The 56462-nt window shown below is 46.0% G+C and carries 56 protein-coding genes, 1 tRNA gene and 1 pseudogene (1 of these 58 running past the window's edge); 27 read left to right on the plus strand and 31 right to left on the minus strand.

Going from position 1 to position 56462, the window contains the following annotated elements; translation table 11 throughout:
- Positions 1–115 precede the first annotated feature (115 nt).
- The 7 genes from sfnG to AC5JL3_RS10300 all read left to right on the plus strand — a co-directional run bounded on the left by sfnG (position 116) and on the right by AC5JL3_RS10300 (position 8286).
- The gene (gene sfnG / locus AC5JL3_RS10270; protein ID WP_496074399.1) at positions 116–1297 is read left to right on the plus strand and encodes a dimethylsulfone monooxygenase SfnG; all 1182 of its coding nucleotides are present in this window, start codon (positions 116–118) and stop codon (positions 1295–1297) included.
- Between the two features lie 61 nt (positions 1298–1358).
- The gene (locus AC5JL3_RS10275; protein WP_496074400.1) at positions 1359–2570 is read left to right on the plus strand and encodes an SfnB family sulfur acquisition oxidoreductase; all 1212 of its coding nucleotides are present in this window, start codon (positions 1359–1361) and stop codon (positions 2568–2570) included.
- 92 nt (positions 2571–2662) lie between these two features.
- Entirely contained in the window at positions 2663–3739 is a 1077-nt protein-coding gene (locus tag AC5JL3_RS10280) for a sulfonate ABC transporter substrate-binding protein (RefSeq protein ID WP_496074401.1), read from the plus strand.
- A 126-nt stretch (positions 3740–3865) separates the two neighbouring features.
- On the plus strand, positions 3866–4453 hold the full coding sequence (gene ssuE / locus AC5JL3_RS10285) for an NADPH-dependent FMN reductase (RefSeq protein ID WP_496074402.1): 588 nt from the start codon (positions 3866–3868) through the stop codon (positions 4451–4453).
- A 3-nt stretch (positions 4454–4456) separates the two neighbouring features.
- Positions 4457–5542: an aliphatic sulfonate ABC transporter substrate-binding protein gene (locus AC5JL3_RS10290; protein ID WP_496074403.1), complete on the plus strand. Its 1086-nt coding sequence runs from the start codon at positions 4457–4459 to the stop codon at positions 5540–5542.
- A 163-nt stretch (positions 5543–5705) separates the two neighbouring features.
- The gene (locus AC5JL3_RS10295; protein ID WP_496074404.1) at positions 5706–6884 is read left to right on the plus strand and encodes an acyl-CoA dehydrogenase family protein; all 1179 of its coding nucleotides are present in this window, start codon (positions 5706–5708) and stop codon (positions 6882–6884) included.
- Positions 6885–6927: 43 nt separating this feature from the next.
- A complete protein-coding gene (locus AC5JL3_RS10300; RefSeq protein WP_496074405.1) occupies positions 6928–8286 on the plus strand; it encodes an LLM class flavin-dependent oxidoreductase in 1359 nt (452 codons plus the stop codon).
- A gap of 26 nt (positions 8287–8312) precedes the next feature.
- Here AC5JL3_RS10300 and AC5JL3_RS10305 read toward each other — a convergent pair.
- Positions 8313–8525: pseudogene (locus AC5JL3_RS10305) on the minus strand (hypothetical protein); the annotation flags it as partial.
- Between the two features lie 432 nt (positions 8526–8957).
- Here AC5JL3_RS10305 and AC5JL3_RS10310 point away from each other — a divergent pair.
- Positions 8958–9578, plus strand: a complete 621-nt coding sequence (locus AC5JL3_RS10310; RefSeq protein WP_496074406.1) for an alpha-ketoglutarate-dependent dioxygenase AlkB — start codon at positions 8958–8960, stop codon at positions 9576–9578.
- A gap of 215 nt (positions 9579–9793) precedes the next feature.
- The gene (locus AC5JL3_RS10315; RefSeq protein ID WP_496074407.1) at positions 9794–10546 is read left to right on the plus strand and encodes a YcjF family protein; all 753 of its coding nucleotides are present in this window, start codon (positions 9794–9796) and stop codon (positions 10544–10546) included.
- A gap of 326 nt (positions 10547–10872) precedes the next feature.
- On the opposite strand, the gene AC5JL3_RS10320 is transcribed toward AC5JL3_RS10315, so the two are convergent.
- Positions 10873–11484 (minus strand): hypothetical protein, encoded by a 612-nt coding sequence (locus tag AC5JL3_RS10320; RefSeq protein WP_496074408.1) that lies wholly within the window; start codon positions 11482–11484, stop codon positions 10873–10875.
- On the opposite strand from AC5JL3_RS10320, the gene AC5JL3_RS10325 reads away from it, so the two are divergent.
- Positions 11483–11665 carry a hypothetical protein gene (locus tag AC5JL3_RS10325; protein ID WP_496074409.1) on the plus strand — a complete coding sequence of 61 codons (183 nt, stop codon included), beginning with the start codon at positions 11483–11485 and terminating at the stop codon, positions 11663–11665. The genes AC5JL3_RS10320 and AC5JL3_RS10325 overlap by 2 nt on opposite strands.
- 79 nt (positions 11666–11744) lie before the next feature.
- Here AC5JL3_RS10325 and moeB read toward each other — a convergent pair whose 3' ends face one another.
- Positions 11745–12917: a molybdopterin-synthase adenylyltransferase MoeB gene (moeB, locus tag AC5JL3_RS10330; protein WP_496074452.1), complete on the minus strand. Its 1173-nt coding sequence runs from the start codon at positions 12915–12917 to the stop codon at positions 11745–11747.
- Positions 12918–13005: 88 nt separating this feature from the next.
- Positions 13006–13491, minus strand: a complete 486-nt coding sequence (locus tag AC5JL3_RS10335; RefSeq protein WP_496074410.1) for a M67 family metallopeptidase — start codon at positions 13489–13491, stop codon at positions 13006–13008.
- Between the two features lie 121 nt (positions 13492–13612).
- On the opposite strand from AC5JL3_RS10335, the gene AC5JL3_RS10340 reads away from it, so the two are divergent.
- Positions 13613–14755, plus strand: a complete 1143-nt coding sequence (locus tag AC5JL3_RS10340) for a hypothetical protein (protein WP_496074411.1) — start codon at positions 13613–13615, stop codon at positions 14753–14755.
- Between the two features lie 9 nt (positions 14756–14764).
- Here AC5JL3_RS10340 and AC5JL3_RS10345 read toward each other — a convergent pair whose 3' ends face one another.
- Positions 14765–14956 carry a hypothetical protein gene (locus AC5JL3_RS10345; RefSeq protein ID WP_192220330.1) on the minus strand — a complete coding sequence of 64 codons (192 nt, stop codon included), beginning with the start codon at positions 14954–14956 and terminating at the stop codon, positions 14765–14767.
- A gap of 331 nt (positions 14957–15287) precedes the next feature.
- Here AC5JL3_RS10345 and AC5JL3_RS10350 point away from each other — a divergent pair, with 331 nt between their 5' ends.
- Positions 15288–16376: a hypothetical protein gene (locus AC5JL3_RS10350; protein WP_496074412.1), complete on the plus strand. Its 1089-nt coding sequence runs from the start codon at positions 15288–15290 to the stop codon at positions 16374–16376.
- Positions 16377–16520: 144 nt separating this feature from the next.
- Here the strand turns inward: AC5JL3_RS10350 and AC5JL3_RS10355 are convergent, their stop codons facing one another.
- From AC5JL3_RS10355 to AC5JL3_RS10390, 8 genes are all read right to left on the minus strand, one after another.
- Positions 16521–20129, minus strand: a complete 3609-nt coding sequence (locus AC5JL3_RS10355) for a PAS domain S-box protein (RefSeq protein WP_496074413.1) — start codon at positions 20127–20129, stop codon at positions 16521–16523.
- A 132-nt stretch (positions 20130–20261) separates the two neighbouring features.
- Positions 20262–21683, minus strand: a complete 1422-nt coding sequence (locus AC5JL3_RS10360; protein WP_496074414.1) for a GUN4 domain-containing protein — start codon at positions 21681–21683, stop codon at positions 20262–20264.
- A gap of 228 nt (positions 21684–21911) precedes the next feature.
- A complete protein-coding gene (locus tag AC5JL3_RS10365; RefSeq protein ID WP_192220326.1) occupies positions 21912–22136 on the minus strand; it encodes a ferredoxin family protein in 225 nt (74 codons plus the stop codon).
- Positions 22137–22433: 297 nt separating this feature from the next.
- Complete coding sequence (locus tag AC5JL3_RS10370) at positions 22434–23669, minus strand: ATP phosphoribosyltransferase regulatory subunit (RefSeq protein ID WP_496074415.1); 1236 nt, start codon at positions 23667–23669, stop codon at positions 22434–22436.
- Positions 23669–24628 carry a J domain-containing protein gene (locus AC5JL3_RS10375; protein WP_496074416.1) on the minus strand — a complete coding sequence of 320 codons (960 nt, stop codon included), beginning with the start codon at positions 24626–24628 and terminating at the stop codon, positions 23669–23671. Before AC5JL3_RS10375 ends, AC5JL3_RS10370 begins: the two co-directional genes overlap by 1 nt.
- A 201-nt stretch (positions 24629–24829) precedes the next feature.
- The gene (locus AC5JL3_RS10380) at positions 24830–25654 is read right to left on the minus strand and encodes an inositol monophosphatase family protein (protein ID WP_192220323.1); all 825 of its coding nucleotides are present in this window, start codon (positions 25652–25654) and stop codon (positions 24830–24832) included.
- A gap of 2 nt (positions 25655–25656) precedes the next feature.
- Positions 25657–26289 (minus strand): thermonuclease family protein, encoded by a 633-nt coding sequence (locus AC5JL3_RS10385; protein WP_496074417.1) that lies wholly within the window; start codon positions 26287–26289, stop codon positions 25657–25659.
- A gap of 160 nt (positions 26290–26449) precedes the next feature.
- Positions 26450–26818 carry a 2Fe-2S iron-sulfur cluster-binding protein gene (locus tag AC5JL3_RS10390; protein WP_496074418.1) on the minus strand — a complete coding sequence of 123 codons (369 nt, stop codon included), beginning with the start codon at positions 26816–26818 and terminating at the stop codon, positions 26450–26452.
- Positions 26819–26890: 72 nt separating this feature from the next.
- On the opposite strand from AC5JL3_RS10390, the gene AC5JL3_RS10395 reads away from it, so the two are divergent.
- Positions 26891–26977, plus strand: a tRNA-Ser gene (locus AC5JL3_RS10395).
- Between the two features lie 374 nt (positions 26978–27351).
- Here the strand turns inward: AC5JL3_RS10395 and AC5JL3_RS10400 are convergent.
- From AC5JL3_RS10400 to AC5JL3_RS10425, 6 genes are all read right to left on the minus strand, one after another.
- A complete protein-coding gene (locus AC5JL3_RS10400) occupies positions 27352–27471 on the minus strand; it encodes a photosystem II reaction center protein J (protein ID WP_496074419.1) in 120 nt (39 codons plus the stop codon).
- A 47-nt stretch (positions 27472–27518) separates the two neighbouring features.
- Entirely contained in the window at positions 27519–27641 is a 123-nt protein-coding gene (gene psbL, locus AC5JL3_RS10405) for a photosystem II reaction center protein PsbL (RefSeq protein WP_496074420.1), read from the minus strand.
- A gap of 11 nt (positions 27642–27652) precedes the next feature.
- A complete protein-coding gene (gene psbF, locus AC5JL3_RS10410) occupies positions 27653–27787 on the minus strand; it encodes a cytochrome b559 subunit beta (protein ID WP_192220318.1) in 135 nt (44 codons plus the stop codon).
- Between the two features lie 25 nt (positions 27788–27812).
- The gene (gene psbE / locus AC5JL3_RS10415; protein WP_496074421.1) at positions 27813–28058 is read right to left on the minus strand and encodes a cytochrome b559 subunit alpha; all 246 of its coding nucleotides are present in this window, start codon (positions 28056–28058) and stop codon (positions 27813–27815) included.
- Positions 28059–28145: 87 nt separating this feature from the next.
- Positions 28146–29150, minus strand: coding sequence for a photosynthesis system II assembly factor Ycf48 (locus AC5JL3_RS10420; RefSeq protein WP_496074422.1), 1005 nt, complete (start codon positions 29148–29150; stop codon positions 28146–28148).
- A 205-nt stretch (positions 29151–29355) separates the two neighbouring features.
- Positions 29356–29703, minus strand: a complete 348-nt coding sequence (locus AC5JL3_RS10425; protein WP_496074423.1) for a rubredoxin — start codon at positions 29701–29703, stop codon at positions 29356–29358.
- Positions 29704–30200: 497 nt separating this feature from the next.
- On the opposite strand from AC5JL3_RS10425, the gene ndhC reads away from it, so the two are divergent.
- Genes ndhC through AC5JL3_RS10440 form a run of 3 tightly spaced genes read left to right on the plus strand, consistent with a single transcriptional unit; the run spans position 30201 to position 31871 of the window.
- On the plus strand, positions 30201–30563 hold the full coding sequence (ndhC, locus tag AC5JL3_RS10430; protein ID WP_192220314.1) for a photosynthetic/respiratory NAD(P)H-quinone oxidoreductase subunit C: 363 nt from the start codon (positions 30201–30203) through the stop codon (positions 30561–30563).
- Positions 30560–31306, plus strand: a complete 747-nt coding sequence (gene ndhK, locus AC5JL3_RS10435; protein WP_199348691.1) for a photosynthetic/respiratory NAD(P)H-quinone oxidoreductase subunit K — start codon at positions 30560–30562, stop codon at positions 31304–31306. Before ndhC ends, ndhK begins: the two co-directional genes overlap by 4 nt.
- Positions 31299–31871 (plus strand): NAD(P)H-quinone oxidoreductase subunit J, encoded by a 573-nt coding sequence (locus tag AC5JL3_RS10440; RefSeq protein WP_192220312.1) that lies wholly within the window; start codon positions 31299–31301, stop codon positions 31869–31871. The genes ndhK and AC5JL3_RS10440 overlap by 8 nt, the downstream gene beginning before the upstream one ends.
- Positions 31872–31968: 97 nt before the next feature.
- Here AC5JL3_RS10440 and AC5JL3_RS10445 read toward each other — a convergent pair whose 3' ends face one another.
- Positions 31969–34203 carry an esterase-like activity of phytase family protein gene (locus AC5JL3_RS10445; RefSeq protein ID WP_496074424.1) on the minus strand — a complete coding sequence of 745 codons (2235 nt, stop codon included), beginning with the start codon at positions 34201–34203 and terminating at the stop codon, positions 31969–31971.
- A gap of 361 nt (positions 34204–34564) precedes the next feature.
- On the opposite strand from AC5JL3_RS10445, the gene AC5JL3_RS10450 reads away from it, so the two are divergent.
- The gene (locus tag AC5JL3_RS10450; protein WP_496074425.1) at positions 34565–35842 is read left to right on the plus strand and encodes an MFS transporter; all 1278 of its coding nucleotides are present in this window, start codon (positions 34565–34567) and stop codon (positions 35840–35842) included.
- An 89-nt stretch (positions 35843–35931) separates the two neighbouring features.
- The gene (locus tag AC5JL3_RS10455; RefSeq protein WP_496074426.1) at positions 35932–36399 is read left to right on the plus strand and encodes a MarR family winged helix-turn-helix transcriptional regulator; all 468 of its coding nucleotides are present in this window, start codon (positions 35932–35934) and stop codon (positions 36397–36399) included.
- Between the two features lie 94 nt (positions 36400–36493).
- Here AC5JL3_RS10455 and AC5JL3_RS10460 read toward each other — a convergent pair whose 3' ends face one another.
- Positions 36494–36748, minus strand: a complete 255-nt coding sequence (locus AC5JL3_RS10460; RefSeq protein WP_496074427.1) for a hypothetical protein — start codon at positions 36746–36748, stop codon at positions 36494–36496.
- A gap of 241 nt (positions 36749–36989) precedes the next feature.
- Between AC5JL3_RS10460 and AC5JL3_RS10465 the strand changes: the two genes are divergently transcribed.
- The 3 genes from AC5JL3_RS10465 (at position 36990) to AC5JL3_RS10475 (ending at position 38220) form a co-directional block, all read left to right on the plus strand.
- Positions 36990–37271: a hypothetical protein gene (locus tag AC5JL3_RS10465; protein ID WP_496074428.1), complete on the plus strand. Its 282-nt coding sequence runs from the start codon at positions 36990–36992 to the stop codon at positions 37269–37271.
- Positions 37272–37546: 275 nt separating this feature from the next.
- Positions 37547–37816 carry a type II toxin-antitoxin system Phd/YefM family antitoxin gene (locus tag AC5JL3_RS10470; RefSeq protein ID WP_496074429.1) on the plus strand — a complete coding sequence of 90 codons (270 nt, stop codon included), beginning with the start codon at positions 37547–37549 and terminating at the stop codon, positions 37814–37816.
- 8 nt (positions 37817–37824) lie between these two features.
- Positions 37825–38220, plus strand: coding sequence for a type II toxin-antitoxin system VapC family toxin (locus AC5JL3_RS10475; RefSeq protein WP_496074430.1), 396 nt, complete (start codon positions 37825–37827; stop codon positions 38218–38220).
- Between the two features lie 66 nt (positions 38221–38286).
- Here AC5JL3_RS10475 and AC5JL3_RS10480 read toward each other — a convergent pair whose 3' ends face one another.
- A complete protein-coding gene (locus tag AC5JL3_RS10480; protein WP_496074431.1) occupies positions 38287–38520 on the minus strand; it encodes a helix-turn-helix transcriptional regulator in 234 nt (77 codons plus the stop codon).
- A gap of 197 nt (positions 38521–38717) precedes the next feature.
- Between AC5JL3_RS10480 and AC5JL3_RS10485 the strand changes: the two genes are divergently transcribed.
- Both AC5JL3_RS10485 and AC5JL3_RS10490 read left to right on the plus strand, forming a co-directional pair.
- Complete coding sequence (locus AC5JL3_RS10485) at positions 38718–39017, plus strand: hypothetical protein (RefSeq protein WP_496074432.1); 300 nt, start codon at positions 38718–38720, stop codon at positions 39015–39017.
- 174 nt (positions 39018–39191) lie between these two features.
- Complete coding sequence (locus tag AC5JL3_RS10490) at positions 39192–39545, plus strand: hypothetical protein (RefSeq protein WP_496074433.1); 354 nt, start codon at positions 39192–39194, stop codon at positions 39543–39545.
- A gap of 43 nt (positions 39546–39588) precedes the next feature.
- Here AC5JL3_RS10490 and AC5JL3_RS10495 read toward each other — a convergent pair whose 3' ends face one another.
- Entirely contained in the window at positions 39589–40323 is a 735-nt protein-coding gene (locus AC5JL3_RS10495; RefSeq protein ID WP_496074434.1) for a LuxR C-terminal-related transcriptional regulator, read from the minus strand.
- Between the two features lie 280 nt (positions 40324–40603).
- Between AC5JL3_RS10495 and ilvC the strand changes: the two genes are divergently transcribed.
- Complete coding sequence (gene ilvC, locus AC5JL3_RS10500) at positions 40604–41602, plus strand: ketol-acid reductoisomerase (RefSeq protein ID WP_496074435.1); 999 nt, start codon at positions 40604–40606, stop codon at positions 41600–41602.
- 55 nt (positions 41603–41657) lie between these two features.
- On the opposite strand, the gene AC5JL3_RS10505 is transcribed toward ilvC, so the two are convergent.
- Complete coding sequence (locus tag AC5JL3_RS10505) at positions 41658–43514, minus strand: hypothetical protein (protein ID WP_496074436.1); 1857 nt, start codon at positions 43512–43514, stop codon at positions 41658–41660.
- Positions 43515–43923: 409 nt separating this feature from the next.
- Here AC5JL3_RS10505 and AC5JL3_RS10510 point away from each other — a divergent pair, with 409 nt between their 5' ends.
- Complete coding sequence (locus AC5JL3_RS10510) at positions 43924–44718, plus strand: hypothetical protein (protein ID WP_496074437.1); 795 nt, start codon at positions 43924–43926, stop codon at positions 44716–44718.
- A gap of 135 nt (positions 44719–44853) precedes the next feature.
- Here the strand turns inward: AC5JL3_RS10510 and ndk are convergent, their stop codons facing one another.
- A complete protein-coding gene (gene ndk, locus AC5JL3_RS10515) occupies positions 44854–45303 on the minus strand; it encodes a nucleoside-diphosphate kinase (RefSeq protein WP_496074438.1) in 450 nt (149 codons plus the stop codon).
- A gap of 399 nt (positions 45304–45702) precedes the next feature.
- Positions 45703–46845 (minus strand): D-alanine--D-alanine ligase family protein, encoded by a 1143-nt coding sequence (locus AC5JL3_RS10520; protein WP_496074439.1) that lies wholly within the window; start codon positions 46843–46845, stop codon positions 45703–45705.
- An 87-nt stretch (positions 46846–46932) separates the two neighbouring features.
- On the opposite strand from AC5JL3_RS10520, the gene AC5JL3_RS10525 reads away from it, so the two are divergent.
- The gene (locus tag AC5JL3_RS10525; RefSeq protein ID WP_496074440.1) at positions 46933–47538 is read left to right on the plus strand and encodes a YdcF family protein; all 606 of its coding nucleotides are present in this window, start codon (positions 46933–46935) and stop codon (positions 47536–47538) included.
- A gap of 53 nt (positions 47539–47591) precedes the next feature.
- On the opposite strand, the gene AC5JL3_RS10530 is transcribed toward AC5JL3_RS10525, so the two are convergent.
- The 3 genes from AC5JL3_RS10530 to AC5JL3_RS10540 all read right to left on the minus strand — a co-directional run bounded on the left by AC5JL3_RS10530 (position 47592) and on the right by AC5JL3_RS10540 (position 50717).
- Entirely contained in the window at positions 47592–47840 is a 249-nt protein-coding gene (locus AC5JL3_RS10530; RefSeq protein ID WP_496074441.1) for a hypothetical protein, read from the minus strand.
- Positions 47841–48069: 229 nt separating this feature from the next.
- A complete protein-coding gene (locus tag AC5JL3_RS10535) occupies positions 48070–50430 on the minus strand; it encodes a hybrid sensor histidine kinase/response regulator (protein WP_496074442.1) in 2361 nt (786 codons plus the stop codon).
- A 164-nt stretch (positions 50431–50594) separates the two neighbouring features.
- On the minus strand, positions 50595–50717 hold the full coding sequence (locus AC5JL3_RS10540; RefSeq protein ID WP_496074443.1) for a hypothetical protein: 123 nt from the start codon (positions 50715–50717) through the stop codon (positions 50595–50597).
- Here AC5JL3_RS10540 and cobN point away from each other — a divergent pair.
- Positions 50716–54738, plus strand: a complete 4023-nt coding sequence (cobN, locus tag AC5JL3_RS10545) for a cobaltochelatase subunit CobN (protein ID WP_496074444.1) — start codon at positions 50716–50718, stop codon at positions 54736–54738. The genes AC5JL3_RS10540 and cobN overlap by 2 nt on opposite strands.
- A gap of 87 nt (positions 54739–54825) precedes the next feature.
- On the opposite strand, the gene AC5JL3_RS10550 is transcribed toward cobN, so the two are convergent.
- Together AC5JL3_RS10550 and AC5JL3_RS10555 are read right to left on the minus strand one after the other, a co-directional pair.
- Positions 54826–55443, minus strand: coding sequence for an alpha-ketoglutarate-dependent dioxygenase AlkB family protein (locus tag AC5JL3_RS10550; protein ID WP_496074445.1), 618 nt, complete (start codon positions 55441–55443; stop codon positions 54826–54828).
- 45 nt (positions 55444–55488) lie between these two features.
- Positions 55489–56462, minus strand: partial view of a TrpB-like pyridoxal phosphate-dependent enzyme gene (locus AC5JL3_RS10555; RefSeq protein WP_496074446.1) — the 3' portion only. 385 nt of this gene lie beyond the right edge of the window; only the last 974 of its 1359 coding nucleotides appear in the window; its start codon lies off the right edge, out of view; it ends in the stop codon at positions 55489–55491.

Here is a 56462-nt window from a genome sequence, read left to right on the forward strand (position 1 = left end):
GGTTTCCCGAACCTGCTTAAGCTGGTCACTTATTTCTGCCAATATGGTCTAGTTGTTTGTCTTAGGCAAGCTAAAAAACCCGATCACGTAGCCTAAGCAAAAGATATTTATTGCGTTGAAAGCAACTGTTCACTTGCGTGACATACGCCTCAGCTACGTCGCTAAAGTTCTGACTGATTCGCCTTTTATTAGTAGTCACATCATGAATATTCGTTTTGCCTATTGGGTTCCCAATGTCAGTGGTGGGTTAGTAGTCAGCAAAATTCCTCAACGTACTGACTGGACGTTTGAATACAATGCCAAACTCGCTCAGACAGCAGAGGAAGTAGGTTTTGACTACGCTCTAGCACAAGCCCGATTCATTGCCAGTTATGGGGCTGAGTATCAACTAGAAGCACTGACTACAGTCGCGGCTTTAGCTCCAGTTACCAAGCGCCTCAAGCTAATTGCGGCGGTGCATCCTGGTTTATGGCATCCTGGTGTTGTCGCGAAGATGGGCGCGACTATTGATGCACTCTCTGGTGGTCGCTTTTGCCTGAATGTAGTCAGTGGCTGGTTTAAGGATGAGTTCATCATCTATGGCGAACCGTGGTTAGATCACGATGAGCGTTACCGTCGTTCTGAAGAATTTATCCGAGTCCTCAGAGGGATGTGGACAGAGGATGAATTCCACTTCAAGGGTGACTTCTACCGGATTAACGGAGGGTGGGTCAAACCTAAGCCTCTAGCCGCTCCACACCCGGAAATTTTTCAAGGGGGAAATTCTAAAGCGGCTCGACGCATGGCATCCCGTGTTTCCGATTGGTATTTTATGAACGGCAACACGGTTGAAGGTGTGCGAGAGCAGGTTGAGGAAATATCTGCTTTAGCCCGTGAAGAGGGACGAACCGTGAAGTTTGCGCTGAATGCCTTTGCGTTGGTACGAGATACCGAAGCAGAAGCTCATGCAGTTTTGGAGGACATTATCGCCCAAGCGGATGTGGAAGCCGTCCACGGTTTTGGGGAAGCGGTGAAGAATGCGGGCGCTTCTAGTCGTGAGAAGCAGGGGATGTGGGCAAATTCTAACTTTTCTGACTTGGTGCAGTACAACGATGGTTTCAAAACTGGATTAATTGGTACGGCTGAGCAAGTTGCAGAGAAAATTCGGGAGTATTACGAAGTTGGAGTTGATCTAATTCTCTGCGGTTTCTTGCACTATACCGATGACCTTCCAGCATTTGGTCGGAATGTAATTCCTTTGGTACGAGAACTAGAGGCAAGTCGGCGTACAAATCCAGAAGTGTTCGTGACAGTTTGAGTGAAAGGAGATGTTGCTCATCATTTCTCAGTAATTGGAGTGTAAGGGAGGTAGGTTCAGCATGACATCAGTAATTAGTAATGAGCAGAAAGCACATTTAATTAGTAGTGACTCTGAAGCGATCGCTATTGCTCATGAAATAGCCCCAAAATTAGCCAAAGAAGCATCCCAACGAGATCAACAGCGGCAGTTACCTGTTGAAGAAATTAAAAAATTCTCGGAAAGTGGTCTTTGGGGCATTACCGTACCCAAAGACTATGGCGGGGCATTTGTCTCGAATGTCACCTTGGCAGAAGTCGTCAAAATTATCTCTGAAGCAGACCCTAGCATCGGTCAAATTCCACAAAATCACTTGTACATGGTGGAAGCACTGCGGCTAGATGGCACTGAAGAACAGAAACGCTTCTTCTTTGATTTAGTGTTGCAGGGGAAGCGGTTTGGCAATGCCTTTTCAGAGGTGGGCACCAAATCAGTCACAGATGTTCAAACTCGCCTTGTGCGATCATCATCGGGTTCTGGATATGTTCTCAACGGCAGAAAGTTTTATTCTTCCGGTGCCTTATTGGCAGATTGGATTCCCGTAGTTGCCAAGAATGAAGATGATCAAACCATCGTGGCATTTGTAGAACGGGATGCCGAAGGGCTAACTGTTATTGATGATTGGTCTAGTTTTGGACAGCGAACCACTGCCAGCGGCACGACAATTTTAGAAAATGTGCAAGTGCCAGAAGAGTATGTGATTCCGCATTATCTAGCATTTGAACGTCCTACAACCATGGGTGCGATCGCCCAAATTATCCAAGCCGCTGTTGATGTTGGCATTGCCAGTGCTGCTTTAAAAGACACGATTGACTTTGTTCGCAACCATACACGCCCTTGGATTGATAGCGATGTAGAACGTGGTTATGAAGACCCTCTGCTCATTTATCAAGTTGGCGAATTGCAAATCAAATTACACGCCGCCGAAGCAATTCTCAGTCGGGCTGGTGAATTTATTGATCGGGCAATTGAAGATATGACAGAGGCAAATGTAGCAGCCGCTTCGATTGCCGTTGCCGAGTCAAAAGCCTTAGCAGCCGAGGCAGCAATTGCTACTACCAACAAACTGTTTGAACTAGCAGGAACAAAGTCAACTTTAAATCAGTTTAACTATGACCGACACTGGCGGAATGCACGGACTCATACGCTGCATGACCCAGCGCGATGGAAGTATTACGCCGTTGGAAATTACCATCTCAATGGTGTCAATCCGCCGCGCCATCCCTGGTTATAAGAAACTATCGAGATTGTAGAGATAATGTCTAATTCTATCTCTACAAATTCTCAAAATTGCTAAATTTATTTAACCAAATACAGGAGGGGCAAATGGCTAATCATGCTTTGCTCAGACGTGGTAGAAACATTTCGACATTTTCAGGATTGGCTACTAATTTAAATACAATTTTGAGGCTGTGCCAGCAGCGTCTAGTCAAGAGGTTTTCGCTCCTGTTTGCTGTGGGGCTAGGGTTGAGCCTGATGGTAGCTGCCTGTAGCGCTCCTACGTCCGTCGCTCCCAATAGCACACCTACAGCTAGCCAGAATCGAGTCGTGCGAATTGGGCATCAAAAATTTGATCCCTTTACGCTTGTGAAAGCCAGAGGTGGATTGGAGGAACGCTTAAAGCCTTTGGGTGTGTCTGTTGAGTGGACAGAGTTTCAGTCGGGGCCACCACTACTAGAAGCGCTCAACGCGGGTAGCATTGACATTGGGCGTACTGGGGATGCGCCTCCAGTTGTTGCCCAAGCGGCTGACGCGCCTTTGGTTTATGTCGGTGGTGGTGCTGCCAAACCCCAAAGTTCAGGCGTTGTTGTACCAGCTAACTCCTCAATCAAAACCTTAGCTGATTTGCGGGGTAAGAAAGTTGCCTTTACCAAAGGTTCAAGCGCCAATTATCTAGTTGTAAAGGCGATTGAATCAGGAGGACTGAAGTTTAGTGATATTAAACCGGCTTACCTTTCACCTGCTGATGCAAGGTCAGCATTTGAACAAGGCAACGTAGACGCTTGGGTGATTTGGGATCCGTTTTTTGCTGCTGTCCAGAAACAGAAAGATGTTCGTGTTTTGGTAAATGGTCAAGGATTAGCGGCTAACCGAGATTTTTACTTGGGTTCTCGTTCATTTGCCCAAAAGAATGCTGACATTATCGAGGCAGTTCGAGAAGAAACCCAGATGGTAGCCCAATGGGCAGATGCTAACCCCACAGAAGTTGTCAAGATTCTTTCACCGATTTTAGGGGTTGAACCTGCCATCTTGGATGTCGTAACGAAGCGGCGAGGTTACGAATTTGAAACTATGAGCGACGAAATGGTTGCTGAACAGCAAGAAATTGCGGATACCTTTTTCAAGCTAAAACTCATTCCCAAGCCAGTCAAGGTTGAAGAAATTGTTTGGAAACCTTCTTAAATCAGTGGTAACTCAAGCAATTTATTTCTGAGTTAAGCCTTCTCTTTTTCTAAAGCGTTAATCCCACCTCTACACCAGGGACTTAAATCGCCCAAGTTTGTCCAATTAAAAATCGAGGATGATTACATGACTATTATTATTGCGATCGCAGGCAGCCCATCTCATCCTTCTCGCTCATCAGCTGTGCTGGAATACGCGAAAACGGTTCTTGCCTCAGAGGGATTGCCTATTGACTTAATTACGGTTCGCGATTTGCCTGCCGAGGACTTATTGTTTGCCAATTTCGACAGTGTCGCAATCCGAAAAGCACAAGCTTTAGTTGAAAAAGCGGATGGAGTGATTATCGCGACACCCGTTTACAAAGCTTCCTACACGGGTGTATTGAAGTCGTTCTTAGACTTGCTACCTCCCGGTGCCTTCTCCGGTAAAGTTATTCTTCCGATCGCAACTGGCGGAACCTTAGCGCACCTTTTAGCAATTGATTACGCTCTCAAGCCTGTAATCGCGACACTTGGAGCGAGGTATGTCTTGGGTGGCGTGTATCTGTTGGATACGCAAATCCAAACCAATCCTGATGGCAGCGTACACCTGGAAGCCGAGATTGAACAAAGACTCAAAGCATCACTGTATGACTTTGTCGATGGGATACAGCAGGTCAAAAATCATCAGTTGGCTCAATCTAAAAAAGAACCGGCGTTAGCACCTTTGGAGTAGACAATGTTGAGTCAGTTCAAGCATCTCGTGATTAAACACAAAAAACTCCGTTCAACACCTAACGTTGTCTTGCTATTCGCGACGACGCTTTGCTTAGGTTTGGCAACCTCTGCTTGCGCTCCGAATAACTCCAGCAGTTCCACTACTCCAGCAGTCAGTAACCAGAATACAAGCCCACAAGCAACCCAAGCTTCTGGTGCTGACAAGCAAAATGTCCTGAGGATTGGCTATGTCAGATGGGGGTTGCTCCCACTGATTAGACAACGTGGGACACTAGAGCGTGAACTAGCTGCCAAGAACATTAAAGTTGAATGGGTCGGACCCTTCCCAAATTTTGCTCCCGTGTTGGAAGCAATCAATGCGGGTAGTGTTGACCTTGCTGCTGGTGGAGATATCCCTGCAATATCAGGGTTAGCTGGTGGGGTTCCGGTGTGTCTGCTTGCCTACCGACCCGCTGTTCCCCAAGCAGAAGCACTTTTAGTAAGAGCTGACTCTCCAATTCAAGCACCCACTGATTTGGTGGGTAAGACGGTTGCCGTTAACCGAGGGGGTTGGGGTGAACATTTGCTGCTAAAAGTGCTGGAGAAGGAAAACGTTCCCAAGGAGCAGGTAAAGCGTGCCTATATGTCACCAACGGATGCAATGCCTGCTCTCATGCAAGGTCATGTTGATGCTTGGGCGATGTGGGACCCTGGTTTAGCGATCGCAGAAGTCGATCATCCTACCCGTCGAATTGCGAGTGGGGAAGCCGCTCCTCACTACGGAGTATACGTCGTCCACCGCCAAGCTTTATCTGAAAAAGCTACTACCATTAGTGCCATCTTAGATGTAATAAAGCAAGAGGGTGAGTGGGTAACGACCAAACCAGACGAAGCCGCTGGAGTTTTGGAGAAAGCTTTAAGTGTTTCACCCAAAGCCGCCAAACAAGCCTTTGAGCGTAAACCCGTTGAGAAGGTACTTCCCCTAGAACCTCTTGTTTTGACTGATATTCAGAATTCTGCCGATTGGATGCTAGAGCAAAAGGCAATTCCAAAACGAGTCGATATTGCAACCTCTGTTTGCCCAAGCATTACAGCACTCAACAAGTAATACCATAAGGTTTAATGTTTGACACTTATTGATGAGGAGAGGTTGTAGGTTGTAGGGAAAGTCAATTCATCACCTACAACCTAACACCTACCACCGAACACCTGACTCTTGAGAGAAGTTATAGGTTGTAAAGAAAAGATTAATTGTTATCAGGTCTTGCCCCATGCAACTAGTGATCAAAGAATCGACGGACTATAAGGCGATCGCCACTGCCTTAGCTAGTGAATTTGCTGAAACTGCTGTTGAGCGTGACGCTAAGGGAGGAACTCCGCAATATGAACGCGACAAATTACGGGAAAGCGGCTTACTCAACCTAATTATTCCAAAAGAATTTGGAGGAATTGGAGAAAGCTGGACTACGATCTTAAAAATTGTTCGGGACTTTGCTAAGGTAGACAGTTCAATTGCCCATGTTTTCTCTTACCATCATCTCGGAGTTGTTGCCCCTCATGTATTTGGCAACTCCGAACAGAAAGAACGCTATTACACTCAAACTGTAAAGAATAACTGGTTTTGGTGTAATGCCTTGAATCCACTCGACCGAAGAGTGATTCTTACCCCAGATGGAAACAAGTTTCGTCTCAACGGCACCAAAAGCTTTTGCTCTGGTTCTATAGACTCTGATGTGCTGCCTGTAACGGCTGTACAAGAAGGTGTCTCTGGACTAATAGTTGTTGTGGTTCCAACTCAGCGAGCGGGTGTGGTTGTTAATGATGACTGGGACAATATGGGGCAACGACAAACGGATAGTGGTAGTGTCACGTTCAATAATGTGCTAATTGAAAAAGATGAAATTCTTTTGCCCAGTTCCGATGGCAATACCTTCAAAACAATCCGTTCCTGTTTGACACAAATAACTTTTACAAATATCTATCTTGGTGTTGCCCAAGGTGCCTTTGAAGCGGCGAAAGAGTACACCAGAACCCAAACAAGACCTTGGCTAACCTCTGGGGTGGATAGTGCGACCCAAGACCCGTATATTCTCCAACATTACGGAGATATGTGGGTTCACTTACAGGGAGCAACCGCCTTAGCAGATCAAGCTGGAGAGTTGCTGCAAGCGGCGTGGGAAAAGAACTTGTCACTGACAGCAGAACAACGGGGGGAATGTGCGATCGCGATCGCAACAGCTAAAGTAGCTGCAACAAGAGTTGGATTAGACATCGCCAACCGGATGTTCGAGGTAATGGGAAGTCGAGCGACAGCTTCTAAATACGGGTTTGACCGTTACTGGCGCAATCTCCGCACCTTCACACTTCATGACCCCATAGATTACAAAGTTCGTGCTGTAGGTAACTGGGCGCTTAACAATCAGCTTCCTACACCTGACTTTTACTCATAACGTGTCATACGTCATTGGTCATTGATTGATGAACAACTGACTAATGACAAAAAACAAAATGAGACAGATACATTTATCGGCTTTCTTAATTGCTGGACACGTTGCCCACAGCCATGCTCTCTGGCGGCATCCCCAAACTGAATTGGGTTTTTTTCAACCCGAAATTTATCAAAATACCGCTCAAATTCTGGAACAGGGGAAATTTGACTTAGTTTTCTTCGCTGACCGCTTAGCAATTTCTGATGGTTATGGTCAGAACTTGGAAGTCGGATTGCACTACGGTGACCAAGATGCAGCTCGATTAGACCCGATTCCGGTTCTCGCAATGATGGCAGCGAGTACGCAGTACATTGGTTTGGGGGCAACTCGCTCGACAACCTACTATCATCCTTACCAAGTTGCCCGGACATTCGCCAGCTTAGACCATCTGACTCGTGGTCGTGTAGCTTGGAATGTTGTAACTTCTGTCAACAATGCAGAGGCGCAGAACTTTGGATTGGAGGAACATTTAGAACATGACCAGCGTTATGACCGGGCTGATGAATTCATGGAAGTTGCTTTCAAGCTTTGGGATAGCTGGCAGGAAGGGGCAATCTTACTAGACCGAGAAAATGGGATTTTTGCTGACCCTTCCAAGGTGAACTACATTCACCACCAAGGACAATGGTTCAAATCTCGTGGCCCGTTAAATGTTCCCCGTAGTCCCCAAGGACATCCCGTGATTATCCAAGCGGGTTCTTCTGGACGTGGGAAAGAATTTGCCGCTCGTTGGGCAGAAGTTGTTTTTACAATTCAACCCAATCTTGCTCGTGCCAAAGACGCTTATACCGAGTTAAAGTCGCGGATGGCAGAGTACGGACGTGCCCCAGAGGATTGCAAGATTCTAACAGCCGTGATGCCATTTGTTGGGGAAACAGAAGCGATCGCTCTAACCAAGCAATCCTTGCACAACGAGTTAGTTCATCCCCTGGTTGGTCTATCAACCTTGTCTAACCATACAAACTATGACTTTTCACAACACGCCTTAGATGAACCTGTTGAAAAGTTAGAAATTCCCGGAATGCGAGGAATGTTCGACTTGGTTTTAAAGCTGAGTCAAGAAGAAGGTTTAACCTTAAGAGATATTGGCAAACTGTATGGGGCAAGTGTGCTAGTCCCACAGATAGTAGGCACTCCTACACAAGTCGCTGATCAGTTAGAAATGATGTTTCAGGCCCAAGCCTGTGATGGTTTTGTCATTTCACCTGCCTATTTACCTGGGGCATTTGAAGAGTTTGTAAAATTCGTTGTCCCAGAACTCCAACGCAGAGGGATATTCAGAACAGAATACACAGGCAAGACGCTACGAGAACATTTTGGGCTGAAGTATCCGGAGAACACTTTTGCTAAGCTGTCCCGATAACTTATCAGCCCAGAAACTTCCTCGTTAACATCACAGCAAGTCACTATTCGGAATCGACAAGGTTCTGCTCCTCGCTCATTGGCAAATAACTTTTCTAGGATTGAGGTTCCGGGATTTTTCTGATCTCGCTCACATAGCTTTGCTACTGACCAGAGTTGATTGAGTTTATTGCTCTTGACTTGAACCCAGAGTGACAGAAGAGCGATATTTAAAATGTACAGTACGCCATTCAATGGCATTAACGGAGGAAGCGATTAACTGTTTTGATTACTATCCTCTCAACCCAAAAATCCAGCCAAGCTAGTACAAAAAAGCAGAAGGTAGAAGGAACAAAGGCTTATACTTTCTACTTTTTGCTCCGTTGTTAACTGGTTACTTATTTCTGCCGCGCTGCACTAGCTTAAAACTAAAATTAATCAGGGTGTTCAATAATTAGTGTTTTGCTTTGAGCTAACGCTTGAAGGTAATATTATAGTGTTCCGTCTTGGAGCATCTTCATCAGAACATATCGTGCAACGGTTTCTCTACCGGGACAAGAACTGAATTGAGCTGATGAGCAGGTGACAGGATGATTAGCATAGACAGGATCGAGATAAGATACTGTTTGATGCTGAATCTACCTAAGCCCAGTTTCCAAGCTCGACTTTTTCCGGAAGGCATACTGAGGAACAATGTTATCTCCAAACAAGAGTAAGTTAGATTTAACAACGACGCTTGAAGCTGATTCGATAGAAATTCCAGGACTAACATACGTTCCTGAGTACATCAGTTTTGAGGAACAAAATCAATTAATTCATGCTATAGACCAACAGGAATGGTCAATGAAGTTGAAACGACGGGTTCAACATTATGGCTATAGATATGATTATAAGAATGGCTCACTAGCTTCTGCAAAATATTTAGGAGCTTTGCCAGATTGGGCAGAACATATTGCAAATAGGCTGTTTAATGATAAGTTAACAGAAAAAGCTTTTGATCAATTAATTGTTAACGAATATCAACCCGGACAAGGCATTATCAGCCATGTTGACTGTGTCCCCTGCTTTGGGAATACGATTATTTCCTTAAGCTTAGGAAGTCCCTGCTTGATGGATTTCACGCATTCTCAAACTCACCAAAAGGTATCTCTGTTGTTGTCCGCAGGTAGTTTAGTAGTAATGGATAGGGAAGCTAGATACCTTTGGCAGCATGGCATTGCTCCACGAAAGAAAGATAACTATAAGGGGACAGAAATTACTAGAACAAGAAGAATATCTATGACCTTTCGAGAGGTTTTATTCCCTTATAAGTAAATTCCTGTTAGAAGTCAAAGTGGCTATCTCCTGAGTAGAGACAGTAAATCAATTCTATAAAGCGAACTACGCAAAATTGTGCGATCGCATCTTGATCCAAACCGATAAAACCTCCAGACTATCGAATTACTGCCAGGGGATAGAGGTAACTGAGTCTTTACCTTTGTAGAGTGAAGGTAAGTTAATCACTAAAGTTATAGAAGCCAACAGAAACCATGCCAGTACAAGATAGAGAGCGTTTAGATACTGACCAAATGAGTGAAGCGATCGCAACAGCAACTCTTCTTGCAGCTTCTACAGCTAAGCTAGCTTCTGAAGCGGTACGGTTGGCGGCTGACAACATTACAACGACTACCACCGTTGTAGGAGAAGCAGTTGCACCTGTGGCTCAGCAATTAGTGGAACAGGGGACACAAACGGTTGGAAAATTCGTCACTCCTATTGCTGAAAATCCCCTGGTAAAATATGCGGCTAAGCTTCCAGGGATTAACTGGCTAATGGCAGCACTTGGTCAAGTTGATGTAGAGCAGGTGTCCAAAGACGTCGAGAAGCGGCGACAGGAGTACCCTTTAGAAACCCCTGAGCAACTGGCTCACCGAATTATTGTCGATACCTCATTAAAAGCCGGGGGAATTGGCTTACTCACTAACTTCATACCGCCTCTAGCGCTAACACTGTTTGCCGTTGATTTGGCTGCCGTTTCAGCACTACAGGCAGAAATGATTTATCGCATTGCGGCAGCATACGGATTTTCGCTTAAAGATCCAGCAAGACGAGGCGAAGTCTTGGCAATCTTCGGTTTATCTGTCGGAGGTTCTGGAGCCGTAAAGGTTGGGCTAGGTTTAGTGGAACTCCTCCCTGGCGTGGGTGCTGTGGTTGGAGCATCAAGTAACGTAGCTTTGCTTTACTCACTAGGATACGTTGCTTGTCGATTCTATGAGACAAAGCGAAATTCGACTGTCGTGTAGATTAGACTTCTACTCAAAGTTGACAGAACCCTTGATTTTCGGTTAGTCCGTCCTCACTAAAGCTCCGGCGGCGGACTTTGTTTGTATATGCCCCTCCAATTCCATTCTGAGGGCTTGGTGCAAGATGTCAGATAAGTAAGAAACCTTTAATAAGGGCTGTAAAACCTCCCGGAAATATTTCTGGGAGGTTTGAGATTTTTGAGAGGTTAGGTGTGATTGCCTGTAGCCTGCTGAGTACGCTAGCGAAGTATGCCGTTAGGCTTATTGCTCATTCATTCCCTCCCAACTTCTCCAGGGGTGGGAGAAGAACCAGGAATGCCAGTTCGTCACGGATTCAGGGGATTAATGGGAACATTTGGCTGAATGGGTACTATGGGTGCAGGAACTAAACTTGGAATAATGTTTGGTGGTGTTGGATTGGCGGGTGGTGGCGGCACAAGAGTGGGAAATAATTCGCGAGGAAAATCATCAGCAGCAATACAAGTATCTAGCGCTCCGGGAGTAGAAGCGTCTACTGCACGGCTTAAACCAATCACACACTCAGAAAAGCGCACAGGAAGAAGGCTACGGCGGCAGTAATCTAGAACCCGAATTACCTCAGCACCTTCGGTACGAGTGTTGATATCAACCATACAGCTTGCTAGCTCTAGTGGGCGTCGGACTCGTGTGCAAGCGGCTAATGCTTCGTCAGAAATTGTCGGTGTCTGGTAGCTGATTCTAAGGACGCACCCAGATAAATCCTTCGGGGCAAGTGCTTGTGAACACGCTACTGATGCTCGTTCTGGGGAGACATCTGCACGTAGGAGTTCGCTAGCACAGACTTGAAATTCAGTTAATGCAAGCGCAGGACGATTGGGAATTGCTAAAGCCAACAAGCTTGCGATCGCAAGTTGACTTGCACAGAATCTGACTAATCGTGGAAGAGTGCGACTTTTCATGCCTGGAGTAACGTTGAGGCAACTTTGCCTACTCATGATGGTTTTACACAAAGATGTTATAGGCTATGCTACTCGGTTGCGGACATTTGCGGGTAATGAGGGCTGGGGATTAGATAACTCGATTAGGACTTACGCACTTCAATACTATGTAGGGCTTGGCAATGCCAAGCCCCGACAATAGAATCAGGCTTTTACCAATTAACTGCGTCACTCCTGTCTATAATCACCTAATCCCAATCTTCCATCAAAAACTAACCCCCTTAATACTCAGGCACAGAGGGGTCAATTTCCCGGCTCCAGGCAGTAATTCCGCCTTTGACATTAATTCCCTTAATACCAGACTCTTTCAAAATTCCCAACGCCTTTGCTGAGCGACCTCCCATCTTGCAATGAGCTACCAACTTATGACCATTGAGCAGTTCCTTCACTTTTTCCACACCTGTACCGTTTTCAATGTCCGGTAGTGGTACGAGAACTGAACCAGGAATCTTCGCAATCTCATACTCATTAGGATTGCGGACATCTAGCAGGACAAAATCATCAGCACCACTTTCGAGTAGTTCCTTGAGTTCCTGCACAGTCATTTCTTGCATTTCCATTTGCTGCTTCGCCTCCTCTGCTTTCGCTTGAGTGATGCCACAGAAAAACTCGTAATCAATGAGCTTCTCAATGACTGGACGCTCTGGATTGGGTCGCAGTTTTAGTTCCCGGAATTTCATATTCAGGGCATCATAAAGCAGCAACCGTCCGCTAAGGGTTGTACCTTGACCCAGAACAATTTTGACAGTTTCCGTTGCTTGGATCACACCAATAATTCCTGGCAAAATGCCAAGAACACCACCTTCTGCACAGGAGGGAACCATTCCTGGTGGTGGTGGTTCCGGGTAGAGGTCGCGGTAATTTGGACCACCTTCATAGTTAAATACGGTGGCTTGACCTTCAAACCGAAAAATCGAGCCATAAACATTCGGTTTGTTGAGCAGCACACAGGCATCGTTGACTAAGTAGCGGGTGGGGAAGTTATCCGTACCATCCACCACAATGTCATAAGGCTCAAGAATATCTAGAGCGTTTTCTGAGGTAAGACGAGTTTCGTAAAGGTCAACCTGGCAATAGGGGTTGATTTCGAGAATCCGGTCTTTGGCAGACTGAATTTTTGGTTTCCCTACCCAAGAGGTTCCGTGAATGACTTGGCGTTGCAGATTCGAGCTATCAACGACATCAAAATCAACAAGTCCTAGTCGTCCAATCCCCGCAGCTGCGAGGTACAAGAGTAGGGGCGAACCGAGTCCACCGCTACCGATGCAGAGAACGCTGGCGGCTTTGAGGCGTTTTTGCCCTTCTAGTCCGACTTCAGGCAAGATTAAGTGTCGGGAGTAGCGTTCGTATTCTTCTTTTTGGAGCTGGATTTCATCCAGATTTGGGTTGAGCATTTCACTCGCTAGTAGAGCTAGAGACAAGACATATATCTTATCTAAATGCTTCTTGTCTTTTTATTTTGATAGTTTTTAATATAAGTTTTCAATCGGCTGAGGACGAAGCTGTAAAAATTTCTTCCGGTTGGAACTGATGCTCATCATCCAAACTCCAGCTTTTGAGGTCGATCGCTTTTCCTTCTTGGACACTGACAATAATGTACGAGTATTGCTGCCATGCGATCGCACGGTCAAATTCTGAAGGGATGGCTGGATGGTCAGGGTGAGAGTGGTAGATTCCAATGATATTGAGGTTGCGATCGCGTGCGTCTTTCTGTGCCTTGAGCATCACAGTCGGTGCAATGCTGAAGCGACGACGTTTGCTAGACTCAAGCTGAGCTGAACCCTCAATCGCTTGAAACGTAGCGGCTTGGGCATCCCAACTATTCTCTGTCGGCAAGACATCCACTAAGATTTTGATATCACCTCTAAGCTCACCCAATAGCAAGCCACAGCACTCTTCAGGATAAGTACGTTCTGCATGGGCTTGAATTACCTGGAGATGATAGGAGAGAAGTTTTAATGTCGCCACACTTGTCCTTAATGAGTAAGTTCGCCCGTGTTCACTACGACATCCGGATTTGAAGATATGGTTATTGTATTTCAAGACCAGCGTGATTAGTGCGATCGCTCTCACTTAGGACGTTTATATCATGACTAAAACACTTGACCCAACTCAAAACAACGCAGACTTTCTTCACTTCTTTCAGCAATATGCAACTGAATGCTTACTTAACCAAGACCATGAGGTGAGTGAAGCCTTAAGGCGTAGGCAGATTACTCATAACACGTTTCGACGACTAGAAGAAACTTATAAAATTTCTTTCAAGCTAGACTCTAGCCTTTCTTTAAAGTCAATCAAAAAGCAAGTTATCAAACAAATAGAAGCAGCAGCTTATTTCATTCGGGATTTCCAAATTAGTATTTTAGGTCAACACACTAGCATTTTTCATTTGTATGAAATTGAGATTCAAATTGCTCACAATCTTAGATATGCATTTAAATTTGACTCAGGAAAACTTTTTATTCAGCTTCCTTATTGGCAGGTAAGTTTTCTTGATTGCCACATTTCATATCAGCAGATGAAAAATCGTTGGAACCGAGGGGAGCATCTTCAACAAACGTCTCCGGTTCGTGAGGTTTGGTGGTTATTCAATCCAATTGGTGAATTTCGGTCTAATCTCAGAACTACACTTTTACTCGCTGTCCAAAAGCAAATCTTGGGAATTGATAACCTCTTTGTCAACTTTGGACTTGCACAAGCGAGTAATAACTCAAATCTGCCGTCAAAGGACGAACCTAAAGAAACTCAGAGTTTTAAGGATAAAGTAATTGCTTTTCTCAGTGCGAGTGTCAATGAGGAGAAACTTGGCATTAGCCTAGAGATGGCACTAAAGAATCAAGATGAAAAAAGTTTAGTTCAGTTGCTTGGGTTATTCAAAAAAAACTTAGCTGACCCTGGTCAAATTGAAGAACTGATTGATACCGGAGTATTTAGCCTGCAAGAGATAATTCACGAAGAACAATCTCAAGTGGATATCAAGATGTTTGGGTTTGTCAATGTCGGCAATTACCACCGTATTGATGTTGCCCTCAATCTGAGTTCAGGGTATTTAAAAAAATATGTTGAGTTTGTGCCTCGAAAAGCCAAGATGAAAGCCATTCAAGTGGGGTTTGTGAATGTCTACACCATTGATGACATTACTGTGAAACCCAACTTTCATGGAGCAATGAAACTCAATTTTGAAGCGGCTGCTCTAGAGCGATCGCTTCGGGAATTACAGTTAGTCAAGTAAAGTTAGATTTCAGCTTCCTCTCTCAATCCACTCACGTCCGGCTCTCTCCGCAGCTTGAGCCGAATAATAAAGTTTGTGTTCTCCAAAAACTGCACCACCAGGACTAATGACTCGAAATTGCCATTCCTGAGTATCGCAGAAATACACCATCAAGATTAACTTGTCGATGCTTACGAGGAGGTAGATTGTTGTATGGGCCATGCTTGAGGCACTCCCTTACTTCTTGCTCTTTCGTCGGGGTGAGCCGCTCGAACATCCCGAACAAATGCGATTAGTTTAGCTTCATTTGGGCATTAGGATTAGCCTCAACTTGATTTTGTCCCATAAAGCTTTCTAGATGCTGCCAGAGCGATGTAAGCTGATTTGCTTATGGTAACTGTCTGTTATCCCCCTTAAGATCTAGAGATAGAGCTTTACAATTCTAAAAATAAAGCTCATGCATTTCCACAAAGGGAACCATAGCAATCACGGTTGAAGCCATCTGCTCAAGGGTGTTCTGTTCAATGTCCTGATACATCTTGAGGAGAAAATTGTGCTAAAAAGTACAAAACTGGTCAATACGACTTCTGTTGAGAGCTTGAGCCAGATTTGGGCTGAGCGCTATGTTCCAGACTTGTCAACGCTCTCTATAAGAAGCAATCAATGTGCCGTTTCTGAGCTAGTTGAGGCGGCATCACCACAGGGGCGAGTGCAAACTATTGCTAAACTTTCTCGGAGCGTGGAGATTAATTGCAAGTGTGCTGGGATACAGACGAGTGTCCTGTTCTCTTACATTCCGAATATTGTCAACCTGACCGAATCTCAGGGAATCGCTAAAGCAGCGGGGCAGGTTTATGAGAAGGTACTGGAAGTTTACCAGACGCAGTCGCCTCCCCCGGCATTACAGGTCGCTAAGTCAGAGGCTGAGACGATTGATTTCTCTAGTAATGTTGAGGCATCATCGGCAAAGCTAGGGCTATCTGTGTCAGAGGTTAAACAACTAGCCACCGTACTTGAACCTGTATTACTCGAATTTCAGGAGCAGCATCTGTCATCACCTGATAGACGCGCTGTTGGCTTTCTGAGTACACAGTTTCACTTGAGTTCTAAGTTAGTGCTAAATCGGCTGACACTTGCTGAGCAAGTCTTAGTCAGTCCCTACTTCAAATTCGTTGAAGAGCAGGTTTGTATCCCTTGGCAGCGAGTCTGTGCAGCGGCGGCAAAGCATGAGCTTGACTCACCGCGTCTAGCCCTTGTTCAGCAACTATTACCAAAGAGTCAAGACATTGCTGAGGCAGTTTACCAGCGATCTGTCAAATTGTACTCCAATCATCGTAGCCGTCGCGGCGGGCTGAGTAATCGAGAAGTGAAGCTCTCTACTGTGAGAGACTTGCAAATGTTTCAAGGCTATTTGTCGCTATGTGTTCTAGAAGAGAGCATGGCATCTGTGCAGGATGAACTGCTTCCCTTGTGCATTATGGTCTTTCCAGCTGTCGAGGTAAGTTGGGAACTCGTTGAACAAATGACACAGTTACTCATGGATGAAGTCTTGGCGCGGGTGTCAAACGAGTACAAGTCTCTCTTGGTACCTTATACAACGGCAATGCAGCAGCTCTTCTCTAACCTTGAGACGAAGGTCTAAACTTATTTCTCTCCCTTCAAGAGTTCAGGACTTACGCACTGAGTAGGAGATTACGTCCTTCTGAGCGATCGCGTGAAGTGGAGCTATAGTGAGGAACGAGTGTCAGAATCTCAAACCTTGAACTGGCGTTATGGTGCGTAAGTCCTAAGTTATTAAATGCTCTAGCTCCCTAAAGCGAAGCTTAAATTCTGTACCTTGGCTTTGGCTCACTTCAATCTGCCCCTCAAGTTGTTGAATCAAGACACGCACTAACTGCAATCCCAAAGATTTTGCACGGGAGAAGTCTGGTAGTTCGGGTAATTTTACTCCATTATTTCCAATAACCAGTTCAAAGTCATCACCTCCGTCACAGGAGACAGAAGTACCCACAGAGCATAGACTAATCCAAATCGTTCCGCCCGTATTTCCTGGAAAACCATGTTTTAGAGCATTAGAAACCAGTTCATTAAGGATTAAACCACAGGGAATCGCCGTATCAAGGTTGAGCAATATGGGTTCAAGATTGAGCTGCAAGCTAATTCTATCTGGGTCAACAGCATAGTTTTGAATCAGATGCATCGCCAAGCTCTCAATATAGTCAGCAAAGTTCACCCTAGATAGGCTTTTTGATTGATACAGTTTCTCGTGGATAAGTGCCATTGACCTGACACGGCTTTGGCTGTTTTGGAACACCTCTAGAACCTGTGGCTCTTGAATACGCTGTGATTGCAAATCGAGCAAGCTAGAGACAACTTGCAAATTGTTTTTGACACGATGATGCACTTCTTTGAGCAGTACTTCTTTTTCCCGTAAGGATGCTTCGAGTTGCTCCTCTACAAGCTTGCGATCGCTAATATCAGTTTCAACACTAGTGACAACCCAGCTATCGGTTGTCTCATCTCGTTGAGGAAACATCGTCATCGAAAACCAGCGCAAGGAACCGTCTTTATGTCTGAGTCGGTATTCTAGTTGGGCTGTGCGCTCTACAAAGATGTTTTCATAACTTGGCACAATAACGTTCTCTAAATCCTCTGGTAGCACTCGTGAAATCCAGAGATTTCTATCAGCCATTAGCTCTTGTGGCGTATATCCATAAAGAATCTCCGCAGCAGAGGAAATAAATTCAAATTTCCAATCGAGATTGGCAAATACCTGGAACCGAACAATGACGGCAATTGCACTGTCTAAAATCGCATTGAGTTTGGCTTCCGATTCTCTGAGTGCATCCTCTGCAAGTTTACGATCAGTAATATCATCGGAAATTCCTGCAACTCGATAAAGCCGTCCTTGAGGATCGCAAATCGGGAAAGCGCGATCGCGAATCCAGCGAATGGAATCGTCTGGCTTGATGATGCGAAAAACCTTCTCAATCACCTCACCACGGTTCTGACGTTCCCTAGATGTAAGTACCTGAGCGAGATCGTCTGGGTGAATGGTATTAAGCCAATCTTGAACATCTCCCTCATAAAGGCTTTGAACTGAACGCCCCCAAATCTTTTCATAAGCAGGGCTGACATAAAGTGACTGTTGCCCGTCGATTGAGGACATCCAAAATACCGCATTAACATTTTCTGCTAGCTGCCGGAAGCGTTCTTCACTCTCGCGCAAGACTTCTTCGGAATGCTTCCGCATCAAGGCATTGGCAAAGATATTTGCTAATGCCCTCAATAGTGCAGCATCTTCATCAGACCAAGTTTTGCTTGTCCGAATCGAGTTAAATGCCAAGCTGCCAATTAAGCAACCTTCGTAAGCAATAGGCACAGCAATATAGGACTTCACCTCAAACGATTCGGATAGCGATTTTCTTGGTTCTGGTAAGTCTGCTACACGGGGAGTATGGATGGTCTTAAACTGACGCAACTGCTCTACTGTGTCGGGAATCGTTTCTAACGCTAGCCCTTGTTGAGGGTAGACGAGTGGGGGAATTCCATCAGCAAACCATTGATGAGTATTAAAAAATCGTTCGTTAGAGATTAGAAAGATACAAGCACGGTCAACCTGAGCAAACTCTCCAATCTCCTGCAAAGCCTGGTTAATAGCCTGATCAACTTCTGTTGCTTTTAGGTTAATAAATTGAGTAGAAATGTTGGTTAAGAGTGCTTCAAAATCAAGTCGATATTTCAGCGCTGCTTCTGCTCGCTTACAGTCTGTTACGTCATAAAGCTGAGCTAATATACACATTTCGCCGTTTAAGTCAATCAACACAGTCGAAGTGATGCCATCGCGAATTTCACCGGACTTGTTGCGAAATTGTATTTCTAACTCGTGGATAGGCTCGTGTTGAAGCTGCTGGATGTAGTGTCGCATGACTTGAGAACGCTCTCGAACCCATAGACCCAACTCGACACTCGTTTTGCCAATCACTTCCTCTCGATTGAAGCCCAAGAGCCTGAGAAAACTGTCGTTGACATCAATATACCGACCGTCTGCAATCGTTGTAATCGTGGTTGCAGCCGGATTGACTCGAAACGCTTTGGAGAAGCGTTCTTCACTTTGGTGGAGTTCCTCTTCGATTCGTTTGCGATCGCTGATATCGGTTGAAATACCGCACACTCCGTAGGGATTCCCATCAGCATCAAATACAGGAAACTTTATTGTGAGATAGGTGTGAATACCATCTGCCTCTTGTAAGTTTCTCTCGATAGTAATCGCTTGTCCAGCTTCCAACGCAGCATGGTCATTGGATTGAAACTGATTGGCAATCTCTAGCTCAAAGAGTTCCCTGTCAGTTTTGCCAATTACCTGCTTCCAACATAAGCCTGTTACAGATTCGCAATGACGGTTATATATCAGGTATCGTCCCTGCAAGTCTTTCAGGTAAATCCTCATCGGAGCAGCATCGATAATTTCTTGCAGCAGTCGTTGGCTCTGTTGCAGTTCAGTTTCAACCCGCTTGCGATCAGTAACGTCGCACACTTGGCTCAAAAGACAGAGTTCGCCACCTAAATTAACCACTTCAAAAGAGGCGATCCCATCTCTGATTTCACCCGATTTAGTGCGATAGCGAAACTCAAAACCGCGAATCCCTTGCTGTTGTTGCAGCAGTTGACGAACCCGATCGCGATGCTCCCAAGGGGAAGCCACTTCGCGATCGCTCTCATCAGCATATAGGTTTAACTCGCTGATATTACGACCAATTACTTCTTCTCGACTATAGCCAACCAAATTGAGGAAACTATCATTGATGTCAAGAATTCGTCCCTCGGACAACGTGCTAATTGCACTGGATATTGGATTGGCTCGAAAAGCTTTGGAGAAACGCTCTTCACTTTGCCGTAGCGCTGCTTCTACCTCTTTAAGACTAGTAATATCACGATAGCTAATGACTCTACCAATGATGTCTTCACCTAAAACTTGAGGTTTTGAATAACGCTCGAAAACCCTGCCATCCTTAAACTCTAGAAAGCTGTGACTTTCTAAATCAAGTTGAGCATACTCGGCTTTCACCTGGCTTAGAAACGCTTCTGAATCCTTTAACTGCTCTTGCAGAAAGGGCAATAGTTGCCAATCAGCTTGCCAAGTAATGATGGACTCAGGAACCTGCCATAGTTCTACAAGGTTACGATTGAAGTGAGTGACAGAACCTTGTGCATTAATTGCAAGAATTCCATCAGCGGTAGCCTCTAAGGTGGTTCGCAGCAATGAGAGTGCTTTTTCGGTGGTTACCTCGGCTTGCTTGCGTAACGTCTCTTCTACTTGTTGAAGTTCCAACTCTAGCTCAGCGTTCCTCGCTTGCAGGGCAGCAATTCGTTCCGTATCAGACAGAGGTTCCATAGGTGATTGCAACTTAGCCTTTGAATCTTAAATTTTGAATTGCTTAAGCCGTGCTTGCATCATCGCTTTGACTATGTTCCCATTGCTTGACTTCAACGCCTTGCCTGAGTGCAACAAAAGCGATCGCTTTTCTTAAAGTTGACAAGCTTCCACAAGCGACAAGAGCCGATCAACCTCGACAGCACCTTCCACTCCTATCAACTCGATAGCGCCAGTACCCCAGCCAATACTAAGTCCTAACGGAAGATGTCCAGGAGGGTCATTTAAAGAGAAATTGAGTTGGGAATATAACTTCCAGTTATCATTCACTCGCCAACCAACCTTGTCGCCAAACTTTTCATAGACATTGGAATCATAAACCCCAGGCTTGCCACCTTGATCCATCCAGATGCGCTTTTGCACACTGAAGCCAAAGCGATCGCGGCTAAAATATCTCCACAGCTCATTGATCGTCTGGAAATCTTTGCAGGGAAACTTTTCGATATCTTCGTTATCCAGATAACCTCGCTCCTGTTGTGCCATGACTTCCAGCATCTTTTGACGTGTTTCCTCATCGGCTTCTTTCCACTTCCCCGCCGCGAGTAAATCTCGTAGTTTTGTGTAATCAATGCCTCGTTCTGATTCCAGAGGAACATCAAGCGCCTGGGGAGGAGAATGATCAATGGGAGCTGAATTTAGATCTTCTAATACTTCCAAAGCGGATTGATAGCGCTCTTTGACTAAATTTTTGAGGAGTTTGTCCAAAATTTCTCCTAATTGAGGGTCAACCTTTGCCCCCAATGGCAAATGTTCTCGCCAAGCCAAGCAGCCTTCTAGAGGATTGAAGAGGTTAAAAGGCGGCATTCCAGTTAGTAAATGAGCAATAGTTGCCCCCAAAGCATACAAGTCACTAGCGCAGTAGGCTTTACCAGACTGGAGTTGCTCAGTGGGGGCATATCCCAATGTGCCTATTAGCGTTCCTTGAGCAACCAAGCATGTTCCCGTTGCCAGTTTAGCCACACCAAAATCAATCAAGATTAATTTGCCGTCACTATGACGACGCATAATATTCGCTGGTTTGATATCTCGGTGAATAACGCCCTTGTCATGAATAAATTGCAGAACTGACAGTAAATCCGCTAGAATCCCCCGAATTTGTTCTCCTTGATAGGGTGAACTTCCCGCTTCACCTCTATCTTCTAATTCATCCAGTAAAGTCTGCCCATCAATGAACTCTTGCACCAAATACAAGCGACTATCTTGTTCAAAATGGGCGTAGAGTTCAGGAATTTGGTCATGTTTGCCCAATTCATACAGTCGCACGGCTTCTTGATTAAACAACTCTGTTGCTTTCTGGTCTTGCTCTGGTGGAAGCAGAAAGAGTTTAATAACACAAGGATGGTTGAGACGGTGTTGATCTACGGCTTCAAAGGTTCTACTATATCCGCCTCGACCCAGTGGCTTTAGGGCACGGTAGCGGTCTTTCAGTAATAATTTTGTGCCACAGGCTAGGCAAAACTTTGCGTCATCTGGATTCAGTGGCTTAGAGCAATCAGGATTGAGGCAGTGGCTCATACTACAGGAAGAGGCAGGCGTTGTCTTTATTTTGCACTCTCCTGCTGGCTAATGTTGCTGAGATTGATACTCTGCCCACTTCTAGCGATCGCATTTTGTATCCAATACATTAGACTTCTACATGAAGTCAGGAGAAAGGTGAAAGGGCAAGGGGCTTGCGTCAAGAAAGATTCCTTTATCCTTTTCCCTTTTTCCTCCTTCTAGTTTGATGCGTTGAGCGTGACTTTACTATGGAGTCTGCTGCAAATCAGGTCGTTCTTCCGGGACAATTGCTCCTTCTACTGGGCAGACTTGCAGGCAAATCCCACAGTCGATACAAGTGGCAAAGTCAATCCAGTACCAGTCAGTACCTTTTGTATTTTTACCGGGGCCTTCGTGGATACAAGCCACGGGGCAAGCATCGACGCAATCGGCGACACCTTCACAAGTATTCGTAACAATCGTATGTGGCACAGTCTTCTCTCTTAAATCGGATTTGGCAACACTAGCTGAATCACTCAGTGCAGCATGGCGGAAATAACTATGCAGTTGAAAAAGGTTAAAAAGCTTACCTTAAAAGTTTTCTTTCCTTCTGCCTTCTGCCTCTTGCCTTCTGCCCTCTTGCAATCAGCTATCTCTAGACTACCAACATCAAAGACTTCCTCCAGTTCCTGTGCCTAGACCAACTCGGCACAAATAACCCACCACTAAAAACTCTTCCCCTGTCTCCCGTGATGAAGGCAACTGGTAAGAAACGTTTGCCACAAAAGCCTAGGCGAGAGTTTCGATTACTGGTGTGCCATCAGCTTTAACCCAGGCAATGTAAGTAATGCGGTGATGTCGGGCATACTCGCGGATATCGCTGGGTGAACGTCCTCCCAAATCCATTTCTACCCGTACCAAATGCTTTGAATCTCTAAGTTTTTGGGCATAAGCAAAAGCCACTGCTTCTGCTTGAGGTATCTCTGGGACGACTAACCAGTCACTTGTTGGGATCTGACGGGGTAGTTGAGGGGTTGAGAGCAAAACGTAGTGCAAGTCTTCAATATTTAGGCAAAAACCGATACCTGGGTAAGTTTGTCCCTGAGGATGATACAACCCCAGCAGTTGGTCATAACGACCACCACTGCCTAATAGGCGTTGATTTGCCTCGGTATCACTGACAACTTGAAAGACGATCCCCGTGTAATAGTCCAACGTTTGAACTAAGCTGAGGTCAAGAATTGGCTCAAGTGGTGAGGGAGAGCTTTCTTGCAACAGTTCCAGCAGGGATTTGAGGTTGTTGACAATTTCCTGCTCTGATGCATCTAAATCCAGACTGGCAACCTTTTGTAAGACATCAGCAGGTTGTCCCCGAAGGTCAAACAGGAACAAGGCGCGATCGCGTAATTCTGAGGATAAGGGCAAAGTCTCTAAAGCAACGCGGTCGAGATCAGCGATCGCTTTACGCACTTTGTCTCGCACTGGGGGTGGGAAGGGAGAAAGAAGCGATCGCGTCAAACCCGCTTCCCCTAAAACCAAGTGCCACTGCTGTAAACCAAGCTGATTCAAGCAGTCTGCTAATAATAGGAGAATTTCTGCATCTGCCAATACACCTCCAGCCCCTAGCAGTTCCACACCCGACTGGTAGAACTCCAACTGACGTCCGTGGTGACCAACAGGAGGGCGGCGAAAGACATTGGCATTGTAATAGAGGCGTTGCGGCAAGGCTAACGTTGCTTCACTCGTACTGCCTGCGATTCGGGTTGCAAATGCTCGTGCGATCGAAGCTGTTAGTTCCGGACGCAATCCCAGCGTTCCTTCCTCAGCATCCTGCAACTGGATAACCGTTGAACGTGCGATCGCACCCCCTGCCATCAGTGTATCCAACCACTCTAGAGTTGATGTGATAATCCGGTGATAGCCCCAGCGGTGAAATACTTGCTGCAAGTGATCGGCAATCCAGCGTTTTTGGGTAACTTCGAGAGGCAGCAAATCTCTTGCACCCGCTGGTGGTTGATGAACCATTAATTCTTCTTGAACGGATTACGAAATAAACCCTTGCTTGTAGAGGGGTTTTCAGGCGGCTTGCTCTGAGGTTGTTTTGAAGAGTTTGCTGGCTTTGTAGAACCATTTTTCTCTATCAACTTCTCAAGATACTGTTTTGCCTTAATTGCTCTCTCATCCCTAGGATTCAATTGCAAGGCTTTATTCAGGTGAACTTTAGCCATTGCCATCTGATTTTGCTTCAAATAAGCAATTCCCAGTAAGCTATGACCGTTGCTGTTGGTTTGATCTAACTTAAGCGCTTCACGCAACTCCAACACAGCGGAGGCAAAGTTATTTTTCACCATATACCCTTCTGCACGACGGATATACTCAGGAACTCTCGATGCCGTAGAGTCGAGCTGAGGCTCTGGCTTGGGTGGGGGGCTAGGAGGCTTCGACCTAGCTGGCTCAGGATTAGTTGTTCCGGCTTTCCCTTCTTGTTTGATGCTTTCGCCCTTGCTCCCTTTAAGCATTAGGTAAACTAAATTGAGTTCGCTGATTTCAGCAATTTTATCTGACACTTGGTCAAGAGATTCATATTGCTTGGAAGCAATGTTTTGTACCGCGCTTTTGTAAGCAAAGTCTAAACTTGCACCAGCGCGAGCTAATTGTTTTGCAGCCTCGCTAGCTACTGGAATTTTCCCTTTTTCTTTTTCTACAGCCAACCGTCTACCCATGTGTCCCAGGCTTACAATGTAGTCACGACTGGTTTGAGACAGTTGTTCATAAGCTGGATTAACAAGTTTCGATAGCAGCTGATTTGCTAGTTTTTTCTCCGCTTCGGTTCCGGCTTTGCAGCTATCAGGATGCAGTCTGCGGGCAATCTTAAGATATCGTTTCCGAACTTCCTTTTCATCCGCGTTGACTGGAATCCCTAGAACTGCGTGGTGGTCTGTGAAATCTAACTTAAATAGTCCGCGATCAATTGTAAAAGACATAGTGCGCCGTCCAAACTCTGTGCCGCAAGGGATTGTTTCTAGTATGTCTTAGATTTCGGTGGAATCGACAAAGCCTTGACCTTAGCTTGATCTACATTAAGAGTTTACTAGGAAGTTGGCTTTCGCCTGAAGAATGGTTGAGTGACTTTTAACAAGAGGGTTTGTTGAATCGATAGCCATTTGGGATGCTAACTCTTAGAATTACTGCCAAGAGGATAGTGGAGGAACTTGTAAAAGTTCAGTACTTAGTTGGTCGTGAATCTGACCATTCGTTGCTAAGATTCGACCCGAATCAATTAACAATGGACTACCGTCGTAAGCGGTTACTTTCCCCCCAGCTTCCTCGACTAGAATAATTCCAGCCACGACATCCCAAGGAGAAAGCCCTCGCTCCCAATAGCCATCTAGTCGTCCACAAGCAACATCAGACAAATCCAGCGAGGCGGAACCACTACGGCGAACGCCCTGAGTTAGGTGAGTGAGGTGGCAAAACTCGGCATAGTTATTGTCAGAAGTCTCACGTCGGTCGTAAGCAAAGCCACTAACAAGCAAGCTCTTACTGAGTTCAGGAGTCTGAGATACTTGGATTGGACGTCGATTGCGAGTTGCGCCTAAGCCTTTGGCAGCACGAAATAATTCATCACGGAAGGGATTGTAAATTGCTCCCACCTGCGGCTTGCCGGAAATCAGTAAACCGATGGAGGTAGCAGCAATCGGGTACTGGTGGGCATAATTGGTCGTGCCATCCAAAGGATCTATCGCCCAGAGGTAATCGCTCTCCTTATCTCCTTGTTGACCCGATTCTTCTGCCAGGATGGAATGTTCGGGAAAATGACGCTTTAGTACCTTGAGGATTGCCGCTTCCGCCTCTTTATCAGCAACGGTGACTAAGTCCCCAGGACGCCCTTTTTCTTCTACAGCTTCCAAGTGACCCCAATAGGATTGCAAGATAGCACCAGCGGCTAGGGCGGCTTCGGTGGCAATGTCTAGGAAGATGTGTAATTGTTCAGACGTAGGTTCGCTCATCGTTAAGGCGTTGGGTTGAGGGGCAAACGACGAAATTCTGCTGGGGTCAAGCGCATCGGTTTAAGTGGGTTCCAAATGCCATATCCCATGATTCTGGCGTATTCCTGCGCTCTGGCAATGCGCTCATCATACTTGTCATTTGGCGATCGCGGTGCAGAAAGAACATACCCATCTTTTACTAATTGCTCATTAAGCAATTTGCCATCGTACCAAACATAGGCGAGCCACCGACCAAAACTATCTTTTTCCTGTTTGTCAGGTTCTAGGAAAACTGGCTGTAAGACGAGTTGTTGACTCGTTGCTACGCTAATCATCTTCTCCAAGCGGTTTTGTGCCATCAAACCCCAAGGCTGCTGCTTTAAGTCAGGTGCTTCAATACCAATCAACCGTACTCGCTCAATTCCTGGCGGTTGTTGGTTAGTGTTCAACACCTCTATTGTTTGTCCACTAACCACCCGCTGCACCTGAACAGTAATTCCATTCTTGGCTGGTTTAGATTGGCAACCCACTAGTAATAGCAGACAGCTAAAAAAAATACAGCATTGCCGAAGACGACTAAGTGCAGCACGGCGGAAATAACTATCCAGTTGACAAAAGCTAAAAGGCTTACTGTACAAGCAATATTGCTTTTGCATAAGAGCCTCCTGCCTTCTGCCTTGTTGCACTAAGCCGCTTCCTGAAACTCGGAATAGGGAACTGAAGCTTGAGCAACCTGGAAGTAAAGTAGCTGGAAATTTTTCCCAAATCCCAGTCTCCAGCCCCAGTCTCCAATTCCCAATCCCCAATTCCCAATCCCTAATCCTCATCCAGTGGCAGTCCAAATCGCACTTTTCCCCTTGCAAAGTAACGACCAAACTGAAGTTCGTAGACTTCATCTTCATCCTGTGTCTCAACTTCCAAGTCAGAGCAGGGATAGCTGACACACAACAGAGCATAGCCCTTATCGCGCAACTTTTGAGAAAGCCCCATAGCTTCTGGCTGGTAGACTTCCCCACGACGAACTCGAACAGCACAAGTAGTACACGCCCCATTACGGCAAGCAAACGGTAGTTTCCCTCCTTGGTTTTCCACCGCTTGCAGGATGTAGCGGTCAGATGGTACTTGTAGAGTTTGCTGAGTGCCGTTTTGGCGATCGCAAATTTGAATCGTATAGGTTTTTTTCATTACTTCAGTGTATAATCTTAGATCGTGTGCTGAGTTTATAAAACTCATAGTCACACATTTCTAATCTCCCCTGGAGAGATGGCCGAGTGGTTGAAGGCGCAGCACTGGAAATGCTGTTTAGCGGTAACGTTAACGAGGGTTCGAATCCCTCTCTCTCCGTACCAAACCAAATAATACACAAAGCTTTGAGTCTATTACAAACAGAGAGCTTCGATGGGACAGGTGTAACTTTTTGACATACATCGCGACACTACAGGGTAACCGTACCTGAGTGCTCCTCCCCTCAGTTATTCCACGGAAATTTATCCTTTATCCCCCGTTCACTGCTCTTGGATCAATCAAGTCGAGCAGTGGTTTAGTATCCGGAGAGCTACCTCCTACCTTCTTCAACGCTAACTGCTATTTTCCCCAAACCCACATACTTATTAAAATACCGCCAGTTTGATCAAACCAGCGGTAGATACTTTTTCAGTATTTAGGTTTCACGCCAAGCATCAAATCAATTGCTTGTTAACGTCGATTCTAGGTCAGCCTTACAGAGAGGAACCCAGTCCTGCGTAAGCGCCGTAGAAGAAAATACCAAGAATTGTGAGGACAGCCATTCCTGCGACAGTTGCAACGATCCACAAGGGGATTTTTCCACTTCCAGACATAGCTTTATCTCCTACTTCAAAACAACAATGATTAGACTCAAACCCAGTTAATTAAAGAAATAACTGGAGAACAAAATACCAAGAACAAAAATCAGTAATAGACCTAAGTAAAGCGAAGTCCGATTGAGTTCAACTGGTTGGTTGTTTGGATTGGGACTGCGATCTGGCATAATCGTTTCTCCTAGCGTTGAATAAACTGCATTGAAGCGATCGCACCTAAGAAGAAGACTGTGGGCACAGCTAAGGTGTGAACCGCCAACCATCTAACCGTAAAAATTGGATAGGAAACTGGCTGATTTGGTGTATTGCTCGTCATAGTTTTCAACCTGTTTTACAAAAACTTACTTGATAAATTGTTCGACTTGCTGTTTAGCATTATAGCGATCGCTCACGATTGGCACTTCTTGCCGATCTTGGGTGAAATACTCATCAGGGCGCGGTGTGCCAAACGCATCATAGGCAAGACCTGTGCTGACAAATAACCAGCCTGCGATGAACAATGCAGGAATTGTAATGCTGTGAATTACCCAGTAACGAACACTTGTAACAATGTCTCCAAATGGACGCTCTCCAGTGGTACCCGACATAGCTGTTTCTCCTTCCTTTTAACAGTTGAAAACTCACTCACTATCATACGAAATCTGCTTGTATTGATTCAAGCAATTTCTTGTAGATCAAGCCGCTTGTTCTGACGGCTCATACTTTAGTAAAACACCCTTCTGACCAATGATGAATCCCTGTTCTGGGCTTACAAAGACAATCTTGTACAAGTTTGAGGGAACATTCTCAATCCCACGGTCTTTTTGCCAAGTTTTACCACCATCCAAGCTTACTAAGAGATTACCACTACCACCTGTTACCCAAATTTCTTCAGGTGTTCGATAGGCTAAATCCAGTAACCCCCAACTTGTTGAAAACTCTGGAGTTTGAGGGTCGTCCCAGGCTTCGGGGTCTTCAGGGCTGCTAAACTGCAAGTGACCACCTCTGGAGAGTACCCAAAGCCGTCCATCTTTCCCATATCCTATACTCTGAAGGCGCTTAGAATTTTTGCGATTGTGCTGCTCCCAAGCACTCTGACCGGGTTCCCAGGTTGAGTAGAAGTTACCTCTAGCGGAAACGGCAACGTACTTACCATCGTCAGAACGTGACATATTCCGGACAACACCAACCGCTTCTTCCACCATCGCTTGCCAAGTCTGACCCGAATCTTTGGTCTGATAAATGGCACCAATGTCGGTACTCATTTCTGCCGATTTAGGGCCAAGAGCGACAATCTTATCCGGTATACCGGGTAACTTCTCACTTAAGGGAATGCGAGACCAAGAAGCCCCAGCATCAGTAGTGTGCAGTAAGATAGAAGGTTCGCCTGTAATCCAGCCTTCTTCTCCACTAAAGCTTACCGAGGTAAAGCGGTAATTCTGCTCACCAAGTGCCAATCCTTTCTCTTGCCAGGTCTTACCGCCATCTATTGTTTCTAAAATTGTGGAATTACTACCGACTGCCCATCCATGATTTGGGTCGCCTGTAAAACCAACATCTTGTAGGGTAGCCTCCGTTGGCAAGGGAACAACCTGCCAAGGGTTATAGCTCAGAGATTCGGTATAACTACAGCTGATACAAAAGAAGGCGATCGCCACTACTATTACAATTTGTTTCAGCGTTCTCACAAAATAGGTCATATCATCCAGAACTGGTAAAAGCGAATTGTCTATCCTTATAAAATGGCAGCGCTTTCTCAGATTTCCTGAAATTTGCGCCCAGAAAGGAGTTTGAGAGCGGGGATTTCGGCGAGTCTGAGCGGGGCATAAACCGTTTGCTAAAGAACACACCCTTAGCAAGACGAACCAATTTCTGGCTTGTTAAAAACCCCCACTACGTTCTCGCTCAGCGCAAGCCGTACAGACTCAGAAAGAATATAACGCCTAAGGCTAAAGCCCCGAAAATCAGGATATTTTTTTGCCCTGGGGTCAGACGGTTAACACCAAAGCCATAACTCAAGTTTTCCTGAAACCCAGAAGGGGTACCAATTGAACCGACATTCTCAAATTGAGAAGTCCGAACCCCGCAAACCGGACAACGCCAGTCGCTTGGCAACTCTTCAAAAGGCGTTCCAGCCGGAATATCCCTAGTACTATCTCCCTTACTTGGCTCGTAGACGTAGCCGCAAGCGCGACATTCGTATTGAGCTGGTGCTTGTTCAGCAAGGGTTTGCTCTTTGGCTTGCTCGCTCATTACTTACAAAAAACAATTAGGAAGCAAATCTTAAAATCTATGTTAAAAATTATCGCATACCTGAACCACTTTAATACTCTGGTAAGATAAGCATCTCTATCGCCACCTCCCAAGAGATAGAGGTAAAGGCTACTGAGTACAACTTGGTGTAAAATTAATCACCCTCTAGCAACAGGTATAGCAAAAGGCTCTTATGCAGAGGGCTTGTATGTTTATTATTAGTAATTGCGATCGCTTTAGCGTACACTGTCTGCCGATTGCTCCCAATACCATAGTGGGGGCAGCAGGAGATTGCTCACAGGAATCAGTCAACAATAAAGGAGTAATTTGCTCTTTTGGGAGAATTCAGGCAAACTACCCTAAAATCTGACCAATTAGTACGATTACTTTTCACAATGCTCCCGCTCAGATTCTCTAATTCGGATAAAACAGCCAACCCCTTATAATTAAGAATGTTGAAGAAGTAATAACGCAAATTTCTAGGGCAGTTACCTATTGTGTTTGTTCTTAGCGGCTACGAGTATCTCTTAGGCTTCTTTCTGGCTTGCAGTTCAGTCCCTTTCTTGGCATTGTCTGCGTCTAAGCTTCTGCGACCTAGCACACGCTCTCCAGAGCGACGCACTACATACGAATCTGGTATGGAACCTATAGGGGGAGCCTGGATTCAGTTCAACATCCGCTACTACATGTTTGCGCTTGTGTTTGTCATTTTTGATGTTGAAACTGTATTCCTGTATCCCTGGGCAGTCGCCTTCAATCGCCTTGGACTACTGGCTTTTGTTGAAGCCCTTATTTTTATAGCAATTCTAGTTGTTGCTCTTGTTTACGCATGGCGCAAAGGAGCCCTTGAATGGTCATGAACCAAAACATTACAACTGATAGTAAAGCCTTGGCTGAGCAGCACAAAGAGCGAATTCTCAACCCCATCGAGCGTCCATCAATCACGCAAGACCTCTCAGAGAACGTGATTCTCACGACAGTCGATGACCTTTACAACTGGGCGCGGCTTTCCAGCCTGTGGCCAATGCTGTACGGTACAGCCTGCTGCTTCATTGAATTTGCAGCATTAATTGGTTCCCGGTTTGACTTTGACCGTTTTGGTTTGGTTCCTCGTTCCAGCCCTCGGCAAGCCGACTTAATCATCACGGCTGGCACAATCACAATGAAAATGGCACCCGCACTGGTGCGTCTCTACGAACAGATGCCAGAGCCAAAATACGTGATTGCAATGGGTGCCTGTACAATCACAGGTGGGATGTTCAGCGTTGACTCTCCAACATCGGTGCGCGGTGTGGATAAATTGATTCCTGTCGATGTTTATATCCCTGGCTGTCCTCCTCGTCCAGAAGCGATTATTGATGCGATCATCAAGCTGCGAAAGAAAGTCGCGGATGAGTCCATGCAGGAACGAGCAAAGCTCAATCAAACCCATCGGTACTACAGCACGACCCACAAGATGGAGCTTGCACCGGAAATATTGACTGGGAAATATCTACGATCTGAGACTCGCTATACTCCTCCCAAGGAACTCAGTGAAGCGATGGGTATGCCAGTTCCACCAGCGCTCAAGTCTACAGTCAAAGAGGAGGTTGATCGTGGCTGAAGAAGATTCTAAACAAGAAGCTACTAAAGGAAAAGATCAAGGGGCAGGTGAATTATCACCGACTACTAGTGGCGAATCTGAGATTGTAGAAGTTGGTCAGGTTTCCCAGTGGTTGACGGAGAACGACTTTGAGCATACAGCTCTAGAGCGTGACCATTTGGGTGTAGAGATTATTAAGGTAGAACCTGAATTTCTCATCCCGATCGCAACAGCACTATACGCTTATGGTTTCAACTACCTCCAGTGCCAAGGCGGTTACGATGTGGGGGCAGGAGACAATTTAGTTAGCTTCTACCACTTAATTAAATTAAGTGACAATGCTGACAAGCCTGAGGAAGTGCGCGTCAAAGTTTTCCTACCTAGAGAAAATCCGAAAGTACCCTCAGTGTACTGGATTTGGAAATCCGCCGACTGGCAAGAGCGGGAGTCCTACGATATGTTCGGGATTATCTATGAAGGACACCCGAACCTGAAGCGGATTTTGATGCCAGAAGATTGGGTAGGTTGGCCGTTGCGGAAGGATTACATCTCGCCTGACTTCTATGAGTTGCAAGATGCTTATTAGTTGAGGCAGTTTGCCTTAATTACAATTTTTTGGGTGAAAGCACTCACTTCAGTTTTAGAAGTGGGTGCTTATTTTTTGAGGTTGCACTTATTGAGACTCAACGCGGCACAAACAAGAGTCGAGTGTACATCTGGCCGCCATCATTATCACTGACAATCCAATAACCCGTTTCAGTCGCTGCCATGCCTTCGACTTTCTCTTCTAGCCAATTGTGGTCAGCGAATAAATCAATGACGCGAGTTTTTTGCAACGTCCCTCCAGGTTGAACTCCATTTAAGGAGAAGCGATAGACTCGCTTGACTCGTGCATTTGCTGCCCCATTTGCCCCTCCTTGATTATCCCGTTCGACAACCAAAAAGCTGCCATCCGTATCGCGGACTATTTCACTCAAACCTACCCAGCCATCGACGTTATCAGTATCTAGAGGATAGAAGTAAAAATTCCAGGTTTTACTTGCGATATCATATTCCCCAATGCGAACTTGATTTTTCGGGTCATCTTTCATTTCTCGCTGCACAGCTACATAAACTTTGCTGCCATCAGCATTGGTCGTTACGCCTTCAAAGCCAAAGCGAGTGACAATTGCTGCTGCCTCTTGGGGTAAGGGAATTTCCTCTTCAACTGTGCCTCGATCGCTAACTTTGAGCAATAGGTTAGGTTTTTGTTGTCCTTCCCTATCGTCGCCTTCACTCACCAGCCAAAAGCCACCAGCAGGATTTAAAGTAATGCCCTCTAAGTCATACGACATTGGTTTGCCATCCTTGGTAATCATCATGGCGCGGCTGACGAATGCCTTACTACCATCAAGATTAAAGGTGAAAATTCGAGATGGAGTGATCGCACTATCCGGTACAGCATAAAGCTGGCGGGAACCTGGGACTGGCTGCAAACCACTGAGGGCACTAAAAGGTGTCTCTTGGCTTTCGCTCATTACTAGTGGCTGTTGCTCAGTGTAGGGGTTAGCAACAGTGGTTTCTGCTTGGAAAATATCAATCGTGCCGTCGCCTTCATTGGCTGTTAGCAATAAGTTCCGCTTCGGAATTGCCAGTACACCTTCTGGCGACATACCTGTAGGCATGAAACCCACAAATTTGGGATTTTTGACATCGCTGATGTCGTAGGCAACCACAAAACTACCCCGTTCCGAAGCAACAAAGGCAAATTCTTGCTCACCGAATTTGGCAACAGTTGCACCTTCGACTTCAATACCACGTTTATCGGAACGGTTGTCGGGATATTGTCCCATCCTGACGGCGAGTTCTTCGATGCTGCTGCCACTGTCGTAGATAACGTTTCCTTCTAAGTCCAAGATTGACCAACCACGTCCTCCGGAATAAATGCCATCTCCAAAGCTTTCTTGGTCTGTATCGCCTTCATTAGCAATGACTAAATAATTACCATCGGCTGTAAAGGCAATTGAGTCAGGTTCTCGTCGTCCTTCAAACGCTTGATTTAAGCGGATATCACCATTCGCTTCTAGGTCAGCTTTTTCATGCTTTGAGGTACCTGCTGAGAAAATGCGTGTGACTTTTTCTGAGGGGATATCTAAAATTGCGATCGCATTATTCTCCTGCAAGGTGACAGCAGCCGTTTTGCCATCCCGACTAATCGCCACATACTCTGGCTGGACATCCTCAACATAATTCACTCCAGCTACACCGTTGAGATTTAAAGGTACATTAGTAACCTTTGATTGGCTAGGATTGCTGTAGTTGATAGTAACGACATTAATCGCACCTGGACGCTGACCTGGTAGATTTTCGACATCTTCCTCATCTTCAATCGCGACAATTACCTTCTTCCCATCCGGTGTAATCGCCACACTATCAGGCCCAATTCCTGGTAGCAGCAGTTGACCTGCAATGGTTCGCGTTTTTAGATCAATAAATACTAACGTTCCCGGCTTCTGGTCAGTAATGCTTTGTGTCTTTTCATCAATCAGATTCAGTACCGCCGCCACAGCATAGCGTCCATCCGGCGTAATCGCCACAGATGTGGGTTCTCCCAGTTCGGCAACATCCACCGTTCCTAATGGCTGAGGATTTTTTAGATCTGTGATGTCCACAAAGCCAATTTTCTGATCGCCTGCATTGGTAAAGGCAAGGGTGTTGCCGTCTGGACTTGCTGAGATAATTTCCGCAACTGCACCACCAACAACATAACGATTCACTGGGGCAAAACTGCGGATGGGGGCGCTATTGGCTGTTGCATTACCCAATAAGCAGGTAGCGAAAAATATAGAAGAGGAAATCAGGAAGGGGAGGGAAAAACGCGCCATAAACCGATATTTACGCCTAAAGTAGCTTGCTAGATTCATCAATTGCGATCGCATTGGAGTATAAAACGCTAGGCTTCCTACTTGGTTTATGAACAGGTTAATGGCACATTAATAAGCAGTAAATCTGATTTATTACAAGAAACTATGTTACCGTAATAATACGCACGCTAAGCAATTAAAATCCGGCTTACTGAAACGGCTAAAACCCACCTCACCCAAATGGATGATGCTAGCGGTGTTTAAGTTTTGTTACATGGATAGTACGCATTCTAAACAACCCTCAGCGGACTACTTTGGCAAGGGAATCTTTTAACTAAATATTACGCATACGAAATGAATGGCTGCTTATCAAATGCTTAGCCTTGCAAAAACTAACTCAAAGAGACAATAACTTGGACTATGGAATGCTCGAACAATGAATTTTGGGGTATCAAAGTTGAAGCCTATCCTGCGGGCTTTGGAATCGAGAAATTATCGTCTCTTTTTCGCCGGACAAGCCATCTCCTTAGTTGGCACCTGGATGACACAAATCGCTACGGTTTGGTTGGTTTATGATCTGACGAATTCAGCTTTGTGGCTGGGAATTGTGGGATTTTCCAGTCAAATTCCTAGCTTTTTAATTTCTCCCTTTGGCGGGATTATAGTTGACCGTTGGAATCGTCATCGTATTTTAATTACCACCCAAATCCTGGCAATGATTCAGTCTTTGGCGTTAGCGGCTTTAGCGCTGAGTGGTGTCATTCAGATTTGGCACATTATCTTGCTGAGCCTCTTTCAAGGTCTTATCACTGCCGTTGATTCACCTGCTCGTCAGGCTTTTGTCCCGGAGATTATTGAAAGAAAAGAAAATTTAGGAAATGCGATCGCGCTTAATTCTTCTGTCTTCAACGGTGCGCGTTTAGTGGGTCCTGCGATTGCCGGGTTGCTGATTGCCAGCGTTGGGACAGGTGTTTGTTTTCTCATTGATGGACTTAGCTATATTGCTGTGGTTGCAGGCTTGTTAGCCATGAAGCTTAAGCCGAGAAAGATAGCCACACAAACAACTAATGTCTGGCAACGGTTAATAGAAGGATTCAGCTATGCCTTTGGCTTCCCACCGATTCGGGCAATCTTACTACTGCTTGCCTTATTCAGCTTTATGGGAATGCCCTATACAATTTTAATTCCAATTTTTGCTAAAAATATCCTTCAAGGTAGTGCGGAAACTCTCGGTTTCTTAATGGCTGCTGTGGGAGTGGGAGCGTTAGTAGGTGGTGTTTATCTAAGTTCTCGCTCTACTGTAATTGGTTTAGGCAAAATCATTGCCATTGCTCCTGCTATTTTTGGCACAGGGCTAGTGATTTTTTCTCAATCCCGTATTCTCTGGTTGTCTCTATTCATGATGTTCCTGGTCGGCTTTGGTGGGATTTTACAAATTGCCTCTAGTAATACAATTTTACAAACCATTGTGGAGGACGATAAACGTGGACGATTGATGAGCTTGTACACGATGTCGTTCTTAGGTATCTTACCTTTTGGCAATTTAGCTTCTGGAGCATTAGCTGATAAAATTGGCGCTCCAGACACCTTAATGATTGGTGGTTTCTGCTGTATTTTAGGTTCTTTAGCTTTTACCAAACAGTTGCCTCAATTAAGGCGTTTGATTCGCCCCATCTACGTGGAGATTGGTCTGCTTGATAAAGCTTCTTCCTAGTTCTAGCTGATAGCTGACCGCTATCAGCTTTTTGGTTTTCCTCGCTAAATGTTAAGCTGATGTTACGCATACTAAATAATTGTTGCTCCATGCCTTCTACTTCTGTAAATCGCAGACATTTGGCACAGTGGGATGAAGTTTTAGCTCCCCATAGCCTCGGCTATCGGATTAAACTACTCTCTCAAATACTTGGTCGCACGTTTCAGGAGCGATTAGAACCCTTTGGACTAACTACGTTTCACTGGGTTGTCCTGTGCTGTTTGTGGGAAGAAGATGGCTTGGCAACTTCTACTATTGGGGAGAGATTGCAACAAGTAGGCGGTACTCTAACCGGGGTGCTAGATCGAATGGAGGAACGCGGACTCGTGCGTCGGGAACGTGATACTCGCGACAGACGGATTTGGCGGATTTGGCTGACAGAAGCGGGTAAGCAGCTAGAAGCAGTACTACCACCCATTGCCGCAGAAATTCGGGAACAAGCGATGGCAGGGTTTTCAGTAGCTGAGCGAGAACTGCTTTCTCAGTTAATTGATCAGGCGATCGCTAATCTTTCATAAGTTGATGGCACTGACCTAAACTATAAGCAATTTATTCTTGCTTATCTGGTTCAAATATTCAGGAGATGGGACTTGCCATGCGTTGTCTCCTGACTTATTCACTTTGGTTTTCAATCCGTGACGGCTTTAAAAACAGCCAACTTACAAAGAAAAAGGAGGCTGTGGACAGTTGAATAATATCTGAAGCAGAAAGATATCCATCAGAAAAAGACGCAATACTTCTATCTGTAATTCCAAATAACCAGGACGATACACCTAGAAGCCAAATGGCGTTTCTGAGCTTACCCAAGAATATAGATTGTTCCAATGCCTGCTGCTTATCCGGGATTTGAGTCGTCTTTCTCAACATATCTCGTCTTTACTACCAATCTCAAAGGATTACGTGTTGCCTCATTAACTTTTTTGCGCCCCTTTCCTTACCAAGTTAAGAAATATTTAATTTACTTGCCATGTGTCTGAAGATATACTTTAGGTAAGACCTTAGCCCACCTACGCCAAAATCGCCTCAACCAACTTCAGGATAGGAAGGGTGGAGCTTCAACACAGAGAGAGGAGGAGAGTTAGGAGCAAGTCAGTTTACCTATTGACTCTTGTATGTGGCATGGCTGTGTTCCCTCATCTTTCCTGATGGGGTTGTAGCTATCCGGGAACTTGAAAAAGCGATCACTATCCTTGCCAACGGTGAAATGCGATCGCTCATAATAGATGAAAGTTTAATGAGTTTAAACGTTACTAAGTTGATGGCTATGATTCCTATTAATGAAGCCAAACAGCGATTGCAAGATTTAATCGATGCAGTGAGTCAGCTGAGAGATAGTTCAGGAAACATCCAGGTCTCTTTTGAGGCGAAAGGCAATCCCTATGCTGGCTGAGAGCAGTGTCTCCGTGCCTGCCCCAAACCCTTGAGAGGCAACCCCGGAGGATTGCCCGTACCATTATGAACCGATGCTCTAGCTCTATTCTTCCTCATAGGTGGCGTCATTAATGTGATCGGCTGTAAGCAGCAGCGCTTCGCGATCGCTAACCTCATCTTCTTCGTCCAGGTCTTCGCCAATCTTAGGAAAGCACATCAGCTAGACTGAGAAGCGATCGCCAAATCTAACCTAGGATTTAATTACAAATCAATAGTAGATATGATTAGAACCCTATGAACTGGAAAATCGAGGAAGCCCAGCAGAAATTCTCTGAAGTCATGAGTGCTGCTGTTTCAGAACCTCAACTGATTTACAATCACGACAAACTGGTAGCAGCCGTTGTGGAAGCCGAACTCTTTCAGGATTTCCTGGCTTGGCAACAACAGCAGAGCAAACCCTCTCTAGCAGATGCCTTTTCTCAATTGCGTCAGCTTTGTGCAGAGGAAAACTATACCCTAGAAATTCCTCCTCGCGAGGATCGTTTCAATCCTTTTGCTGACTAATAGTCTCTGTGACATTTCTGTGTGATACCAATATAATCAGCGAACTGGCACGTCCCCAACCTAATCCAGGGGTATTAGCGTGGAGCGCTCAGGTTTCATCAATCTCGTTAAGTGTAATTACCCTAGAAGAAATTGCTTACGGTTTGGCATCAAAACCGAATGCCAGAGTACAAAATTGGTTTCAGGAATTCCTAAAAACTTATTGCCAAATCATCCCAATTACTGCTGAGATTGCTCATCATTCAGGCGAATTGCGGGGTCGCTTACGAACTCAAGGTAAACCTCGCACTCAGGCAGATATGCTGATAGCAGCTACTGCCCATCTACATCAACTCACTCTGGTAACGCGAAACACTCGTGATTTTGAAGATTGTGGCATTTCCCTGCTAAATCCATTCACTTAACCCTATCCAACCCGTAGGATGGGTTGACAATCAATTGTATTGGCTTTCACTACTTACAGCATCTCTCTACCCATTTTGACTATCTGGAAAGCCAAACTGATCTGGCAACTCATCTGACGTAATTTTCAGAACCTCCAGCAAAGTCTTGTACTGAACAGGGGTGAGTTTTGGCACCGATCGTCCTGCTTCCCAATTCCTTACGGTTGTCTCGGTCACGCCCAGTGCCTCCGCCAACTCCTTTTGGGTGAGAAATTGCTGCACTCTTAGTCTCATTAGCGGCGATCGATCAGACTTTTTCATCTTTTCCGTAAAACAATTGACTATTACCGCAAACAAATTTACACTAAGCATGGATATTCAAAGAAGGGCAGCGCTCCTTGAACTGATCAGAGCGCTCTAGGGTATCGCTGCCTTTTCTTAACCAGTTTGTCATTTTACGCAGTCCTGCGACACTGCGCTCACTTTAGCGATCGCCTTTCCTGAAGACATTAGACCTCTTGCATAAATCCGAAAAGGGCGAAGCATTTGCGGATAAAAACCCTGATTTTACCGATAAATCTGGGCGCAAATGCTTCGCCCTACAGCTAAAAATCGACTTTTGCAAGAGATCTATTATCCAGATTTTGACACGGTATACAGTGGCGAGATTCTTCCACCGCCAAGACGCAGAAGACCACCGACGCTTTCTCAACCGCTTCATGCCTGCTGCTGAATTTGAAGTCCTCTTTGATGTTCCCAACAAACAACTTCAACTCACAACTGACCAAGAAGAAGACTTAAATCAGATCTTAAATTAATGCCCTCACCCGCAAGAGAATAGACCTCCTGCACGAATATAATTTTCGCCCCCCTAGCCCCCAATTCTGGGGGGAATATAGAATTGAAGTCCCCCAATTTTGGGGGATTTAGGGGGCATTTCATGATTTATGCAGGAGGTCTATTCAACAAACTCAACAAGAAATTAAGCAACCATGACAGTCTTATTCCGCCGCATCAAGCCTGCACAAAACTTCCGCATCACCAAGCATCAAATTGCCAAATTCCTGAGAATTCCCGAATCACTAATTATAAAAATCGAATCCTGGCTCTACGTTATCTTCGTCCATTGCCTCGACAAAGGAGGACAATTCATCAGCTACCGCCAGATGGAACAATGGAAAAACGCCATTGCCTGTCAACTGCAAAAATGCTCCACCCAGCAACAGTTACAATACTTGTGGAATGCAATTGAACGCGATCGCACAAAACACAACTCTCAATACGCCGATCCCGTTCTACCCTTCCTGAAAAAAATCTGGGCAAAATGCCTCCCCACAGCCGCTTAGAAGCTGAAGCGTCGCAGGATTCTTATTAAAACTTGTGCAAACTTTATCGGAATAGTCCCACTCTCTGGGAACTTGGAACCCATTGCAGTTGAGCCACCATCTCCGCTCGTGTTGAAACGTCGAGCTTGAGAAACATCCGTTTTAGCGCTTGCTTCACTGAATTCTGAGTAATCCCCAAAGTTGTACTAATTTCAGCAGTTCTCTTCCCTTGAGCGACCAAATCAGCAATCTGTAGCTCACGCGGAGTCAGACATTTCACCAGCCCAGAATCAGGGGTAGTTGCGCTTGCACGCAGAGTGGCTAAACAGACTGATAAATGAGTACATAAGGCACTAAGCCGACTGACGTCTTCTGTACTGAACGGCATCGTCTTGCTGTTACGCATTAAATAGACCTTTCCAACAAGATGACCGCCACCAACAAGCGGCCCCATCATGATGTGTTCGATGCCGTAGCGCAAGGCAACGTGTTGATAAATTGCACTACGCTTCCAGTTCTCTGGAGATAGAACTAAATGATTGTGTACTGGCGCATGTCGCTCAATTACAGAAGACATCACCGGGTCTTTTGGAATGCCCACTTCGTTGTAGCAATCCACAAATGAATCCGGTAAACCCCGTTTATCGGTTTCTACGATCTGAAAGTCCTGATCTAAAAGCGTAAAACCCCAAGCCTGTGCTTGAAAGAGTTCACCTGCGGTATCGAGGAACACTGACCGCAGTTCGTACTCAGTAGAAGCGATCGCAAGGTGATGAAACAGAGATTGCAGAGTAGTCATTGAGCCTCTTGAGTACCCGTTTGGGGTCTAGGCACAGTTTAGACTCAACCCTACGATAAATAAACTACCACTGGCAACGAAGGATTTTTATAGCTGTCGCTAATCAAGTCCAATTAGGTTAAGACATTGACTCTATGAGCGAGTCTTCGCTCCCTTCGCCTACTTGACTGAAAGCTGATTGCTGAAAGCTGACTGCTATAACCAAAGGCTTGCTACAAGTTTTGGGGTAAAATCAAGAGTTCGCAATTACTCACAACGCTCGCTCGAAGGAGATGCTTCTATGGCCCGGATGTACTACGACACGGATGCCAACTTAGACCTACTCGCCGATAAAACGGTTGCAATCATCGGCTACGGTTCTCAAGGTCACGCTCACGCCCTCAATCTCAAAGATAGTGGCATGAACGTCATTGTTGGGCTGTATCCGGGCAGTAAGTCTGCAAAAAAAGCCGAGGAAGCAGGTTTAAAAGTCCACTCGGTTGCTGATGCCGCTGCCGCCGCTGACTTCATCATGATTCTCTTACCCGATGAAGTGCAAAAAACGGTTTACAAAGAGGAAATTGAGCCAAATCTCAAGGAAGGAAAGGTACTCGCCTTCGCCCACGGCTTTAATATTCACTTTGGTCAAGTTGTCCCACCAGCCGAAGTCGATGTCGTGATGGTTGCGCCCAAGGGCCCAGGACATTTGGTACGCCGGACTTATGAACAGGGAGAAGGAGTTCCGTGTTTATTTGCCGTGTATCAGGATGCAACAGGTCAAGCACGCGATCGCGCAATGGCATACGCTAAAGGTATCGGTGGAACCCGTGCAGGTATCCTAGAAACTAGCTTCCGCGAAGAAACCGAAACTGATTTATTTGGAGAGCAAGTCGTACTCTGTGGCGGCTTAAGTGCATTAATCAAATCTGGCTTTGAAACGCTCGTCAATGCTGGCTACCAACCAGAATTAGCTTATTTTGAATGTCTCCACGAGGTCAAACTCATCGTTGACTTGGTTGTGGAAGGTGGACTCGCCCAGATGCGCGACAGCATCTCCAACACCGCTGAGTATGGCGACTATACCCGTGGGCCTCGCATCGTTACCGATCAAACCCGTGCCGAGATGCGGAAAATTCTGCAAGAAATTCAATCTGGGCAATTTGCTCGTGAATTTGTGTTGGAAAACCAGGCAGGCAAACCTGGCTTTACCTCTATGCGTCGTCAGGAAGCCGAACATCCAATTGAGGAAGTTGGCAAAGATTTACGGGCGATGTTTAGCTGGTTAAAGAAAAAATCGTAGGGATTTGTAGGGGCGCACGGTTGTGCGCCCGTTCCGTGACGTGTTACTGATTCACTTAAACTGAAGGATGAGCGGCAAACAGCGCTTTAGTAGACGACTCTCCAGCCTGCTGCAGTTGCCGTGTCAATCGCCAACTCAATAAGCTCAGGATAGACCACTGAACAACAAGCACTTGAGCAATTAATGTTGTAGTTGCATATCTGAGAGCATCCCACGGAGCGCTTGTAAACAACCACAATCCTCCACCGTTCTGACCGGGATGAATTGACAGTAAACCCAAAAGCGCTGGGAGTAGAAGCGTCATCCCGACTACGGTTCCAGATGCCCAAATTGCCCGCTTATTGGTTTTCAGCAACAGCATCAACTGAGTAAGCGCAGCGCAGATCAAAATAAATGTCAGGTTTAGAACTAAACCCGAAAGGAGTTGTAGTTTGGTATAACGGTCAGAACCGACAGGTAAAATCAAGCTACAAAGTGCAACCGGAGCGGCGATGATTGCAAGATTAATTGCGATCGCAACTACAGCAGGACTCTTTTCACCAAGAATTAAATCCTGCACCAACGAAGACTTCCAGAAGCCTTTACGACCAGAAGTTCGTTCGCGTCGATAACGTGCCCAATCCTGCAAAGCTTGGCGGTGAGGTGACAAGGCGGCAATCAAACCAACCAGTAGCAGCCAGTTCATCGAGAGCAAGGTAATAAAGTTATCGAGCAACGATGGCGTGTGCTGTTTTCCAGTAGATTGAACAGCAAAGCCTAGAGTGACTACAGCAAACGAAGCTGAGAGGAAATAACTCTGCCGCTTACTCAGCATCGTAGTAGTGGGATTGCGGAAACGTCGATTGAGGGCTTGCCAAATCCAGTACGTCCCAACCCCATAATTAAGCAGTGCAAAGATGATAACGCTGATGCCAGATGCACCTAAGGGGAAGTAGAACCACTGCCAGTCTTGGATGACACCTTGAGAGAAGGGAAGCTGTGTATAGGCTGAACCCGTTCTATCAACCAAATAGGGCAGCAGAACGACGGGACTAAATAAGTTAAGCCAATCCGCTGGACTATAGGCGATCGCTTTATAGTTGATAAAACTCAAGAAAGCTAAAACGGCGCCACCGCCGAACCAAGACTGAAACCCACTAAACCAATAGCTAACTAAGCCAAGCAACACGGCTGCACTGTAGAAGAATGCACAGCTACCAGTCAGAACTGCCCAAAAGCTGATCACTTCACCCAACGGAATTTCAGCTAAGAACCCTAACCATAGCTGGAAGGGTATCGTTAGTGCAGCGGCTAAATAAAGCAAAATCGGGACTCCCAAGATTTTGCCGCTCAAAATACTCTGGCTAGACTGAGGGCTGAGTCGGATAAAGTTTAGGGTGCCACGGCGTTCCTCTGCTGCCAAGTCGCTGATGAGCATATAGCAACCCACCACTAACAGAGCAAGCGTCAGCATCACACATAGCCCTGTAAACATCTGGGCATAGTGGTCTGTCCACCACTTCTCTACATCAATCGCATCTTTAGGGCAATCGCCATTGTATTTAAGTTGTATGTCTTTGACTTTCCCCTTATGTACTTCTATCTCTTGTTTAAGTTCTTGGATTTTTTCGGGGTTGTAGTGTTGCGGCGTAGTGTAGTGGTTGAATTGATTTTGTAGCTGTCTGTATTGAGCTTGCAGTTTCTGATCTTGCTGTTGATAAGAGAAATAAGTGGCTTGTACCTTGCAGTAAGGGTCAGAGATGTGCATGTTTTCACTCGGAACCTGCCCTGACCAAGTTAGGAAAAAGAGCATCTGGCAAACCAGTGACATCACCAGTGCGATCGCTACATTTCGCAGATTTAGGCGACCTTTTAATTCCCGAAACAGTTGCGGATTCCAGTCACCGATACGGTCTAGCCAATTGAGTTGCATGGGAAATATCTCCAGATTACCCACAGTTAACAAAAAGATTGAAGAGCAGCTAAGGCAACGGTAACCTTCCTGTAAGGGGAGTACTGTCCACCAGATAGCCTTGTTCCATCATTCCTACTGAAATCCAAAATTCCGTAAATCTCTGAAGGTATGTGACGCTATCAGAATCGTCATTCCAACTGCTCACAGCGTCTTTTATGATATTTGGGGCTTTCAAGTATCTCTCTCACCTAGTCTAGTTTGCGTTTGCCATCTCTCCGTAGCTTATAGATTCAATAACTTCACTTAAGATTTCGCAACTGAGCGCTTTCCGAAATCGTAAACGTGTAACTTGAAGACAAATGCAGTGCCTATGACGCACCGAATGGAGTAGGTGCAGAGGCATTTTGATTCCCTTTGAGAACCTAATATGGATAGCTCACCCATGAATCGGCTGATCGAGAGTATCCACCAAGAACTACTTCCCGGTCTGCGAATCGAGAGCATTACTGCCCACAATCCGGTGGAAGTCCACAAAATTCCCTCTCCTTGGCAGCTACTCGGAACAGGGAACTATGCCGCAGTGGTCTATCATCCTGACCACCCTCTCCAGGTGGTGAAGATCTACGCGCTTGGTCGTCCAGGCTTCGAGGAGGAGTTGGAAGTCTACCTCCGCTTGGGTTCTCACCCGGCATTCTCCGAGTGCCTGTACGCTGGCGAGAACTTTCTAGTCCTAAAACGGCTGGAGGGAGTAACCCTCTACGACTGCCTACATCTTGGACTACGAATCCCAGAGCGGGTCATACAGGACATCGATCAGGCTTTAGACTATGCGCGTGGGCGTGGTCTCTATCCCCATGATGTCCACGGTCGCAATGTAATGATGCTGGAAGGTAAGGGATTGGTTGTGGATGTCTCAGACTTCCTCCATAAAGAGACCTGCTCAAAGTGGAATAACCTGAAGAGAGCCTACTACTGGTTATACCGCCCCCTATTCTCACCACTTCGGCTACGGGTGCCCTACTTTGGTCTTGATATTGTCCGCACGAGTTACCGCCTTTTGTTCAAAGGGAAGCGAATGGCGAACACTGTCGGAGTTACCATGCTGCTCGTACTGGCAGCTACGATAGCAATTACCCAGTGGCAAGCACAAAGCAGTCGGTGCGTGCGCTATGTCCTAGATGGCTCCCAAAAGACTTTGTACGGTGAGGACTGTAAATACTAGTAAGAGCCTTCCTCATTGATTAAACCTCATCACTGCAATCAGCGTTGTGTTTAGAAATATAGGAGGCATCGAGCCTCCCATATTGTCCGCCATCCTCTCGCCACTAAAACGACAACAGCTTAGTGTTTTTGCTTACTACTCGTACAACCAGGGTGTTAAAGTAGGTTGCCAGCTCACGAGTTCCTCTTGTGTAAACCAGAGGTTAATCTCGTACTGCGCTGTCTCTGGAGCGTCTGAACCGTGGATTAGGTTGCGACCAATGCTTACACCATAATCACCGCGAATGGTTCCTGGTTCAGCGTTGAGAGGATTGGTTGCTCCAATAATCTTTCTTGCTGAGGCGATAACACCGTCTCCTTCCCAAACGGTTGCTACCACGGGACCAGAGGTGATGAAATCGACAAGTCCAGAAAAAAATGGTCTTTCTTTATGAACGTCGTAGTGCTTTTCAGCAAGTTCACGGCTGACATTCATCAGCTTTAGCCCAACCAGCGTAAAGCCTTTTGACTCAAGACGGCGAATGACTTCACCCACAAGGTTGCGCTGTACACCATCTGGCTTGACCATGAGAAATGTCCGTTCCAAGTTTCCCTCCTAAAGGTTTTTCAACGGATTACCAAACCCAGATTAGACTACAACGCTGCCAACAGCCCAACACTTATAGCAATTAGCAGTCAGCTTAAGAGCGGTCAGCTTTGGGTCAAATCGCCTCTAGCTATGTTCCTTGGCTTCCGTTAATGTCTTAACATCCGTGGCTACTGCCATAAATTTATAGAAAAATAGAAAATTCCCAATAAAATGCCCCCTGAGACAGCAAGAGGGCAAATCGACGAATTCTACACTCATATCTAAAGCGTAATGACGCAATGTGAAAAAGTCGTGAACTATAGCAAGCAGCAGTCAGCTTTCAGCCGTCAGCGTTCAGCTCTCATAGGCGAAAGGTGAAAGGGAAAAGGAAAAACCTTTTCCCTAACAGCGCTTAACTCAACAGTTGTGCCGTTCCACTGCTAGCTTAATCAATTGGTCAACCAGTTCTGGGAAGGGAACACCCGTTGCTGCCCATAATTGCGGATACATACTTGTTGCTGTAAAGCCAGGTAGTGTGTTGATTTCATTGATAAAGACTTCTCCTGTGGCTTCAACATAGAAAAAGTCTACTCGCGCCAATCCAGCCGCATCAACAGCCGCAAATGCCTGAAGTGACATCTCCTGTATTTGGCTAGTCACGGTATCGGGTAGTGGTGCTGGAATTAGCCAACCCGCTTGACCCTCTGTGTATTTGGTTTCATAGTCGTAAAAATCACTTTTATAGGTAATCTCTCCAACAACGGAGGCTTTCGGTTGGTCATTACCTAAGACAGCACACTCAACTTCCCGTGCGACAACGCCTGCTTCTACAATCAATCGTCGGTCGTAGCTTGCAGCATTATCCAAAGCGGCTTCTAATTCCGATCGCGATCGCACTTTCGCAATCCCTACAGAAGAACCCAAATTCGCGGGTTTGACAAAACAGGGATACCCTAATGTTTGCTCAATCTGGTCACAAAGCTTGGGGAACACACAAGGACTCGACCAGATTTGCGAACGGTTAACTGCCATGTAGTTCACCTGAGGTAACCCAGCATGAGCAAACGCCATTTTCATGGCAATTTTATCCATACCCATAGCTGAGCCTAAGACTCCAGAACCCACAAAGGGAACTTGCATTAATTTCAGCAAGCCTTGAACTGTACCATCTTCACCATTAGGCCCGTGGAGGATGGGAAACCAAACATCCACCTCTGACCAGCTTGCATTCTGACTCGCTTGCTTTAATTTAGAAAAGCCTGTGGTTGATGGTAAGGTTTCAGTCTGCTTGGCTAGCGCCTGAGCATCAGTTGTTGACGAAGGAAGATAAACTTCGTTTTCGCCCTCTAACTGTAGAGCCTTTCCAGATTCCAGTACTTGTTGGGCAACGTCTCCTGATTGCCAGAAGCCATCTTTTTGGATATAAACGGGCAACAGTTCGTAGTTGTCAAGATTTTGGTCTGCACTTAGGGCTTTTGCGATCGCCCTTGCTGAACTAATCGATACTTCGTGTTCGCCTGAACAACCACCAAACAACAGCCCAACACGCATTTTTGTCATTACTCACTTCTCCCAGCACTCCTCATCGCAGATAGCCTATCATAGCTAGCAGATTTCAACGACACTCAACTCAACAACACTTTTTAAGTGCTACGTTATCCCCTTAAGAAACGGTGGCTTGCTCTCACATTGCTTGGCTTAATATCCATGCTCTTCGTCGTGATTGGATACTCAGCATTAAGCATTTATCTCTATGGAAACACTCCCTCGAAAGTTCCGGCTGATGCGGCAATTGTACTGGGAGCAGCGGCTTGGGGAGATAATCCCTCCCCTGTCTTTCGAGAACGGATTAATCACGGGATTACTCTCTATAAGCGCAATGATATTCAACGGCTTATTTTTACAGGTGGAAAAGGCGATAGTAGCGAACCTGCCGAAGCGATTGTCGCTAAACGTTATGCGATCGCGCAAGGTGTTGATGCAGAGGATATTTTGACCGAAACAAAATCAAGAACAACTCGGCAGAATCTCTACTACGCTAGTCAAGTCGCTGCCACACATCAATTGAGGCGAATTCTCATTGTCAGCGACCCCTTGCACATGAAGCGAGCCGTATTAATGGCACGAGATTTAGGTATAGATGCTTACCCTTCTCCCACACCAACTACTCGATATCGCAGCTTCAAGAGCCAAATGTCGTTTCTGGCGAGGGAAACATATTTCTACTTTGTCTATCAACTCTTCAGAATTTAGATCCAGTTTTTGGTTGAGATAAGCCGATGAAAGGACGCTTCAAAGCATTCAGCTCAATAAACTGATTTGCTGTTTAACCCGATCTCATTGTTCCCTTGAGTGTTAATCGTGGGTTTGCCACTGAGAAGGAGTGCAACGACAATCAGGAGTTTGATGAGCGTTGGAGCAAAGATAAGGCTTAAGAACAGACAGAGTATAGCAACGATTGCTGCTCCTATCTGCACAATTTCATCCCTAGCATTGAAACTAACGTAAATCGCAAATGTTGCGATCGCCAAACTGATCAATAATGACACCAGCATTCTAACTACCTCGTGTCTGTCAGAATCTTTACATATCTTTATAAGATACACAAAAATTCAAGGCTTTAACTTCCACTGATTGGCTCACCTGTTCAGGTGAAAGCTTGAGATAGACAGGACTTACGCAGAACCTCTAAGAAGTAGGGTGAGCACTGCCCCCCGTATTACTACGAATAGCGTTTGTGTTTAAACGAGCAATTTGCATAAATCTTAAAAAAATAGAGTGTCGTTAATTTTCCATCAACGCTGTAATTTTGTCCAATAACTGTACGGTTTCTATGGGCTTGGGCAAATAATCATCCACCTCAGATCTCAGTTCGTATTCCTGATCTGTCGGTATAGGAGTCGTTAAGGCAAGAATTTTAATTTGTTGGGTTGTGGGTGAGTTACGGAGGGAGTAGACCATCTCATAACCATCGACTCCTGGCAACTGCCAATCAACAATCACAGCTCTCGGCTGGAGCAGTTTAATTTGATCAATAGCTGTGGAACCATCAATAAGCCAAACAACTTGATATCCTGCGGTTGTGAGGGCTTCGCAAATTGGTGTGGCAGTCTCCTCATGGTTTTCGACCAAAACAATACTTCCTTGGGGCTTGGAGTTGTTCTTGACCGTTGCTTTGGCAGAAGTGGTGGAGGGAATAGGTTGTGTGGGTAACCAAACGGTAAATACGGAACCCTCATTGACAACCGATTCAACTTCAATTCGACCTCCGTGTAGTTCGACTAGCTGTTTCGTCAACGCTAAACCTAAACCTGTCCCTTCGTAACTGCGGTGATATACAGACTCTAGCTGCTGAAACTTTTGGAATAAAAGTGGTAACTGATCATCCGCAATCCCAATACCCGTGTCTTCAACTTGAAAAACGGCTAAGTTATTTTCTCGCCAGACTCGTAGTGTGACTTGCCCACCTTCCGGGGTAAATTTGACGGCATTACCCAAGAGATTAAAGAGGATTTGTCTAACTCGGCGTTGGTCAGCACAAAAGCGATCGCTTTGTGGTTTTACCCGAAAATCCATCTCCAAGTTCAAGTCTCGAAGCAGTGCTTTTTCCTGTAAAGCTCCTAATGTCTGGTGTGTCAGCTTACTTAGAGAGAACTCACTAATATTTAAAACCGCCTTTCCTGCCTCAACTTGAGACAAATCTAGAATATCGTTGATCAGTTCCAAGAGGTGTTCTCCACTCTCCTGGATGGTTTGTAAATAACGCCGTTGCTTAACCACTGGTACAGTTCGTTCTCCTTCCTGTCCAAAAGACCAACGCAACAACGTGGCAGACATTCCAATCACACAAGTAAGAGGGGTTCGTAACTCATGACTCATCGCCGCTAAGAATTCACTTTTGGCGCGGCTTGCTGCTTGTGCCGCTTGTAGCGTATCCCGGAGTTCCTGTGTGCGCTCAATCACTCGTTGTTCGAGAGTGGTTTTTTGTTGTTGCAACTGAGCATATAACTGAGCTTGGTAGATGGCGACAGTCAGGTGTTCTGCAATCTGCCTGAGAAACATTTTTTCACTGTCTTGCCAATAGCGCGGCTCAATACACTGATGAGCAATCAGTAACCCCCACAGGTTGTTTTGAACAACAATTGGGGCAATTAATTTGGCTCGCACCTGCATCTGTTCCAGCATGTTCAGTAAGCAAGGAGATGCAGCATAGGCACTTTCAACATCATCAATGGCAACAGTTAGCCCTTGACGGTATCGCTCTCGACAGTTTGGTACATGAATTGAGCAGTCTTGCTCTTCAACCAAATTCAGCACCGAGAGGATACTGTCGGAGGCTCTAGCTTCATAAGTAACGCACCCCCAGTTCAGTTTAGAGGCGAGGGGTAATGGTGATGACTCAGTTGTGATAGCCGAGGGAGCAATTTCTTTACCACTGCTATCTGTCTGCAATATCTTTTCTTCAACATCAAGGTCAATACTAGACCCTCTAAATTCAGACTTCTCTTCAGGAGGTGGGAAGTCAAATTGGTAAATTACTAATCGGTCTACTTGTAGGAAATGCCGTACTTGCTCAACGGCTGTTTTGAGGATGACGGGTAACTCTAGACTCTGACGGATTTGAGTGGTGACTTGATGAAGTAATCGTTCCTGTTCAACCTGATGGCGCAATGCCTTTTCTACGACAGGCTGACAGGCATAAACCCTTGAATTAGCTGAGTTTTGCGGTACTGGATGGTGGCTTTCTTCTGAGGAGAGTAGTTCTAGTAATGCGAGTGTAAATTCACTTTGAGTTGCGGCATCGTTGGGTTGAATGGAGGCTTGGGTAATGCTAGCTAATTTGAGGGTATCGGAAGCGTTTTCTAGCTGATGAGCTAACTGAGTCAAGAAAGAAGCGATCGCATCTGGCTCGAATGTCAACCCAACCTGGTACAGTGCTGTTGCCCCATTGCCATTTAATAGCTTTGATTGTGGCGTTCCCAACAATAACGTACTAAATTTTTTAGAGACTACAACAGTAAAGCGTTGTGCCTGATTCTCTGGAGCAACTACTGTACTAGAGAGTTCCTTGTGTGTTAAAACGACAACCCCTTCCCCTAATGTTGAACTCCACAACTGTAATAGCTGTTGCAGTCGCTCAAACATAGTCAGGGGTAGATTTCGGCTGAATCTAGGACTACCTGATATAGGCATTATTTTGATCTACATCTCAAATTGCAACAGCGCTTCACCTATAACAGGCTACTCAATCAATTAGCCTGAGAGAAACCCATCTGATGATGGATGTTAATAAGGTTTCTTCGTTGATGCTATCTAAGACGTAGCAACTCAGTCATGATATATTCTTCAATCTTCATCTCCAACATCTCGCTGTAACCAGGAATGAGTTGAAAAGTTGGGTCGCCATCAGAAAAACTAGAGGACAAAGCCATGCATCGTATTGCCGCAACGCCAGGAGGATGGAACCCTCAAGTCGAAGGCGTTGTTTTTATTGAACAGACACCAGCACCTATCGTTTTTTTGACGGCTGCTGATACAGATATTCAGACTCTGGCAGCATCAATCGCTCAACTGCCAACCGGGTTCCCAGCAGTACGGGTGGTTAACCTCTTGCAATTGCAGCAGCAACTGACTATTGATACTTATGCCGAAACTGTCTTGGCTTCTGCCCAGATTATTATTCTACGGCTCTTAGGGGGACGTTCCTACTGGTCTTATGGATTAGAAGTTGTACAGGAGACAGTACAACAAACGGGTGCAGCTTTGGTGGTGTTGCCTGGAGATGACCGCCCTGACCCAAATTTAACTAGCCACTCAACTCTCGCACTTACAGCAGTTAACCAACTCTGGCGCTACTTTACAGAAGGTGGTGTTGAGAATTTTGTGAATGCTCTCAAATTTGTTGCTGATGTCTGTCTGGGGGAAGCGTATGAGCCAGAATTGCCACAAGCTGTTCCTCGTGTTGGAGTTTATTCCTGGGCTGGGGAGCCGAGAGAGCAGGGGGAGCAGGGGGAGCGAGGAGGATTTTTAAGTACTTCTTTATATTCCCAATTCCCAATTCCCAATTCCCAATTCCCAAAGATTGGTATCTTGTTCTACCGCGCTCATTACCTAGCGGGGAATACTGCGCCGATTGATGCTTTGTGTCAAACGTTAGCTGAACGACAATTGGAACCTGTTCCGGTGTTTGTCTCGTCTTTGCGTGACTCTGATGTGCAGACGGAGTTGTTGCCGTATTTCCAGCCTAAAGAGGGTTTGGGGATTGGGCTGTTGCTCAATACAACGAGTTTCTCGGTTGCCAAGTTGGAGGCGGAGACTCCGCAGTTGGAGTTGTGGACTCGTCTGGATGTGCCTGTGTTGCAGGTTATTCTGAGTGGCGGCACGGTGGAACAATGGTCTGAGCAGTTTCAGGGGTTGACACCACGGGATACGGCTATGAATGTGGCGCTGCCAGAGGTGGATGGGAGAATCATTAGTCGCGCGGTTTCGTTTAAGTCTGTTCAAACCTGGAACCCGTTACTGGAAACGGATGTTGTGGTTTATGAGCCTGTGCGCGATCGCATTAATTTTGTCGCTGATTTAGCAGCAAACTGGATAAAACTACGCCAAACTCCAACTTCTGAACGCCATGTTGCTTTGATTTTGGCAAACTATCCGAATCGTGATGGACGCCTTGCTAATGGTGTTGGACTGGATACGCCTGCTAGTTGTATTGAGATTCTCAAGGCGTTGGAGGAGGCGGGTTATCAGGTTGAAGACATACCAAAAACTGGGGATGAGTTGATTAGGCGGCTAACGGCTGGGGTAACGAATGACCCGGAAGGGCGGGAGTTGCGAGTAGTACAGCAGCAGTTGTCTTGGAAAGAGTATCAGGAGTATTTTGAGACGTTGCCGCCGGAGGTTCAGAAGGGAATATGCGATCGCTGGGGAGTTTTTGAGCAGGGGACTGAAAATCCCCGTGTTCCCTTCCCAATTGCTGGAATTCAACTGGGCAATGTATTTGTGGGCATTCAGCCATCACGAGGGTATGATATCGACCCTAGTTTGAATTATCACGCACCGGATTTAGAACCAACCCATGCTTATCTCGCGTTCTACTACTGGTTACGACAACATTTTGGCGCTCAGGCTGTGGTGCATGTTGGGAAACATGGGAATCTGGAGTGGTTACCGGGTAAGAGTGTGGCGTTATCGGGTAGTTGTTATCCAGAAGTTGCTTTGGGTGCAATGCCGCATCTGTATCCTTTTATTGTTAATGACCCTGGTGAGGGTTCTCAAGCTAAGCGTCGATCGCAAGCTGTGATTATTGACCACTTGACACCACCGATGACTCGTGCTGAGTTGTATGGTTCTTTGCAAAAGTTGGAGGGGTTAATTGATGAGTATTATGAGGCTCAGAGTTTAGATCCTTCTCGGTTGTCTTTAATTGGCGATCGCATTGTTCGGCTAGTTGTCCAAGAAAATCTCCACCGTGATTTGGGATTAGAAGTTTTTCAATCTGATAGTGCAATTCAGAGTTTATTTGGAGAAAACCCGGATTGGGGGGAGGTTCCCCCCACTGGGGGACAAGTGTCTCCCCCAGACCCCCCGCACAAGGTAGGTTCGTCTGTAAGTCGCATAGATTTGGGGCTGGAGAATAAGGGGGTTATGGGTGAGGCTAAGGCTAAGGGTTGCAGAGGGGAGAATGTTATAAGGTTCCTTAGCCGAGCTGAGGGCTATCTTTGTGAGTTGAAGGAGGCTCAGATTCGAGATGGTTTACATATTTTTGGGCAATGTCCAGAGGGGCGGCAATTACGAGATTTGATTGTTGCAATCGCACGTCATCCTGGAAAGGGTCGTCTTGGTCTAACTCGTGCCCTTGCTAAGGATTGGGGGTTGAACCTTGACCCTCTCACGGCTGATTTGTCAATGCTAAATGATTTGCAGTCTGTGGTTAATGGCAAAGATTGTCGCACGATTGGTGACATTGTTGAGGTACTCGAACAGCAAGCTGCAACCCTAGTTGAACAACTGCTTACCAATAACAACCAACCAATAACCAACAACCAACAACAAACAAAACAAGAATTAGATTGGATACGCGATCGCTTGCTTCCTGCACTTCAACAAACTAATCAAGAACTTACCCAATTATTGCGGGGACTGGATGGGCGCTATGTGGAAAGTGGCCCCTCTGGCGCACCGACGCGAGGACGCCCGGAAGTTTTACCGACAGGACGCAACTTTTATTCTGTTGATATTCGTGCTATCCCTACGGAGACGGCGTGGGATGTGGGACGTAAGGCGGCGTCCGTTTTAATTGAGCGCTATACGCAAGAGAATGGAGAATATCCGAAAACGCTAGGGCTTTCAGTTTGGGGAACCTCTACCATGCGTACTGGTGGCGATGATTTGGCTCAAGCGCTTGCTTTATTGGGTGTTCAGCCAGTGTGGGATTATCCATCGCGTCGGGTGGTAGATTTTGAAATCTTGCCTGTGTCGGTGTTAGGGCGTCCTCGTGTGGATGTGACGCTGCGGATTTCTGGTTTTTTCCGCGATGCTTTTCCGAATTTGATTGATTTATTTGACCAAGCTGTGGCGGCAGTTGCAGTGCTGGATGAACCACCAGAGCAAAATCCTCTAGCGTCACAAGTTCAACAGGAACAACAGCAGTGGGAAGCAGCAGGGTTAAGTAAAGAAGAGGCACAAATGCGATCGCGTTATCGTATCTTTGGCTCTAAGCCTGGTGCTTATGGTGCTGGGTTACAAGGTTTGATTGAAGCGCAAAATTGGACTTCGGAGCAAGACCTTGCTCGTGCTTATATCAATTGGAGTAGCTATGCCTACACTAGTACCCCTCCTGTTCCTTCCCAAGGAAGGGGTGAAGGCGTTGCTGCACCCGAAGCTTTTGAGCAACGCCTCCAGCAGATGCAAGTTGTCCTGCACAATCAAGATAATCGCGAACATGACTTGTTAGATTCTGATGATTATTACCAGTTTCAGGGTGGTTTAACCGTAGCGATACGGGCTTTGACGGGTAAAAATCCTCAAACTTATTTTGGTGATAACTCGATTCCTGAAAACCCGAAAGTTCGGCACTTACAAGAAGAAATTGCGCGGGTGTACCGTTCTCGTGTTGTGAATCCTAAGTGGATTGAGGGAGTGATGCGGCACGGCTACAAAGGTGCTTTTGAAATGGCAGCAACCGTTGATTATTTATTCGCCTATGATGCTACGGCAAATTGTGTGGAAGATCATATGTATCAAGGTGTAGCCGAAGCGTATCTATTCAACCCAGTGGTGCAAGACTTTATTCAACAAAAGAATCCTTGGGCATTACGAGATATGGCAGAACGGTTACTAGAAGCAAATCAGCGAGGGTTGTGGAAGGAGGTGAAGAACGAGACAGTGGAAGAGTTGCGATCGCTTATTCTCCAAGCTGAAGCAATTATAGAAGGTGGGCTTGGCAACTAGAATCCTGTGTTGAACAATACAGTTTGTTGTTTGTTATTTGTTAATACACAGTCAGCCTCATAGCTAGTATTCTGCTGAATCAACTTGTCAAAGTGAATCAGTGAGGCTCATGCTCGTTGAGTGGTTAATTACTCGAAAGGTCAAATTAATCCGGGGAGGAACCGGACGTTTAGTTTTAGGAATTTGATGCTGCCAGTAGTGCTGCGTTGTCCCCTGCATCAACAAGAAACTACCAGAGGTTAACTTCAGTTGATGCTTCAAGCCTTTCTCGGCTCGGTGGCGGAGCATGAAGCGCCGTGTTCCGCCCAAACTCACAGAACCAATGACTGGACCCGGCCCTAGCTCAGGTTCATCATCGCTGTGCCACCCCATACTGTCGTTGCCATCTCGGTAGAGATTGAGCAACACACTGTTGAACACCACACCAGAAACCTCTTCAGCCTTTGCCTTGAGGTCAAGTACTGTGCCTGTCCAGGGAGAGGGGTGCATCGTGATGCCAGAGTAAGTGTAGGATTTACCGTGATCGCCATACCAAGCTGTCAGTCTGGGTTGAGGCATTGAACGCCCATAGATAGTAATCCAGTCCTGTCGCCAGTCGATCGCTTCAGTCAGTTGTGTGAAAAAGCGATCGCTTTCCTGCCCATCCAGCAGAGACGGGTAGAACACGATATCTGAGTCAGGCAGTTGCAGAGGGACAGTGAGCATAATAGAAACAAAACTGAGGGCGGCAAGAAATCAGCTCCCAAAGCCCTAACCGACAACAGGTAATCCTGCCAGAGCCATCGCTACTTCCTCTGCACTGTACTCAGTATCTACCAGTTTCCCTACCTGATAGTCCATGTATGCCTGCATATCAAAGTGCCCATGACCGCAAAGGTTAAACAAAATCACCTTGCTCTCGCCAGACTCTTTGCATTTCAATGCCTCGTCGATCGCTCCCTTAACGGCATGGTTGGCTTCTGGAGCCGGAAGAATCCCTTCGGCACGAGCAAAGGTCAACCCTGCGGCGAAACAACCTAACTGATATTCAGATCGGGGTTGTGCGAGTCCCAGGTTCACCACATGGCTAACGAGGGGAGCCATCCCGTGATAGCGTAGACCACCCGCATGAATGCCTTCCGGTACAAATGTGCTTCCCAAGGTATGCATCTTTACTAGTGGAGTCAGGTGAGCCGTATCGCCGAAATCATAGGCGTACTTGCCACGAGTTAGAGTTGGACAGGCGGCGGGTTCCACAGCAATAATCTCAACCTCTCGCTCACCGCGTAGCTTTGCGCCCAGAAACGGAAAGGCGATTCCGGCCAAGTTGCTGCCCCCACCTGTACAACCAACGACAATATCTGGATAATCTCCTGCCATTTCTAGCTGTGCCAAGGCTTCGAGTCCAATCACCGTCTGGTGCAGCAAAACATGGTTGAGGACACTGCCCAAAGCGTACTTGCTTCCCTCATCCCCGGCGGCAACTTCTACCGCTTCACTGATAGCGATGCCCAAGCTACCTGTGCTGTTGGGATACGCGCGTCGAACTGAGCGCCCTGCCTGGGTTTCTTCACTGGGACTGGCAACGACTCTGGCTCCATACGTTTCCATCAACGCTCGACGGTACGGCTTTTGGTTGTAGCTGACTTTCACCATATAGACCAACACTTCCAGCCCGAACAGTGCCCCGGCAAACGCGAGTGAGGAACCCCACTGTCCGGCTCCGGTTTCCGTGGTCAGTCGCT

The sequence above is a fragment of the Symplocastrum torsivum genome (genome assembly GCF_059505465.1).

What these genes read in the sequence shown, in the direction of transcription:
- AC5JL3_RS10275 (WP_496074400.1), top strand. Translation starts at nt 1,359, where the DNA reads ATGACATCAGTAATTAGTAATGAGCAGAAAGCACATTTAATTAGTAGT.
- AC5JL3_RS10280 (WP_496074401.1), top strand. Translation starts at nt 2,663, where the DNA reads ATGGCTAATCATGCTTTGCTCAGACGTGGTAGAAACATTTCGACATTT.
- ssuE (WP_496074402.1), top strand. Translation starts at nt 3,866, where the DNA reads ATGACTATTATTATTGCGATCGCAGGCAGCCCATCTCATCCTTCTCGC.
- AC5JL3_RS10290 (WP_496074403.1), top strand. Translation starts at nt 4,457, where the DNA reads ATGTTGAGTCAGTTCAAGCATCTCGTGATTAAACACAAAAAACTCCGT.
- AC5JL3_RS10295 (WP_496074404.1), top strand. Translation starts at nt 5,706, where the DNA reads ATGCAACTAGTGATCAAAGAATCGACGGACTATAAGGCGATCGCCACT.
- AC5JL3_RS10300 (WP_496074405.1), top strand. Translation starts at nt 6,928, where the DNA reads ATGACAAAAAACAAAATGAGACAGATACATTTATCGGCTTTCTTAATT.
- AC5JL3_RS10310 (WP_496074406.1), top strand. Translation starts at nt 8,958, where the DNA reads ATGTTATCTCCAAACAAGAGTAAGTTAGATTTAACAACGACGCTTGAA.
- AC5JL3_RS10315 (WP_496074407.1), top strand. Translation starts at nt 9,794, where the DNA reads ATGCCAGTACAAGATAGAGAGCGTTTAGATACTGACCAAATGAGTGAA.
- AC5JL3_RS10325 (WP_496074409.1), top strand. Translation starts at nt 11,483, where the DNA reads ATGCCTGGAGTAACGTTGAGGCAACTTTGCCTACTCATGATGGTTTTA.
- AC5JL3_RS10320 (WP_496074408.1), bottom strand. Translation starts at nt 11,484, where the DNA reads ATGAAAAGTCGCACTCTTCCACGATTAGTCAGATTCTGTGCAAGTCAA.
- moeB (WP_496074452.1), bottom strand. Translation starts at nt 12,917, where the DNA reads ATGCTCAACCCAAATCTGGATGAAATCCAGCTCCAAAAAGAAGAATAC.
- AC5JL3_RS10340 (WP_496074411.1), top strand. Translation starts at nt 13,613, where the DNA reads ATGACTAAAACACTTGACCCAACTCAAAACAACGCAGACTTTCTTCAC.
- AC5JL3_RS10345 (WP_192220330.1), bottom strand. Translation starts at nt 14,956, where the DNA reads ATGGCCCATACAACAATCTACCTCCTCGTAAGCATCGACAAGTTAATC.
- AC5JL3_RS10355 (WP_496074413.1), bottom strand. Translation starts at nt 20,129, where the DNA reads ATGGAACCTCTGTCTGATACGGAACGAATTGCTGCCCTGCAAGCGAGG.
- AC5JL3_RS10360 (WP_496074414.1), bottom strand. Translation starts at nt 21,683, where the DNA reads ATGAGCCACTGCCTCAATCCTGATTGCTCTAAGCCACTGAATCCAGAT.
- AC5JL3_RS10370 (WP_496074415.1), bottom strand. Translation starts at nt 23,669, where the DNA reads ATGGTTCATCAACCACCAGCGGGTGCAAGAGATTTGCTGCCTCTCGAA.
- AC5JL3_RS10375 (WP_496074416.1), bottom strand. Translation starts at nt 24,628, where the DNA reads ATGTCTTTTACAATTGATCGCGGACTATTTAAGTTAGATTTCACAGAC.
- AC5JL3_RS10380 (WP_192220323.1), bottom strand. Translation starts at nt 25,654, where the DNA reads ATGAGCGAACCTACGTCTGAACAATTACACATCTTCCTAGACATTGCC.
- AC5JL3_RS10385 (WP_496074417.1), bottom strand. Translation starts at nt 26,289, where the DNA reads ATGCAAAAGCAATATTGCTTGTACAGTAAGCCTTTTAGCTTTTGTCAA.
- AC5JL3_RS10390 (WP_496074418.1), bottom strand. Translation starts at nt 26,818, where the DNA reads ATGAAAAAAACCTATACGATTCAAATTTGCGATCGCCAAAACGGCACT.
- AC5JL3_RS10400 (WP_496074419.1), bottom strand. Translation starts at nt 27,471, where the DNA reads ATGTCTGGAAGTGGAAAAATCCCCTTGTGGATCGTTGCAACTGTCGCA.
- psbL (WP_496074420.1), bottom strand. Translation starts at nt 27,641, where the DNA reads ATGCCAGATCGCAGTCCCAATCCAAACAACCAACCAGTTGAACTCAAT.
- psbF (WP_192220318.1), bottom strand. Translation starts at nt 27,787, where the DNA reads ATGACGAGCAATACACCAAATCAGCCAGTTTCCTATCCAATTTTTACG.
- psbE (WP_496074421.1), bottom strand. Translation starts at nt 28,058, where the DNA reads ATGTCGGGTACCACTGGAGAGCGTCCATTTGGAGACATTGTTACAAGT.
- AC5JL3_RS10420 (WP_496074422.1), bottom strand. Translation starts at nt 29,150, where the DNA reads ATGACCTATTTTGTGAGAACGCTGAAACAAATTGTAATAGTAGTGGCG.
- AC5JL3_RS10425 (WP_496074423.1), bottom strand. Translation starts at nt 29,703, where the DNA reads ATGAGCGAGCAAGCCAAAGAGCAAACCCTTGCTGAACAAGCACCAGCT.
- ndhK (WP_199348691.1), top strand. Translation starts at nt 30,560, where the DNA reads ATGAACCAAAACATTACAACTGATAGTAAAGCCTTGGCTGAGCAGCAC.
- AC5JL3_RS10445 (WP_496074424.1), bottom strand. Translation starts at nt 34,203, where the DNA reads ATGCGATCGCAATTGATGAATCTAGCAAGCTACTTTAGGCGTAAATAT.
- AC5JL3_RS10450 (WP_496074425.1), top strand. Translation starts at nt 34,565, where the DNA reads ATGAATTTTGGGGTATCAAAGTTGAAGCCTATCCTGCGGGCTTTGGAA.
- AC5JL3_RS10455 (WP_496074426.1), top strand. Translation starts at nt 35,932, where the DNA reads ATGCCTTCTACTTCTGTAAATCGCAGACATTTGGCACAGTGGGATGAA.
- AC5JL3_RS10460 (WP_496074427.1), bottom strand. Translation starts at nt 36,748, where the DNA reads ATGTTGAGAAAGACGACTCAAATCCCGGATAAGCAGCAGGCATTGGAA.
- AC5JL3_RS10470 (WP_496074429.1), top strand. Translation starts at nt 37,547, where the DNA reads ATGAACTGGAAAATCGAGGAAGCCCAGCAGAAATTCTCTGAAGTCATG.
- AC5JL3_RS10480 (WP_496074431.1), bottom strand. Translation starts at nt 38,520, where the DNA reads ATGAAAAAGTCTGATCGATCGCCGCTAATGAGACTAAGAGTGCAGCAA.
- AC5JL3_RS10490 (WP_496074433.1), top strand. Translation starts at nt 39,192, where the DNA reads ATGACAGTCTTATTCCGCCGCATCAAGCCTGCACAAAACTTCCGCATC.
- AC5JL3_RS10495 (WP_496074434.1), bottom strand. Translation starts at nt 40,323, where the DNA reads ATGACTACTCTGCAATCTCTGTTTCATCACCTTGCGATCGCTTCTACT.
- ilvC (WP_496074435.1), top strand. Translation starts at nt 40,604, where the DNA reads ATGGCCCGGATGTACTACGACACGGATGCCAACTTAGACCTACTCGCC.
- AC5JL3_RS10505 (WP_496074436.1), bottom strand. Translation starts at nt 43,514, where the DNA reads ATGCAACTCAATTGGCTAGACCGTATCGGTGACTGGAATCCGCAACTG.
- AC5JL3_RS10510 (WP_496074437.1), top strand. Translation starts at nt 43,924, where the DNA reads ATGGATAGCTCACCCATGAATCGGCTGATCGAGAGTATCCACCAAGAA.
- AC5JL3_RS10520 (WP_496074439.1), bottom strand. Translation starts at nt 46,845, where the DNA reads ATGACAAAAATGCGTGTTGGGCTGTTGTTTGGTGGTTGTTCAGGCGAA.
- AC5JL3_RS10530 (WP_496074441.1), bottom strand. Translation starts at nt 47,840, where the DNA reads ATGCTGGTGTCATTATTGATCAGTTTGGCGATCGCAACATTTGCGATT.
- AC5JL3_RS10535 (WP_496074442.1), bottom strand. Translation starts at nt 50,430, where the DNA reads ATGTTTGAGCGACTGCAACAGCTATTACAGTTGTGGAGTTCAACATTA.
- cobN (WP_496074444.1), top strand. Translation starts at nt 50,716, where the DNA reads ATGCATCGTATTGCCGCAACGCCAGGAGGATGGAACCCTCAAGTCGAA.
- AC5JL3_RS10540 (WP_496074443.1), bottom strand. Translation starts at nt 50,717, where the DNA reads ATGGCTTTGTCCTCTAGTTTTTCTGATGGCGACCCAACTTTTCAACTC.
- AC5JL3_RS10550 (WP_496074445.1), bottom strand. Translation starts at nt 55,443, where the DNA reads ATGCTCACTGTCCCTCTGCAACTGCCTGACTCAGATATCGTGTTCTAC.